At 66.6% G+C, this 55,524-nt stretch carries 52 protein-coding genes, 3 tRNA genes and 1 other RNA gene (1 of these 56 only partly in view); 32 read left to right on the forward strand and 24 right to left on the reverse strand.

The window, feature by feature from the left end:
• Positions 1-222: 222 nt before the first annotated feature.
• Positions 223-1,425, reverse strand: a complete 1,203-nt coding sequence (locus ACUXVE_RS11915) for a lytic transglycosylase domain-containing protein (RefSeq protein WP_222390546.1) — start codon at positions 1,423-1,425, stop codon at positions 223-225.
• Positions 1,422-2,186, reverse strand: coding sequence for a hydroxyacylglutathione hydrolase (gene gloB, locus ACUXVE_RS11920; RefSeq protein WP_100551680.1), 765 nt, complete (start codon positions 2,184-2,186; stop codon positions 1,422-1,424). Before gloB ends, ACUXVE_RS11915 begins: the two co-directional genes overlap by 4 nt.
• Positions 2,187-2,197: 11 nt before the next feature.
• Here gloB and ACUXVE_RS11925 point away from each other — a divergent pair, with 11 nt between their 5' ends.
• From ACUXVE_RS11925 to dnaQ, 3 genes are read left to right on the forward strand one after another with little or no spacing between them, the layout of a single operon-like run.
• Entirely contained in the window at positions 2,198-2,842 is a 645-nt protein-coding gene (locus tag ACUXVE_RS11925) for a hypothetical protein (protein WP_445514463.1), read from the forward strand.
• 12 nt (positions 2,843-2,854) lie between these two features.
• Positions 2,855-3,307, forward strand: a complete 453-nt coding sequence (rnhA, locus tag ACUXVE_RS11930; RefSeq protein WP_049468386.1) for a ribonuclease HI — start codon at positions 2,855-2,857, stop codon at positions 3,305-3,307.
• Positions 3,308-3,311: 4 nt separating this feature from the next.
• Positions 3,312-4,040: a DNA polymerase III subunit epsilon gene (gene dnaQ, locus ACUXVE_RS11935; RefSeq protein WP_445514464.1), complete on the forward strand. Its 729-nt coding sequence runs from the start codon at positions 3,312-3,314 to the stop codon at positions 4,038-4,040.
• A gap of 226 nt (positions 4,041-4,266) precedes the next feature.
• On the opposite strand, the gene ACUXVE_RS11940 is transcribed toward dnaQ, so the two are convergent.
• The gene (locus ACUXVE_RS11940) at positions 4,267-4,971 is read right to left on the reverse strand and encodes a PP2C family protein-serine/threonine phosphatase (RefSeq protein ID WP_025878157.1); all 705 of its coding nucleotides are present in this window, start codon (positions 4,969-4,971) and stop codon (positions 4,267-4,269) included.
• A 169-nt stretch (positions 4,972-5,140) separates the two neighbouring features.
• On the opposite strand from ACUXVE_RS11940, the gene ACUXVE_RS11945 reads away from it, so the two are divergent.
• Together ACUXVE_RS11945 and ACUXVE_RS11950 are read left to right on the forward strand one after the other, a co-directional pair.
• A tRNA-Ser gene (locus ACUXVE_RS11945) sits at positions 5,141-5,231 on the forward strand.
• Positions 5,232-5,624: 393 nt separating this feature from the next.
• A complete protein-coding gene (locus ACUXVE_RS11950) occupies positions 5,625-6,029 on the forward strand; it encodes a DUF6165 family protein (protein WP_032977378.1) in 405 nt (134 codons plus the stop codon).
• Between the two features lie 118 nt (positions 6,030-6,147).
• On the opposite strand, the gene ACUXVE_RS11955 is transcribed toward ACUXVE_RS11950, so the two are convergent.
• Positions 6,148-7,194, reverse strand: coding sequence for a glycosyltransferase family 9 protein (locus tag ACUXVE_RS11955; protein ID WP_445514465.1), 1,047 nt, complete (start codon positions 7,192-7,194; stop codon positions 6,148-6,150).
• 20 nt (positions 7,195-7,214) lie between these two features.
• Here ACUXVE_RS11955 and ACUXVE_RS11960 point away from each other — a divergent pair, with 20 nt between their 5' ends.
• From ACUXVE_RS11960 to ACUXVE_RS11970, 3 genes are read left to right on the forward strand one after another with little or no spacing between them, the layout of a single operon-like run.
• A complete protein-coding gene (locus tag ACUXVE_RS11960) occupies positions 7,215-7,964 on the forward strand; it encodes a 3-deoxy-D-manno-octulosonic acid kinase (RefSeq protein WP_025878162.1) in 750 nt (249 codons plus the stop codon).
• The gene (locus ACUXVE_RS11965) at positions 7,964-8,731 is read left to right on the forward strand and encodes an MBL fold metallo-hydrolase (RefSeq protein ID WP_025878163.1); all 768 of its coding nucleotides are present in this window, start codon (positions 7,964-7,966) and stop codon (positions 8,729-8,731) included. Before ACUXVE_RS11960 ends, ACUXVE_RS11965 begins: the two co-directional genes overlap by 1 nt.
• Positions 8,728-9,117, forward strand: coding sequence for a nuclear transport factor 2 family protein (locus ACUXVE_RS11970; RefSeq protein WP_222390540.1), 390 nt, complete (start codon positions 8,728-8,730; stop codon positions 9,115-9,117). The genes ACUXVE_RS11965 and ACUXVE_RS11970 overlap by 4 nt, the downstream gene beginning before the upstream one ends.
• 76 nt (positions 9,118-9,193) lie before the next feature.
• Here ACUXVE_RS11970 and ffs read toward each other — a convergent pair.
• An RNA gene (ffs, locus tag ACUXVE_RS11975) (signal recognition particle sRNA small type) lies at positions 9,194-9,290 on the reverse strand.
• 299 nt (positions 9,291-9,589) lie between these two features.
• Here ffs and sugE point away from each other — a divergent pair.
• The 3 genes from sugE (at position 9,590) to ACUXVE_RS11990 (ending at position 19,535) form a co-directional block, all read left to right on the forward strand.
• On the forward strand, positions 9,590-9,907 hold the full coding sequence (sugE, locus tag ACUXVE_RS11980) for a quaternary ammonium compound efflux SMR transporter SugE (RefSeq protein WP_049468377.1): 318 nt from the start codon (positions 9,590-9,592) through the stop codon (positions 9,905-9,907).
• Positions 9,908-9,932: 25 nt separating this feature from the next.
• Positions 9,933-10,109: a hypothetical protein gene (locus ACUXVE_RS11985; protein ID WP_445514466.1), complete on the forward strand. Its 177-nt coding sequence runs from the start codon at positions 9,933-9,935 to the stop codon at positions 10,107-10,109.
• Between the two features lie 165 nt (positions 10,110-10,274).
• The gene (locus tag ACUXVE_RS11990; protein ID WP_445514467.1) at positions 10,275-19,535 is read left to right on the forward strand and encodes an autotransporter-associated beta strand repeat-containing protein; all 9,261 of its coding nucleotides are present in this window, start codon (positions 10,275-10,277) and stop codon (positions 19,533-19,535) included.
• Positions 19,536-19,590: 55 nt separating this feature from the next.
• Here the strand turns inward: ACUXVE_RS11990 and ACUXVE_RS11995 are convergent, their stop codons facing one another.
• Entirely contained in the window at positions 19,591-20,034 is a 444-nt protein-coding gene (locus tag ACUXVE_RS11995; protein ID WP_445514468.1) for a GNAT family N-acetyltransferase, read from the reverse strand.
• A gap of 123 nt (positions 20,035-20,157) precedes the next feature.
• Here ACUXVE_RS11995 and ACUXVE_RS12000 point away from each other — a divergent pair, with 123 nt between their 5' ends.
• Complete coding sequence (locus ACUXVE_RS12000; protein ID WP_445514469.1) at positions 20,158-20,952, forward strand: isocitrate lyase/PEP mutase family protein; 795 nt, start codon at positions 20,158-20,160, stop codon at positions 20,950-20,952.
• A gap of 278 nt (positions 20,953-21,230) precedes the next feature.
• Here ACUXVE_RS12000 and ACUXVE_RS12005 read toward each other — a convergent pair.
• Positions 21,231-21,323 (reverse strand) — tRNA-Ser (locus ACUXVE_RS12005).
• Between the two features lie 140 nt (positions 21,324-21,463).
• On the opposite strand from ACUXVE_RS12005, the gene dnaX reads away from it, so the two are divergent.
• The 4 genes from dnaX to ACUXVE_RS12025 all read left to right on the forward strand — a co-directional run bounded on the left by dnaX (position 21,464) and on the right by ACUXVE_RS12025 (position 24,993).
• Positions 21,464-23,530 (forward strand): DNA polymerase III subunit gamma/tau, encoded by a 2,067-nt coding sequence (dnaX, locus tag ACUXVE_RS12010; RefSeq protein WP_445514470.1) that lies wholly within the window; start codon positions 21,464-21,466, stop codon positions 23,528-23,530.
• Positions 23,531-23,536: 6 nt separating this feature from the next.
• The gene (locus tag ACUXVE_RS12015; protein ID WP_025879376.1) at positions 23,537-23,857 is read left to right on the forward strand and encodes a YbaB/EbfC family nucleoid-associated protein; all 321 of its coding nucleotides are present in this window, start codon (positions 23,537-23,539) and stop codon (positions 23,855-23,857) included.
• 111 nt (positions 23,858-23,968) lie between these two features.
• A complete protein-coding gene (gene recR, locus ACUXVE_RS12020; RefSeq protein WP_025879377.1) occupies positions 23,969-24,568 on the forward strand; it encodes a recombination mediator RecR in 600 nt (199 codons plus the stop codon).
• A gap of 65 nt (positions 24,569-24,633) precedes the next feature.
• Positions 24,634-24,993, forward strand: a complete 360-nt coding sequence (locus tag ACUXVE_RS12025; protein ID WP_032977365.1) for a histidine triad nucleotide-binding protein — start codon at positions 24,634-24,636, stop codon at positions 24,991-24,993.
• A 121-nt stretch (positions 24,994-25,114) separates the two neighbouring features.
• On the opposite strand, the gene ACUXVE_RS12030 is transcribed toward ACUXVE_RS12025, so the two are convergent.
• The 4 genes from ACUXVE_RS12030 to ACUXVE_RS12045 are packed head-to-tail and all read right to left on the reverse strand — an operon-like array spanning position 25,115 to position 29,481.
• On the reverse strand, positions 25,115-25,642 hold the full coding sequence (locus ACUXVE_RS12030) for a Slp family lipoprotein (RefSeq protein WP_093817481.1): 528 nt from the start codon (positions 25,640-25,642) through the stop codon (positions 25,115-25,117).
• Positions 25,639-27,588, reverse strand: coding sequence for a transglutaminase family protein (locus ACUXVE_RS12035; protein ID WP_445514471.1), 1,950 nt, complete (start codon positions 27,586-27,588; stop codon positions 25,639-25,641). The genes ACUXVE_RS12030 and ACUXVE_RS12035 overlap by 4 nt, the downstream gene beginning before the upstream one ends.
• Positions 27,581-28,525 carry a DUF58 domain-containing protein gene (locus tag ACUXVE_RS12040; protein WP_093817483.1) on the reverse strand — a complete coding sequence of 315 codons (945 nt, stop codon included), beginning with the start codon at positions 28,523-28,525 and terminating at the stop codon, positions 27,581-27,583. Before ACUXVE_RS12040 ends, ACUXVE_RS12035 begins: the two co-directional genes overlap by 8 nt.
• A 2-nt stretch (positions 28,526-28,527) precedes the next feature.
• On the reverse strand, positions 28,528-29,481 hold the full coding sequence (locus ACUXVE_RS12045; RefSeq protein WP_093817484.1) for an AAA family ATPase: 954 nt from the start codon (positions 29,479-29,481) through the stop codon (positions 28,528-28,530).
• Positions 29,482-29,525: 44 nt separating this feature from the next.
• Between ACUXVE_RS12045 and ACUXVE_RS12050 the strand changes: the two genes are divergently transcribed.
• Positions 29,526-31,367 (forward strand): glycosyltransferase family 39 protein, encoded by a 1,842-nt coding sequence (locus ACUXVE_RS12050; RefSeq protein ID WP_093817485.1) that lies wholly within the window; start codon positions 29,526-29,528, stop codon positions 31,365-31,367.
• Between the two features lie 22 nt (positions 31,368-31,389).
• Here the strand turns inward: ACUXVE_RS12050 and ACUXVE_RS12055 are convergent, their stop codons facing one another.
• Positions 31,390-31,962, reverse strand: a complete 573-nt coding sequence (locus tag ACUXVE_RS12055) for a Maf family protein (RefSeq protein WP_093817486.1) — start codon at positions 31,960-31,962, stop codon at positions 31,390-31,392.
• Between the two features lie 114 nt (positions 31,963-32,076).
• Between ACUXVE_RS12055 and ACUXVE_RS12060 the strand changes: the two genes are divergently transcribed.
• The 14 genes from ACUXVE_RS12060 to ACUXVE_RS12125 all read left to right on the forward strand — a co-directional run bounded on the left by ACUXVE_RS12060 (position 32,077) and on the right by ACUXVE_RS12125 (position 43,431).
• Positions 32,077-32,586: a YceD family protein gene (locus ACUXVE_RS12060; RefSeq protein ID WP_049465184.1), complete on the forward strand. Its 510-nt coding sequence runs from the start codon at positions 32,077-32,079 to the stop codon at positions 32,584-32,586.
• Between the two features lie 107 nt (positions 32,587-32,693).
• Positions 32,694-32,888 (forward strand): 50S ribosomal protein L32, encoded by a 195-nt coding sequence (rpmF, locus tag ACUXVE_RS12065; RefSeq protein WP_025879386.1) that lies wholly within the window; start codon positions 32,694-32,696, stop codon positions 32,886-32,888.
• 91 nt (positions 32,889-32,979) lie between these two features.
• The gene (locus tag ACUXVE_RS12070) at positions 32,980-33,957 is read left to right on the forward strand and encodes a beta-ketoacyl-ACP synthase III (protein WP_093817487.1); all 978 of its coding nucleotides are present in this window, start codon (positions 32,980-32,982) and stop codon (positions 33,955-33,957) included.
• A gap of 72 nt (positions 33,958-34,029) precedes the next feature.
• A complete protein-coding gene (locus ACUXVE_RS12075) occupies positions 34,030-34,812 on the forward strand; it encodes a serine/threonine protein phosphatase (protein WP_093817488.1) in 783 nt (260 codons plus the stop codon).
• A gap of 166 nt (positions 34,813-34,978) precedes the next feature.
• Positions 34,979-35,923: an ACP S-malonyltransferase gene (gene fabD / locus ACUXVE_RS12080; protein WP_025874079.1), complete on the forward strand. Its 945-nt coding sequence runs from the start codon at positions 34,979-34,981 to the stop codon at positions 35,921-35,923.
• Between the two features lie 82 nt (positions 35,924-36,005).
• Positions 36,006-36,749: a 3-oxoacyl-ACP reductase FabG gene (fabG, locus tag ACUXVE_RS12085; protein WP_093817489.1), complete on the forward strand. Its 744-nt coding sequence runs from the start codon at positions 36,006-36,008 to the stop codon at positions 36,747-36,749.
• Between the two features lie 152 nt (positions 36,750-36,901).
• Positions 36,902-37,141 (forward strand): acyl carrier protein, encoded by a 240-nt coding sequence (acpP, locus tag ACUXVE_RS12090; protein ID WP_025874077.1) that lies wholly within the window; start codon positions 36,902-36,904, stop codon positions 37,139-37,141.
• A gap of 145 nt (positions 37,142-37,286) precedes the next feature.
• Positions 37,287-38,549: a beta-ketoacyl-ACP synthase II gene (gene fabF, locus ACUXVE_RS12095; protein WP_025874076.1), complete on the forward strand. Its 1,263-nt coding sequence runs from the start codon at positions 37,287-37,289 to the stop codon at positions 38,547-38,549.
• Positions 38,550-38,641: 92 nt separating this feature from the next.
• Complete coding sequence (locus ACUXVE_RS12100) at positions 38,642-40,006, forward strand: aminodeoxychorismate synthase component I (RefSeq protein WP_445514472.1); 1,365 nt, start codon at positions 38,642-38,644, stop codon at positions 40,004-40,006.
• A gap of 209 nt (positions 40,007-40,215) precedes the next feature.
• Positions 40,216-41,277, forward strand: a complete 1,062-nt coding sequence (gene mltG, locus ACUXVE_RS12105; protein WP_099841998.1) for an endolytic transglycosylase MltG — start codon at positions 40,216-40,218, stop codon at positions 41,275-41,277.
• The gene (tmk, locus tag ACUXVE_RS12110; protein WP_445514473.1) at positions 41,274-41,939 is read left to right on the forward strand and encodes a dTMP kinase; all 666 of its coding nucleotides are present in this window, start codon (positions 41,274-41,276) and stop codon (positions 41,937-41,939) included. The genes mltG and tmk overlap by 4 nt, the downstream gene beginning before the upstream one ends.
• Positions 41,936-42,892, forward strand: a complete 957-nt coding sequence (locus tag ACUXVE_RS12115; protein WP_445514474.1) for a DNA polymerase III subunit delta' — start codon at positions 41,936-41,938, stop codon at positions 42,890-42,892. Before tmk ends, ACUXVE_RS12115 begins: the two co-directional genes overlap by 4 nt.
• Positions 42,889-43,242 (forward strand): PilZ domain-containing protein, encoded by a 354-nt coding sequence (locus tag ACUXVE_RS12120; protein ID WP_025874071.1) that lies wholly within the window; start codon positions 42,889-42,891, stop codon positions 43,240-43,242. Before ACUXVE_RS12115 ends, ACUXVE_RS12120 begins: the two co-directional genes overlap by 4 nt.
• A gap of 114 nt (positions 43,243-43,356) precedes the next feature.
• Positions 43,357-43,431: transfer RNA gene (locus tag ACUXVE_RS12125), tRNA-Val, on the forward strand.
• A gap of 54 nt (positions 43,432-43,485) precedes the next feature.
• On the opposite strand, the gene ACUXVE_RS12130 is transcribed toward ACUXVE_RS12125, so the two are convergent.
• Positions 43,486-43,914, reverse strand: coding sequence for a hypothetical protein (locus ACUXVE_RS12130; RefSeq protein WP_445514475.1), 429 nt, complete (start codon positions 43,912-43,914; stop codon positions 43,486-43,488).
• Between the two features lie 560 nt (positions 43,915-44,474).
• On the opposite strand from ACUXVE_RS12130, the gene ACUXVE_RS12135 reads away from it, so the two are divergent.
• Positions 44,475-44,855 (forward strand): tautomerase family protein, encoded by a 381-nt coding sequence (locus tag ACUXVE_RS12135; RefSeq protein WP_080150818.1) that lies wholly within the window; start codon positions 44,475-44,477, stop codon positions 44,853-44,855.
• Between the two features lie 82 nt (positions 44,856-44,937).
• On the opposite strand, the gene ACUXVE_RS12140 is transcribed toward ACUXVE_RS12135, so the two are convergent.
• The 11 genes from ACUXVE_RS12140 to ACUXVE_RS12190 all read right to left on the reverse strand — a co-directional run.
• A complete protein-coding gene (locus ACUXVE_RS12140; protein ID WP_222390524.1) occupies positions 44,938-46,011 on the reverse strand; it encodes a phage late control D family protein in 1,074 nt (357 codons plus the stop codon).
• On the reverse strand, positions 46,002-46,217 hold the full coding sequence (locus ACUXVE_RS12145; RefSeq protein ID WP_093817497.1) for a tail protein X: 216 nt from the start codon (positions 46,215-46,217) through the stop codon (positions 46,002-46,004). Before ACUXVE_RS12145 ends, ACUXVE_RS12140 begins: the two co-directional genes overlap by 10 nt.
• Positions 46,201-46,668 carry a phage tail protein gene (locus tag ACUXVE_RS12150; RefSeq protein ID WP_093817498.1) on the reverse strand — a complete coding sequence of 156 codons (468 nt, stop codon included), beginning with the start codon at positions 46,666-46,668 and terminating at the stop codon, positions 46,201-46,203. Before ACUXVE_RS12150 ends, ACUXVE_RS12145 begins: the two co-directional genes overlap by 17 nt.
• A 2-nt stretch (positions 46,669-46,670) precedes the next feature.
• A complete protein-coding gene (locus tag ACUXVE_RS12155; RefSeq protein WP_445514476.1) occupies positions 46,671-49,112 on the reverse strand; it encodes a phage tail tape measure protein in 2,442 nt (813 codons plus the stop codon).
• Between the two features lie 120 nt (positions 49,113-49,232).
• Positions 49,233-49,523 (reverse strand): phage tail assembly protein, encoded by a 291-nt coding sequence (locus tag ACUXVE_RS12160; protein ID WP_093817500.1) that lies wholly within the window; start codon positions 49,521-49,523, stop codon positions 49,233-49,235.
• Positions 49,524-49,606: 83 nt separating this feature from the next.
• Entirely contained in the window at positions 49,607-50,110 is a 504-nt protein-coding gene (locus ACUXVE_RS12165) for a phage major tail tube protein (protein ID WP_093817501.1), read from the reverse strand.
• Between the two features lie 2 nt (positions 50,111-50,112).
• Positions 50,113-51,315 (reverse strand): phage tail sheath C-terminal domain-containing protein, encoded by a 1,203-nt coding sequence (locus ACUXVE_RS12170; RefSeq protein WP_315829669.1) that lies wholly within the window; start codon positions 51,313-51,315, stop codon positions 50,113-50,115.
• 106 nt (positions 51,316-51,421) lie between these two features.
• A complete protein-coding gene (locus tag ACUXVE_RS12175; RefSeq protein WP_445514477.1) occupies positions 51,422-52,081 on the reverse strand; it encodes a hypothetical protein in 660 nt (219 codons plus the stop codon).
• A gap of 1 nt (position 52,082) precedes the next feature.
• Positions 52,083-54,188, reverse strand: coding sequence for a tail fiber domain-containing protein (locus ACUXVE_RS12180; RefSeq protein WP_445514478.1), 2,106 nt, complete (start codon positions 54,186-54,188; stop codon positions 52,083-52,085).
• 7 nt (positions 54,189-54,195) lie between these two features.
• Positions 54,196-54,975, reverse strand: coding sequence for a phage tail protein I (locus tag ACUXVE_RS12185; protein ID WP_445514479.1), 780 nt, complete (start codon positions 54,973-54,975; stop codon positions 54,196-54,198).
• Positions 54,968-55,524: the 3' portion of a baseplate assembly protein gene (locus tag ACUXVE_RS12190; protein WP_445514480.1), read on the reverse strand. It continues 340 nt past the right edge of the window; only the last 557 of its 897 coding nucleotides appear in the window; its start codon lies off the right edge, out of view; its stop codon occupies positions 54,968-54,970. Before ACUXVE_RS12190 ends, ACUXVE_RS12185 begins: the two co-directional genes overlap by 8 nt.

Below are 55,524 nucleotides of genomic sequence, written 5' to 3' on the forward strand. Positions count from 1 at the left end.
ATGGGCCCGAGGCATGCCTCGGGCGGGTTGGGCAGGACGCCCAACCCCGGTCTTGCCGTGTGCGCAGGACAGCGCACGCGAGCAGGCGGCGACCGAGCTTACAGGGACGTGCTTGCAGCGGCCCCTGCGCAGCCTATCTGCCCGGCCGCACACGAGCGATCACGGCCGCCCGCGAGGGGCTCCGCCGTTGGCCGGAAACCACGCGGCGCCGCCGCGCCGACCTCAATCCTCGACGCGCAGTACCGCGCCTGGCTTCAGCACGCTGCTGCCGCTCAAGCCGTTCAGCGACAACAGCGCCTTTACCGGCATGCCGTAGCGGCGGGCGATGGTCCATGCCGATTCGCCATTGCGAACGGTGTGGCGACGGTTGCGCGGGCGATCGGCAGCCGAGGCGACCACCTTGGCCACCTGCGGGCTCGGCGCGGCGCTGGAGGTGCTGGCCACTGCGGTGGCAACGGCCGTGCTGGTGATGTCGGCAACGTCCGCGTTGGACGCCGAAACCGGGGCCAGTACGCGGGCCGCGCCCGACGGGCGGTTGCCGGCGGCCAGTGCCGGATTCAGGCGGGCGATCTTGGCCGGGTCCAGGGCGCGCTGGGCGGCCCACTGCTGGACGCTGGTGCCCGCCGGCAGGGTGTGGTCCTTCAGCACCGGTACGGTGCGGTCCAGCGAGGCCATCACGCCCGGCTGGTCTTCCACGTCTTCCAGCACGCAGGCCAGGGCATGCAGCTTCTCGACGTAGGCATGGGTGACCGGCGACAGCCCGGGCAGGCCGGCCGGCTTGGCGTTCTGCGCATTCATGCCGGCCTTGCGCATGGACTGCAGCACGCGGTATTCACCGGCGTTGTAGGCCATCGTGGCCAGGCGCCAGTCACCGCCGAACATGCCATGCAGGGTCTTCAGGTAGCGCACGGCGGCCTGGGTGGACTCCACTGCCGACAGTCGGCCGTCATAGTTGTTGCTCATCGGTACGCGATGGTTGCGTGCCGTGGTGGCGATGAACTGCCACAGCCCGGTCGGGCCGCTGCCGTTGCGGGCATTGGGCCGGTAACCACTTTCGACGAAGGGAATCAGGGCGAATTCGGTGGGCAGGTTGGCTTTGCGCAGCTCTTCGACCACATAGCCGAACAGCACCAGCGCGTCGTCATCCTGGTTGGCCAACCGCGAAGGCGCATGGGCGAACTGCTTCTGCCAGCGCGGGCTGGTGGCTTCGGCGTCACAGGTAGGTTCTGCCAGGCCGTCGCGGAAGCTGGAGAAGATCTCCTGGCCGTTACGTACCGATGCGGCCGGCAGCGTTGACGGATCCAGCGGCAGGGCCGAGGCGGCGGTCAGGTTCTGGCTGATGCCGGCGCCCAGCGATTGTGCGCCGGCAGTTCCGGCCAACCCCAGGACGAGACCCAGGGCCAGCGGCAGACTTCGGCGACTCATGCGCGGAAGCCGTCTTTCCAGTGCCGGAGACCGGCCATGACGTCGACGTCGTCCACGACTTCGCGCCCCAGGTGCGCCGACACGGCCGCGCGGATGGGCGCCGTGTGGGTACGCAGGAACGGATTGCAGGCAATTTCATCGGCCAGGGACACTGGCAGGGTGGAACGGTCATCGCGGCGCATGGCCAAAGCCTCCTCTTGGCGCTGCAACAACGCAGCGTTGGCGGGGTCGACATGCCGCGCGAAGACGGCATTTGACACGGTGTACTCGTGAGCGCAACACAGCAGCAGTTGCGCGGGCAGGGCACCCAGCTTGCGCATCGATGCCAGCAGCTGGGACGGCGTACCTTCGAACAGGCGTCCACAGCCCAGGCTGAACAACGAATCTCCGCTGAAAAGCTGTTCAGCGGTGTGAAACGCGATGTGGCTGCGGGTGTGCCCGGGGACGGATAGTACGTGGAACATCTGGCCCAGTGCCTGAACACGTTCACCTTCGCCGACCCGCTCGGTGGCCATGGGGATGCGCTCTTCGACCGGTGCGACCACGCGCACCCCGGGGAAACGCGCCTGCAGCGCCGGTACTCCGCCGATGTGATCGTCGTGGTGATGGGTGAGCAGGATGGTGTCCACGCGCACGCCTTGGGCCGCCAGCGCCAGTACCGGTGCAGCGTCGCCGGGATCGACGACCACGGCAGCACCGTCGTCGGCGATCAGCATCCAGATGTAATTGTCCGCAAATGCGGGCAGGGCAGTCAGTCGCATAGAATTGGACCATGCCCGCGCTGCAGAGCACCCGTCAAGCGAGCCAGGCCCCGTGGTTCGACAGTGAACCGGCGGAGGCCCTGCGCGTGCTCGAACGTCAGCTGCTGCTGCCGCAGCTGTCGCTGCTGCCGACCCGGCCCTGGTTGTGGATCGCTCCCAGCGCCGCCTGGCTGGCCGATGCGCAGCTGGGCGGTCGGGGCCTGCGCCTGCATCGCCAGGGCACTGGTTATGCCGGCGATACCCGCTGTGGCCTGCCGTTGCCGCTGCCCAACGAGAGTGTCAACGCCATCGTGCTACAGCATGTGACCGTCGGCGATGCCGACCATCTGCTGGACGAATGCGAGCGCGTGCTGATGCCCGGCGGCCATCTGTGGCTGACCAGCCTCAACCCGTTCAGCCCGTTCCGCACGCGCTGGCGCCAGCGCGGGCTGGTGGTGCGCACGCCGCAGCGGATCCGCCAGCTGCTTGAGCGCCATGGGCTGGAATGCGAGGACATGCGTTACCTGGGGCCGATGTGGCAGGGTGCCGGCAGCCGCCGTCGCGGCGGCTGGGCCCCCCTGCGCGCGGCCTGCCTGTTCCACGCTGAAAAACGCACGCTGGCCCTGCCCGGGCCGACCCCGTTGCCCGTGCGCTGGCACGGCACCGTTGCTACCTGATCTGGAGTTGTATTGAAAACCATCGAAATCCACACCGACGGTTCCTGCCTCGGCAATCCCGGTCCTGGTGGCTGGGCGGCGCTGCTGCGCTACAAGGGGCACGAGCGCGAACTGAGCGGTGGTGAAGCCCATACCACCAACAATCGGATGGAGCTGATGGCGGCCATTTCCGGCCTGGAGTCGTTGACCGAGCCCTGCCAGATCGTCCTCTACACCGATTCGCAGTACGTACGGCAGGGCCTGACCCAGTGGCTGCCGGGCTGGATCCGCAAGAACTGGAAGACCGCCGGCGGTGACCCGGTGAAGAACCGCGAACTGTGGGAGCGCCTGCAGGCCGCCACGCTGCGGCACCAGATCGACTGGCGCTGGGTGAAAGGCCATTCCGGCGACCCGGACAATGAACGCGTGGATACCCTGGCCCGCAACGCCGCGATCCAGATCCGCGACGGCAGCCCGGTAAACTGAGCCCATGCGTCAGATCATCCTTGATACCGAAACCACCGGCCTGGAGTGGAAGAAGGGCAACCGCGTCGTCGAAATCGGCTGCGTCGAGTTGTTCAAGCGCCGCCCGACCGGCAATACCTATCACCAGTACCTGAAGCCGGACTGCGAATTCGAACAGGGTGCGCAGGAAGTGACCGGCCTGACCCTGGAATTCCTCGCCGACAAGCCGGCGTTCGCGCAGGTCGTGGAGGAGTTCCTGGCCTTCATCGATGGCGCCGAGCTGATCATCCACAACGCCGCGTTCGACCTGGGCTTCCTCGACAATGAGCTTTCCCTGTTGGGAGAGCAGTACGGGAAGATCACCGATCGCTGTACGGTGATCGATACACTGGTGCTGGCGCGCGAGCGCTTCCCGGGCCAGCGCAACTCGCTCGACGCCCTGTGCAAGCGGCTGGGCGTGGACAACTCGCACCGCGCCCTGCATGGCGGTCTGCTGGATGCGCAGATCCTGGGTGATGTGTACATCGCGTTGACCTCGGGCCAGGAGGAGATCGGCTTCGGGCTGGGCGATGACGATGCCGGTGGCGCTGCGGCGTTGCAGGCGTTCGATGCGTCCAAGCTGCTGCCGCGGCCGCGCGTGGTAGCCACGCCGTCGGAGCAGGAAGCGCATGCGGCGCGTCTGGAGCGGCTGCGCAAGAAGGCCGGCCACGCGTTGTGGGACGGCCCGAAGGTGGAAGAGGCCGCGAGCGCGTAGGCGCCGCGGTAGCCACGCATGGCGTGGCTCTACTGTAGATCCACGGCCTGCATGGGGCAGTGGCAGCGCACCAGGATCACGGTGATGTTGTCCGATGACGCGCCAGCGCAATCGCGCTGGCGCCCCACAATTTGCGCTGCAGATCGTGGGCCCCGTCTCACCAGCACCCAGACCCCCGCCGCTTCGCGGCCGCCCCCTGACTCAGGGGGCTTGCCTCCAGCCGGCATCAGTGGCAGCGCACCAGGATCACGGTGATGTTGTCCGAGCCGCCGCCGTCGAGGGCGGAGGCGACCAGGCTGTCTACGCATTCCTGTGCGCTGGCGTCGTCGAAGGCGAGGGTGCGGGCGATGCCGCGGTCATCCACTTCCTCGGTCAGGCCATCACTGCACAGCAGCAACTGCATGCCCGGGCGCAGCTCGCCGCTGGTGGTCGCCACGTTCAGGTGTGCCGGGTCGGTGACGCCCAGTGCCTGGGTGACCACGTTGCGGTGGGGATGGGCGCGCGCCTGCTCGGCCGTCAGGTTGCCCTGCGCGACCAGTTCCTGCACCACGCTGTGGTCCTGGCTGAGCTGGGCAAGCTGGCCATCGCGCCACAGATAGGCGCGGCTGTCGCCGACCCAGGCCACTTCGTAACGGTTGCCCTGCACCCGTGCAGCGACCACGGTGGTGCCCATCGGCAGGCTGTCGTTGCGCCGGCGCGAGGCGCGGATGATTTCTTCGTCGGCGGTGCGGATCGCCTGCGCCAACGGCGCGCCACGGCGGATCTCACGGACGATGGTCTCGCGCGCCAGTGCACTGGCCACCTCGCCGCAGGCGTGCCCGCCCATGCCGTCGGCTACCAGCCACAGGGCCAGCTCGCCGTCACCGTAATAGGTGTCCTCATTGAGCTCGCGGCGCAGGCCGGGATGGGTGAGATGTCCGAATTCGATCATGGTGGGCGCTGGGCGAGGGGGTAATGCCGGGGAGAACGGCATGATCACGGCCAAGCGGACATCCGGCAAGCCATGCAGTCAGGAAAATTTCACTTCATTGGGCGCAATGACTTGTCGTCAGCCGCGCTTCCTCGTATGATGCGCGTCCCCGGTTCGCCGGGGAACATCTGGAGAGGTGGCAGAGCGGTTGAATGTACCTGACTCGAAATCAGGCAGGCGTTTATAGCGCCTCGGGGGTTCGAATCCCCCCCTCTCCGCCAGATTAAAAAAGAAGGGCTGCCGAAAGGCAGCCCTTCTTTTTTAATCTGGCGCGGGGATGCGACGACGCTTCGCGCGTCGCCCCAAACGTTGCGATGCAACGTTCGGGCCCCTCCCTTTGCCGGCCTCTCCCCGCCCCTGTCGGGGCAGCCCCTCAACAGAGGGGCTTGCTGCTCCAGATGGCTTTGCGTCAACTTGCACGGATCGGTGGCTTCTTTATCTGTCGCGGGGATGCGACGACGCTTCGCGCGTCGCCCCAATCGTTGCGATGCAACGTTCGGGCCCCTCCCTTTGCCGACCTTCCCCCGGATGCTTGAGTAGATCCACGCCATGCGTGGATGCCGTTCGCGTGCGGCGGGTTACCATGTACGCCATCACCTGCTGGAGCCGCCACGATGACCGCTGAAATCCTCGTCCCCGTTTCATTCGGCGAGCTGCTGGACAAGATCTCGATCCTGCAGATCAAGTCCGAGCGCATCAGTGACGAAGGCAAGCTGGCCAACGTACGCAAGGAGCTGTCCGCGCTGGAAACCACGTGGATGGCGCACCCGGCGGCAGTGAAGGACATCGCCAAGCTGCGCGCCGAGCTGAAGGCGGTCAACGAGCAGCTGTGGGAGATCGAGGACGACATCCGCCTGAAGGACAAGGCGCAGGCGTTCGATCAGGGGTTCATCGACCTGGCGCGCAGCGTGTACCTGCGCAACGACGAACGCGCACGCATCAAGAAGGCGATCAACCTGGCGCTGGGTTCGGCGTACGTGGAAGAGAAGTCCTACCAGGATTACACGCAGCGCGCGTAATCCCGGGCGGCCCGACGCAGTAGATCCACGCCATGCGTGGATGGATCTCCCGGGTTGCGGGACGGTGCGGACCAAGGTCCGCACCCAGTAGGCAGCGCTCGGCCGCCCGGCGTGCCACTCACCCCAGGTGGTCGGCGACGTAACGCTCGAACGCGGCAATGCCGTCCTCGACCGTGATCAGTTCCATCACATCGTCGAATTCGATCTTGGTGCCCCACTTGAGGTCGGCTGCCTGCTTGCCCAGGTACTTGCGCGCCGCGTCGTCGTAGCGGTCCGCGCAGTAGCGGCGGTCCGAATACGGGCCGCTGCGGTTCGGGTTGCTGGCCGCATGCAGGCCCAGCACCTTGGTACCCATTGCGTTGGCAATGTGCATCGGGCCAGAGTCCGGGGTCATCACCAGGTTGGCGCGGGCCAGCAGGGCCGGCAACTGCTTGAGCGTGTCCTTGCCGACCAGGTCCAGCGCCGGAACATCCAGCTGGGCCTGGATGGCGTCGGCCATGCTGCGCTCCAGTTCGCTGCGGCCGCCGCACAGCACGACCCGCCATCCGCGCGCGACGGCATGGTTGGCAACCTCGGCATAGCGGTCGGCGTACCAGTTGCGGCGCACATGGCTGGAGCAGGGCGAGATCATCAGCACCGGCCGACCATCGTCCTGCCATTGCGCAGCGGCCCAGTCATAGGCGGCCTGCGGCACGGCCAGGTCCCAGCTGACATCGGTTTGGCGCAGGCCCAGCGGCTCGCAGAAGCTGCCGATGGCATCGAGCACATGGATACCCGGGCGATCAGGGATGCGTTCGTTGATGAAGAGGCCGTGCAGGTCCTTGGAGCGGCTGCGGTCGTACCCGATGCGGCGCTCGGCGGGAATGAAGGCCGACAGCACGTTGGCGCGGAACGCCACCTGCATCTGCAGCAGGGCCTCGAAACGCCCGGGCGGCAACTGCTTGCGCAGCTCCTTCACTCCGGCCATGCCGGTCTTCTTGTCGTAGGCGTGGAAGGTGACGCCCGGCAGGCCATCGAGCAGCTTCTGCCCGACCTTGTCGATGATCCAGTGGATCGGCGTGTCCGGTCGCGCGGCCTGCAGGGTGCGCACCAGCGGCACTACGTGGGTCACATCGCCAAGAGCGGACAGGCGCAGAAGACACAAGGAGGAGGACGCTGATGCCATGTGTTGTTAGACTCAAAGGAATGGTCGCATTCGACGCCAATGAAGCGCTGACGCCATGCCGCGAGGGTCGCGGCATCGGGGCCATTCTGTTCGACCGCGAGCGGCTGCGGCAAGCCGACATCGGTCTGTTCTCGCCACAGCACTGGGCCGGCAAGGCCCGGCCGGTGGGTGAGGGCGGCCGTGGCAGCGCCTGGTTCGTGGATGCGCCGTTCGGCGCCAGCGTACTGCGGCACTACCTGCGCGGGGGGCTGGCGGCCCGGATCAGCCACGACCAGTACATCTGGCGGGGGGCGGACCGGACCCGCAGCTTTGCCGAATTCCGGCTGATGCGCGCGCTGCGCGAGAAGAAGCTGCCGGTGCCCAGGCCGATTGCCGCCTTCTACATGCGTGAAGGCCTGCGCTACCGCGCCGCGATCCTGATGGAACGGATCGAAGGGGTGCGCTCGCTGGCCGACCGCGCACTGGTGGCCGGGCGCGGGGCGCCGTGGGAGGAAACCGGGCGGATGATCGCGCGCTTCCACCGTGCCGGGCTGGACCATGCCGATCTCAATGCGCACAACATCCTGTTCGATGGCAACGGGCATGGCTGGCTGATCGACTTCGATCGCGGGGTGATCCGCATCCCGGCCACGGCCTGGCGCGAGCGCAATCTCAAGCGCCTGCTGCGCTCGCTGATCAAGCTGCGCGGTGAGCGCAGCGTGGAAGACGTGGAAAAAGACTATGCGCGCCTGCGCCGCGCCTATGACATGGCCTGGAACCGGGGCACCTGATGGACTGGTCGTTGCGTTTCCTCGGCGTCGGCAATGCGTCGGCGGTCGAGCTGGGTTCGCCCATGTCGGTGATCGAGCGCGATGGCCGGCCCTGGCTGACCATCGACTGCGGCGGCGAAGGCCTGACTGCCTTCAAGGCCCACTACGGGCATATGCCGCAGGCGCTGTTCGTCACCCATGTACACCTGGACCACGTGGCCGGTTTCGAGCGGCTGTTCGTGGATACCTTCTTCAGCGCGCAGCGGCGCGGCAAAGTGCGCCTGTACGTGCCGGCCACGGTGGTACCGCTGCTGCACAAGCGCATCGGCGATTACCCGAACGTACTGGCCGAGGGCGGCGCCAACTTCTGGGATGCCTTCCAGCTGATCGTGGTGGGCGATGCGTTCTGGCACGAGGGCGTGCGGCTGGAGGTGTTCCCCGTGCGCCACCACTGGCCGGAGACGGCCTATGGCCTGCGCCTGCAGGGCGCGCTGACCTGGAGCGGGGACACCCGGCCGATTCCGGAAATGCTGGCGCGCTATGCCAGTGACAACGAACTGATCGCCCACGACTGCGGGTTGCACGGCAATCCTTCGCATACCGGGGTGGATGACCTAGAGCGCGAGTACAGCGCCGAACTGCAGGCACGGATGATGCTGTACCACTACGCCAGCGTGGCCGATGGCCAGGCCCTGGCCGCGCGCGGGCACCGGGTGGCACAGCCGGGCCAGTGCGTTGTGCTGGCCGCACCCACGGCGCCGCACGTGCTGGCGCAGGATCCGCCGTGAGCAGCGCTGGCGCCGCCGCTACACCGGCGCTGGCCGCCGAACTGGAGGGGCTGGAACGCGCACTGCATTGCCCGCAGGTGCGCGCAGACCATGAGCGTCTGGCGGCGTTGCTGGATGAGGATTTCAGCGAGATCGGCAGCTCCGGCCAGTGCTACGGCCGTGAGGCCGCGCTGGAAGAGATCCCGCTGGAGCGTGCGCAGGTGGTGATCGAGTCGGACCGGTACGCCGTGTGGATGCTGGCAGAGGGCTTGGCCCAGGTGCGTTACCGCAGTCGCTATCACGTCGATGACCAACCACAGCGCTGGGTGCTGCGCAGCTCGCTGTGGCGTCAGCATTCAACGGGCTGGCGGGTGGCATTCCATCAGGGTACGCCTGAGGCGCGGTAGCGCCAGGGCATGCCCGGCGAAGGGCGCCAACCAAGGTTGGCATCTACCGGAGCGGGGTTTCGCCGAAAAGGCGGTGGCCCCGCCGGCTGACCTCGGCGCCCGCGTCGATCGATACCGTTGCTGCCTTCCGGCCCTGGCGGAGTTTTCGACCTAGCGTCGCGAGGGGCCGACGGGGCCACCATAGAGACATTGGCCGCCCGGAGGCGGCCGATTCACGGATCAGGGAAAGCAGCGCGTTGTGCGCCGGAGACCACAGCCGGACTGCACATCGGCTTACCGATGGCAGAGGCGCATTCTAGCGCAGGCAGGTGCGTTGATGCCAGCTTCATGCACTGAATCCGATGTAACCCTGTGCCCCCAGCATCGGCCGGTGGCTGCCGCCGTTGCTAGAATCCGGTCCCAGGAGGAACGACCTCCCCCACATCGGGATGCAATGACCAGGACGGCCTGGCCCTACCAAAGGAGGGCTGTCATGGCCTGGATCTATCTGTTGTTTGCCGGCCTGCTGGAAATCGTCTGGGCCGTGTCGATGAAGCAGTCTGAAGGCTTCACCAGACTCACCCCCACCGTCATCACCATCGTCGGCATGATCGCCAGCTTCTGGCTGCTGGCCGTCGCCATGCGCAGCCTGCCGCTGGGCACCGCCTATACGATCTGGACCGGTATCGGCGCGGTCGGTGCTTTCGTGGTCGGCATCGTGTTCCTGGGCGAGCAGGTCAGCCCGATGCGGATTGGCGCGGCGGTACTGATCGTCGCCGGCCTGGTGCTGATGAAACTCTCCAGCAGCTGAGGCCGGTTACGAATGCGGCGGGAATATGGATATTCCCGTTCTGCAGAAACAAGAGAATATGCATTTTCGGCAAAGTCGTGACGACTGCCGTGATTATTTGACGGCCATCATGAAAATAAAGTTCCGGATTCACGTGGTGCTGGCGTTGACGGCCGCACAGTGCGCCCATTCGTCAAGCGAAACCGGGGAGTTTTCGCGCTGACGGACAGGCAGGCGCGCGCAGTTCCTGCAGCGCTTGCACGTGAAAGTGTGACTGTTTTTCAAGGTTGATACCGCAGGTCTTGTTCCCGGGTGGAGCAGGGCAGGACGACATCACCTCCAAAAAATATGCCTGCTGTGCCACCGGTCATTTCATGGAGATTTACCGATGAACCGCATTTACCGTCTGGTTTTCAACCGTGCCCTGGGTGTGATGCAGGTGGCCTCGGAAATCACCCGGAATCCGACGGGAGGCGGTATCACGGCAACACGGCGCGGGATGAAACTACAGCGATTGGCAGTGGCATTGGCGGCCACACTGGCCAGCGGTTCGGCGTTTGCAGCCTGCACCACGGCCGGTGCGGTGATTACCTGCGATGGCACGACGAACCAGAACAATTTTTCCAGTACCGCCAATGGCGTGACCCTGAACATCGCCACCGGCGCGGTGCTGAGCGTGCTGCCCATCGTCGGCGGCAACGCAGTGGCGCTGACCGGCAACGGTATCACTGTGAACAACGCAGGCTCGATTGATCCCACTCTCAACGGAGGTATCAGTCTGGCTGCCTCTGGCATGGTGCTGGGCAACAACACTGCCGGTGGCAACACGATCAACGTCACCAACCAGGCGGGCGGCAGCATCAAGGGCCTGGTCAACATCGGCTCGATCCTGGGGCTGGGCGGGCAGGCGCTGATCGCCGAGAACGCTGCTGGCGGGGTAACCAACATCACCAACAACGGCACCGTGGGCATGTCCATTCTCGGAGCGGGCCTGCTGACCACCGCCGATGCTGCGGCGATCGTCACCTACGGCGGTGCCCAGGCGAACCTCGTCAATACCAGCACCATCACCGGGCGCATCGGGTTGGGTAGCTCGGCTGCTGGCAACACCGTGATCAATGCCGGCACCATCACTGGCAGCGTGCATCTGGGCAACTCCACCACGACCGGCAACAGCTTCACTGCAGTGTCCGGCTCCAGCGTGGCGCTGGGGCCGCTGGCGACCGGTATCGCAGGCGTGTTCGGCGCTGCAGGCGTGAACCTCGCAGCGGCGGGCATCGTCGATGGCGGTACCGGTACCGGCGACCGCCTGCTGCTGCAGAACAGCGCAACCGGCCCGGGCAGTGGCACCGGCGGTGCGGTGACCACGGTGAACTGGTCCGGCTACACCGGATTCGAGAACCTGACCGTCAACAGCGGCACCTGGAACCTTGTCGGTGCCTGGGCTGGCACCAGCGCCACGCTCAATGACGGCCTGGTCACCTTCAACAATGGCGGGTCCTTCGGCAGCGGCCTGTTGGACGTCAACGGCGGCGCCATTGCGGCCTCTACCGCCGGTCTCTCGCTTGCCAATGCGTTCGCGCTGAACGGGAGTGGACGGCTGACCTTGGCCGGCACCAACGCGTTTACCCTGGGGGGCGTACTCAGTGGCACCGGTGGGCTGACGGTCAGCAACAGCAGCATTGTCACGCTGGGAGGGGCCAACCTGTTCAGCGGTGGCGTCAACCTCAACACAGGTGGCCTGCTGCTGGGCAACGCTGGCGCGCTTGGCAGCGGCAACCTCACCGTGGGTGGGGCGGCGACGCTGGATACCACGGCCGGTTTCACTCTCGGAAACAATGTCGTGGTCAATGGTGGCGGGACGCTGAATCTGCTCGGCAGCCAGGCGCTGACCCTGGGCGGCTCGATTTCCGGCGCTGGCAACCTGATCAAGGGGGGCGCGGGAACGTTGACCTTGAACGGTGCCAATTCGCTGTCCGGCAACTTCTCCATTACCGGCGGCTCGCTGGCGCTGGGGGCGGGTGGCAGCCTGTCACCGACGGGCGCGATCTCGCTGAGCACCGGTACGACGCTGGATCTGTCCGCCGCTGGCAACCAGACCATCGGCTCGCTGGCCGGTGCAGGTGGCACGGTCAACGTTGGCACCCATGCACTGACTCTGGGTGGCCTCGGCAATACGGCCTTCGCCGGCAACTTCACCGGCACCACCGGCAGCCTTGTCAAAGTCGGTGCAGGGGTGCAGACGTTGTCGGGCAGCAACAGCCTGGGTGGGGGCGTTGCCCTCAATGGCGGCGGCCTGCTGCTCGGCAACAGCGGTGCATTGGGAACGGGTGTGCTGAGCGTGGGCGGCGAGGTCACGCTGGATGGCACTACTGCGGCGCTCAGCCTGGCCAACGACATCGCGCTCGGCGCTGGCGGCTCGCTCGCGCTGCAGGGCGGCCAGCCCGTGGTGTTGAACGGGGTGATCTCCGGCGTCGGCAACATTGGCAAGAACGGCGCATCGCTGCTCACCTTGAACGGCGCCAACACGTTCAGTGGTGGCCTGGTCGTCAACGGTGGCGGCCTGCTGTTGGGCAACAGCAGTGCGCTCGGTACCGGCCTGCTGGACATCAACAACGCCGCGACGCTGGATACCTCCGCAGCCCTGACCCTGGGCAATGACGTGATCATCGGCGCGGCAGGTTCGTTGAACGTGCTGGGTGGCAACGCGCTGACACTGGGCGGGGCGATTTCCGGTGGTGGCGGCCTGATAAAGAGCGGGGCTTCGACACTGACGCTCAACGGCGCCAATACCTTCACTGGCGGTTTGAACGTTGCTGCCGGTACGGTGGCGCTGGGCAGTGGTGGCAGCCTCGCCGCGACCGGCGCGGTCAGCCTGTCGGGGGCTGGGGCGGCGCTGGACCTTTCCCTGGGTGGCAACCAGACCATCGGTGCACTGTCCGGCGTTGCAGGTTCCACCATGGCATTGGGCGGCAATACGCTCACCTTTGGCAGTGCGACCGACCAGACCTTCGCTGGAGTGATCAGTGGCGTCGGCGGAGGCTTGGTAAAGAACGGAAGTGGCGTACAGACGTTGACCGGCGCAAACACCTTCACCGGCGGCGTCGCGCTCAATGCTGGCGGTCTGCTGCTGGGCAACAGCGGTGCACTGGGCACCGGCGCGCTCAGCGTCAACGGTGCCGCGACGTTGGACGGCAGCACTGCGCTGACCCTGGGCAACGCGGTCAACCTCGGTGCGGCACTGACCTTGGGCGGCAGCAACAACATCACGTTGAACGGCGACATTTCCGGCGTCGGCAGCCTGACCAAGAACGGCGCCTCGCTGTTGACCTTGAACGGTACCAATGGTTTCAGCGGTGGCCTCAACCTCAATGCCGGCAGCGTGCTGCTGGGCAGCAGTACGGCGGCGGGCACCGGCGCGCTGAACATCGGCGGCAACGTGTCGCTGGACGCGGCGGTTGCGCTGAACCTGGGCAACAACGTGGCCCTGGGTACCGGTGCGATTCTTACGCTCCCCGGCAGCCAGAACATCACGCTGGGCGGCGTGGTGTCCGGCAACGGTGGCCTGGCGAAGAACGGCGCCACGGTGTTGACGCTCAACGGTGCCAATACCTTCGGGGGCGGCCTGAACCTGGCGGGCGGCGGCCTGTTGCTGGGCAACAGTGGAGCCCTGGGAACCGGCGCGCTGAACGTAGCTGCGAATGCCAGCCTGGACAACAGCATTGCGCTTGGGCTGACCAATGTGGTCAACCTTGGCGCAGGCTCGGCACTGACGCTGATCGGCAGCAACGCACTCACGCTCGATGGTGTGATTTCCGGCACCGGCAGTCTGGTCAAGAACGGCGCCGGTACGTTGACCCTCGGCAACGCCAACGGCTTCAGTGGCGGCCTGACGTTGAACGGCGGCAACCTGCAGTTGGGCAACGCAGGCGCGCTGGGAACGGGCGCGCTCAACGTCGGCGGCAATGCAACGCTGGATACTGCCGCTGCCTACACCGTGGGCAACGCGATCAACCTGGCTTCGGGCACGACGCTCGCCCTGCAGGGCAGCAATGCGCTGACGCTCGGCGGTGTGGTGTCCGGCAATGGCGCACTGGTCAAGAACGGTGCGGCCACGCTGACCCTGACCAACGCGAATACCTACGTCGGCAGCACCACGATCAATGCCGGAACCCTGGCGCTTGGCGCAGGCGGCAGCCTGGCTGTAGGGGGTGACGTCACCCTCGGCGGCGCCGGCGCGGGCTTTGACCTATCGGCGGCAACCGGCAACCAGACCATCGGCACGCTGGATGGCGTGGCCGGTTCGACGGTCATGCTGGGAGGGAACTCGCTGACCTTCGGTACGGCAGCCGATGCGGTGTTCGATGGCGTGATCAGTGGAGGCGGCGGGCTGGTCAAGGTGGGGGCAGGCGTGCAGACGTTGTCGGCTGCCAACACCTTCGGCGGCGGCGTCAGCCTCAATGCCGGTGGCCTGCTGCTCGGCAATGACGGGGCGCTGGGCAGTGGTGCGCTGACCGTGGGTGGCGCGGCGACCCTCGACACCAGCCTGGCGGCAACACTGGTCAACAACATCGCCCTCAACGCCGGCCTGACCGTGCTCGGAAGCAATGCGCTGACGCTCAACGGGGTGATCTCCGGCACAGGCAGCCTGATCAAGAATGGTGCTGCCACGCTTACCTTGAACGGCGTGAATACCTATACCGGCGGCACCAACGTCAATGCCGGCACACTGGCCCTGGGAGCAGGTGCAAGCCTGGCCGCCAGCGGCACTGTCAACCTGGCCAGCGGCGCTACGCTGGATCTCTCGGCAGGCAACGGTGCGCAGACCTTCGGTACCCTGACCGGCAGTGGCACGGTCAACCTGGGCGCGAACTCGATCACCGTCGGCGGGCCGACCAACGGTGTCTTCAGCGGCTCCATCGCCGGCACCGGCGGCCTGATCAAGGAGGGGACCGGTACTGAAACGCTGACCGGGACCAACACCTTCACCGGTGGCACTCTGATCAATGCGGGAACGCTGGCGATCGGTGCCGGTGGCAGCCTGGCGGCAACCGGTGCAGTCACGCTTTCCGCGCCGGGCACCGGCTTCGACATCTCCGCTGCTGGCAACCAGACCATCGGCGCGCTCAACGGCGTCGCCGGCAGCACCGTGGCGCTGGGCGGAAACACGCTGACCTTCGGCGGTGTTGGCAACGGTACCTTCGATGGCGTGATTGGTGGGACCGGCGGGCTGGTCAAGAACGGCACGGGCATCCAGACGTTGGGCGGCGCCAACGTGTTCGGTGGCGGGGTGGCACTCAACGGTGGCGGCCTGGTGGTGGGCAACAATGCCGCGCTGGGTACCGGCGCGTTGACCGTGGGCGCCAACGCATCGCTGGACAGCAGCATCGCTGCGAACCTCGGCAACGACATCGACCTGCTGGCCGGTGCCACGCTCAACCTGCTTGGCAGCAATGCATTGACGCTCGGCGGGGCGGTCACCGGCGATGGTGGCCTGATCAAGAATGGCGCGGCGACGGTCACCCTGACCGGCAGCAACACCTTCACCGGCGGCACGGTCATCAACAGCGGCACGCTGGCGATCGGGGCGGGCGGCAGCCTGTCGCCGACCGGCGCGATGAACCTGGCCGGTACCGGCACCTTCGACATCTCCGCTGGCGGCAACCAGAGCATCGGTTCGCTGGCGGGTGTGGCCGGCAGCACGGTGTCGTTGGGGGGCAACAGCCTGACGCTGGGAGGTACCACCGACGCGACCTTCAACGGTGCCCTGACCGGCAGCGGTGGGCTGGTAAAGAACGGCTCCGGCGTGCAGACCCTCAACGGTGCCAGCACGTTCGGGGGCGGCGTCACCCTCAATGCTGGCGGCCTGGTGGTGGGCAACAACGCTGCGCTGGGAACCGGCGCGCTGACGGTGGGGGGCGCTTCCACGCTTGATTCCAGCAGTGCGGTGACCTTGGCCAACAACATGGTGCTCAACGCGGGCCTGACCGTGCTCGGCAGCAACAATCTCACCCTCAACGGCAATCTGTCGGGGGCCGGCAGCTTGACCAAGGACGGCGTTGCTACCCTCACGCTCAACGGCACCAACACCTATACCGGCGGCACCTACATCAACGCGGGCACGCTCGCGCTCGGTGCCGGTGCCAGCCTGGCCGCCAGCGGCATCGTCAATCTGGCCACGGGCGCCACCTTCGATCTTTCGGCCGGCAGCGGCACGCAGGTATTCGGCACGCTGATCGGCAATGGCACGGTCAACCTCGGCGCGAACACGTTGACCATCGGCGATGCCACCAATGGTGTATTCAGTGGTTCGATCGGCGGCACCGGTGGACTGATCAAGGAGGGCACCGGTACCGAGACATTGACCGGCACCAACACCTTCACGGGCGGCACCACCATCAACGCCGGCACGCTGGCGATCGGCGCCGGTGGCAGCCTGGCCGCAACCGGCGCAGTGAACCTGGCCAACGCCGGTACCGGTTTTGACATCTCCAGCGGTGGCAACCAGGCCATCGGTACATTGTCCGGCGTCGCCGGCAGCACGATCAGCCTTGGCGGCAACACACTGACCACCAACGCAGCGGGCAACAGCACCTTTGCCGGCGACATCAGCGGCAGCGGTGGCCTGGTCAAGAACGGTGCGGGCGTGCTCGGCCTCACCGGCAACAACACCTTCGGTGGCGGAGTGGCGCTCAACGCCGGTGGCCTGTCGCTGGGCGGCAGTGGTGCCCTGGGCACCGGCACGCTGACCGTAGGCGGTGACGCCACGCTGGACGGCAGTGTGCCGCTGACCCTGGGCAACAACGTGCAGCTGGCAAGCGGCACGTTGACCTTGCTGGGGGGCACGCCGCTGACGCTGGACGGCGATATCGCCGGCAATGGCAGCCTGCTCAAGGATGGTGCGGCGACGGTGACCCTGGGCGGTGCCAGCAGCTACACCGGCACCACGACGATCAACAGCGGCACCCTGGCGGTCGCCGCCGGTGGCAGCCTGTCCTCGGCCAGCACAGTGAACCTGGCCGGCGCCGGAACGCTGGACATCAGTGCGGCCGGCAACCAGGCCATTGGTGGTCTGGCCGGTGTTGCCAGCGGCAACGTGGTGCTCGGCGGTTCCACCCTGACCACCGGCGGCAGCAATGCCAGCACCACCTTCGGCGGCACCATCGGTGGCAGCGGTGGCCTGGTGCAGACCGGCACCGGCACGTTGACCCTGACCGGCAACAACACCTACACCGGTGGAACCACCATCAACGGTGGCAGCACCTTGCAGATCGGCAATGGCGGCGCGACCGGTGCGATCGTCGGCGACGTGACCAACAACGGCGCACTGGTGGTCAACCTGTCGGGCAACACGACACTCGGTGGCACCGTCAGCGGCAGCGGTGGCCTGACCCAGGCCGGCAGCGGCACGCTGACGCTGACCGGCAACAACACCTACACCGGCGGCACCACCATCAATACCGGTGGCACCCTGCAGGTGGGCAATGGTGGTGCAACGGGGTCGATCATCGGCGACGTCGGCAACAACGGCAGCCTGGTGTTCAACGTGGGTGGCAACACCACGCTCGCGGGCGTGGTCAGCGGCAGCGGCGGTCTGACCCAGGCCGGTGCCGGTACGCTGACCCTGACCGGCAACAACACCTACACCGGCGGTACCACCATCAACACCGGCGGTACGCTGCAGGTCGGCGATGGCGGGGCCAGCGGTGCGATCACCGGCAACGTCAGCAACAACGGCAGCCTGGTGTTCAACGTCGGCGGCAATACCACGCTTGGTGGCGTGGTCAGTGGCAGCGGCGGGTTGACCCAGGCCGGCAGCGGCACGCTGGTCCTTACCGGCAACAACACCTATACCGGTGGCACCACGATCAATGCCGGCGGTACCGTGCAGATCGGCAACGGCGGCGCCAGCGGCGCGGTCACCGGCAACATCACCAACAACGGTGGCCTGGTGGTCAACACCGGCGGCACCACCACGCTGGGTGGCAGCATCAGTGGCGCGGGCAGCATCGTGCAGGCCGGCCCTGGCCTGCTCAACCTGGGCGGCAACAGTGGCGGATTCACCGGTACCGGTCAGGTCACCGGTGGTGGCCTGAATGTCACCGGCACCGTCGGTGGCCAATGGACCATCGGCAGCGGCACCACGTTGTCGGGTACCGGCACCATCGGCGGCAGCGCTGGCGGCGTCACCGTGAGCAGCGGCGGTGTGGTATCGCCGGGCAACGGCCCGGGCAATGGCAGCAGTGGCGGCAACGGTACGGGCGCGATCACCGTGGGCGGCAACCTGACCCTGGCACCGGGCAGCACGCTGTCGGTCGACCTGGGCGCTACCGGCAGTGACGTGGTGCAGGTGGGCGGCAGCGCGAACATCGGTGGTGCATCGGTGGTGGTCAACGCCATCGACCCGAACACCAGCTACCAGCAGGGCCAGCAGTACACGATCATCAACGCAGGCGGCGGCGTCAGCGGGCAGTTCGTGCCTCCCACCACCACCTCGGCGTTCCTCTCACTGAGCCCGGTCTACACAGCGAATGCCGCGCAGCTGAAGATCGATGTGAAGCAGACAGCGGCCTTCGTCACGGCTGCGCAGACCCGCAACCAGCTGGGCGTGGCATCGGCGCTGGACAGCCTGCCGCAGACCGGCGCGGCGCTGGGCCTGTACAACACGCTGCTGGCCTACGACACCGCCACCGCGCGCAACGCGTTCAACCAGCTCTCCGGTGAAGTGCATGCAGCCAGCCGTGCAGTGCTGCTGTACGACAACTACCTGGAAGAGGGCATCCGCCAGCGTCTTGGCAGCGAGTTGCCGACGGTGCGTGGCGAGCGTGCTTCGGCATGGCTGGCGGGTAGCGGCAAGGTGTTCAAGCAGGACGGCGATGGCAACGGTGACCAGATCCGTGCCAACCGCAATGCACTGATGGCCGGCGTCGATTGGAAGCTCGGCGAGCATGTGGTGCTGGGTGCGGCGGCGGGCAGCGAGCGGCTGGATACGCGGCTGTACGATCGCCAGTCGCGTGCACGCCTGCGTGGCAACACCTATGGACTGTATGCGCAGGGCGAGTGGAGCAACGGATTTGCGGTCGGTGGCAGTGTGTCGCGCGGCGATTACCGCACGCGCACCACGCGTGAAGTGCCGCTGCTGGCACAGACGCTGCACAGCCGCCAGGATTCGGATGTCACCATCGCCCAGATCGAAGGCAGCTGGACCTGGACCCATGGCAGGACGCAACTGCAACCGTATGTGCAGTTCACCAAACACTGGGTGGACAGCGATCGCGCGGTGGAGCAGGGCGGCAGCGCGGCGCTGGTGCTGGAGGGCGGCAAGGACACGCTCAATGTCAGCACCGTCGGCGTACGCGGCCGCTGGGATGTGGGCAGCGGCGAGCGCTATCCGGCACAGCTGACGGTCGGGCTGGGCTGGCAGCATGCGTCCGGTGACACCGACGTGGCCAGCCGGCAGAGCTTCGCCGTCGGTGGCACTGCGTTCGATGCCTACAGTGCCGTGATGGCGCGCAACGCACTGGTCAGCCAGGCCGGTGTGGCCGTCGGCCTGGGACGCAGCAGCCAGCTGTCGCTGTTCGTGCAGGGCCAGCATGGCGACGGTCGCAACGATATCGGTGGCCAGTTGAACCTGCGCGTCGGGTTCTGAGCCAGCGCGTGTCTTCGACGGATCCACGCCATGCGTGGATCCGTCGAGAGCCGGGTTACAGCACCCGCTGCATCTCCACGGCGTCGATTCCGGCGCCGTGGCCATCGGCTACCACGCGTACCACCTGGAAGCCGAGGCCGGCATGGAAGCCCTGCGTGTGCTGGCTGGTGCTGAGCGTGATGCGCAGGACCGATGGGTCTGCTTCAGCCTGATGCAAGCGGGCCACTGCCAGCGCGCGTCCCAGCCCCTGTCTGTGGCGACTTCGTTCGACCATGCCCCAGCACAAGCTGGCGCTGCCATCGCCGCAGTGCCAGAGGCCGCCGCAGGCCACCACCTGGCCCTCGACCTCGATCACCTGGAAGGCGCGCTGCACGGCGTGTTCGTGCAGGAAGCGCTCGAAGTCACCCCGCTCTGCCGGTGCGAAGTAGGTGGGCACGTTGCTGTCGAAGATCGACGGGCAGGCGGTGATGTCGGTGCAGCGGTAGGGGCGGGGCGTCATGAATGACTGTCATCGTGGTGGCGGGCACATTGTGCGCGAGGTCCGGACCAGTGATGTCCGGATATGGCGAGCCCGGAAACCGGTCCGGACGCAGACTGCGGGTGCCCGTCATCAGGAGGTTCCATGTCCAACGTTCACCAGAACTTCGTTCAACTCCATCAACGCGCCGGTCTCTACGTGTTGCCCAACGTATGGGATGCCGGTGGCGCCCGCCTGGTCCAGCAGCTGGGAGCCGTCGCGGTGGGAACATCGAGTGCTGCCATGGCGTGGTCCTGTGGCTATGCCGATGGCGGTGCGCTGCCGGATACCGCGCTGCTGCAGCGGGTTTCAGAAATTGTTGGTGTGACCTCGCTGCCGGTCACGGTCGATATCGAGGACGGTTACAGCGATGTCCCCGATGCGGTCGCTGAGCGGGTGCTGCGCCTGGTGGAGGCGGGTGCGGCAGGGATCAACATCGAAGACGGTGCCGGCAGCCCTGCGGCGCTGGTGGACAAGATCACCGCCATCCGTTCGGCGCTGGGCGGACGACCGCTGTTCATCAATGCGCGCACCGATGTGTATCTGCGCGGCCTGGCTGAAGAGGATGAGGCGGTCAGGATGAGCATCGATCGGCTGCAGGCCTATGCACGTGCCGGTGCCGACGGCGGCTTCGTGCCCGGGCTTCGCGCGCTGGACGAGGCTGCTGCAGTTGCCAGCGGCGTGTCGCTGCCTCTCAACCTGATGTGGCTGCCAGGGATGGCGCCGTTCGCTGCGCTGTCGCAGGCCGGCGTGCGGCGGCTGAGCGCGGGCCCGGCCTTGTTCATGCATGCATGGGCGGCGATGGCTGCGGCGACCACGGATTTTCTCGGCGGAGTGATGGCGATGCCCGAGGGCGCACCGGGCTATGCGGCCTTGAACCAGCTGTTCAGCGACAGGTGAGGGCGCCAAGGCGGTGCGCGCCGACAGGCTCGACCACGGGCGGGTAGTCGATGCGACCGGGCCGAGGCATCCACGCATGGCGTGGATCTACTGCCGTAGCTGGAGGAACAAGCCCCTCTGTTGAGGGGCTGCCCCGACAGGGGCGGGGAGAGGCAGGCGAAGGGAGGGGCCCGAACGTTGCGCAGCAACGTTTGCGGCGAAGCGCGCGCAGCGCACTTCGCGTCCCCAGCCAGATAACTGAAAAAGGCCGCCCCTAAGGGCAGCCTTTTTCAGTTATCTGGCGGAGAGAGGGGGATTCGAACCCCCGAAGCGCGGTTTAGACGCTTACACACTTTCCAGGCGTGCTCCTTCAACCACTCGGACACCTCTCCGGATCCCTGCCATCGGCAAACGCCTCAGCAGGGGCGCAGATTCTAGCGGGCGCAGCGGCAGGACACAAGCACTGGTTTGCAGGGCGAGAGGGCTGGACAGGCGTGGCACAATGGAACATCCGATGGAAGACGGTGGCCTGATGTCCTATCTCGTCCTTGCCCGCAAGTGGCGTCCGAAGCGTTTTGCCGAGCTGGTGGGCCAGGAACACGTGGTCCGTGCGCTCAGCAATGCGCTCGACAGCGGCCGGGTCCACCATGCGTTCCTGTTCACCGGTACCCGCGGCGTGGGCAAGACCACGATCGCGCGCATCTTCGCCAAGTCGCTGAACTGCGAACAGGGCACCAGTGCCGATCCCTGCGGCCAGTGCGCGGCCTGCCTGGACATCGACGCCGGTCGCTACATCGACCTGCTGGAAATCGATGCCGCGTCCAACACCGGCGTGGACGATGTGCGCGAGGTGATCGAAAACGCCCAGTACATGCCCTCGCGTGGCAAGTACAAGGTGTACCTGATCGACGAAGTGCACATGCTGTCCAAGGCCGCGTTCAATGCGCTGCTGAAGACCCTGGAAGAACCGCCGGAACATGTGAAGTTCCTGCTGGCCACCACCGACCCGCAGAAGCTGCCGGTCACCGTGCTCAGCCGCTGCCTGCAGTTCAACCTCAAACGCCTGGATGAAGACCAGATCCAGGGGCAGATGACCCGCATCCTCACCGCCGAGGAGATCGAGTCGGACCCGTCCGCCATCGTGCAGCTGGCCAAGGCCGCCGACGGCAGCCTGCGTGATGGCCTGTCGCTGCTCGACCAGGCCATTGCCTATGCCGGCGGTGCGCTGCGCGAGGACGTGGTGCGCACCATGCTGGGCACGGTCGACCGCACCCAGGTGGCGGCCATGCTCGATGCCCTGGCCGATGGCGATGGCCCGCGCCTGCTGCAGGTGGTGGCGGCGCTGGCCGAGTTCTCGCCGGACTGGAGCGGGGTGCTTGATGCGCTGGCCGAGGGCCTGCATCGCATCCAGGTGCAGCAACTGGTGCCGGGCGCGCCCGCCGCTGCCGAGGGACTGGATGCCAGCGCGTTTGCTGAACGCCTGCGCCCGGAAGTGGTCCAGCTCTGGTATCAGATGGCGCTGAATGGCCGTCGCGATCTGCCGTTGGCGCCCAGCCCGCGCGCCGGCTTTGAAATGGCCGTGCTGCGCATGCTGGCGTTCCGCCCTGCGGCTGCCGTGCCGTCGGTGCCGCGTGCGCCGGAATCCACCGGTGGCCGCGCGCCGACCGGTATGGGTCAGGCCGGGGGCGGCCTTGCTGGCAGCCACGAAGGAGCTGCACCGGCCGCTGCTGCGGCGCCACAAGCCGCAGCGATCACCCAGGCAATTGCGGCCCCCGTGTTGGCGGAGGCAGCCGCGCAGACGCCGAACCCGGCACCACAGCGCGAACCTGAGCCGACCCCGGAACCGGATCCGACGCCTGAACCTGAACCGGTTCCGATCGAGGAGCCCGGCTCGCCGCCGCCGATGAAGGCGCAGTCGGCGTCCGAGGCCGCTACCGGCAAGGCGTCCGTCGACGCTGACGACCTGCCGCCGTGGGCGACCGATGAGGCGGGCGCGCGCGATGAAGCGCTGGCGGCGGAGATGGCAACCCCCGACGCGGCCATGGTCGCGCCGTGGCACGAGCCGCCGGCGTCGGCTTCGCGGCCGAGTGCAGAGGCGGTTGCCGCGCCGGAGCGTCCGTTCCGTGCCGAAGGTATCGACATCGCCCCGGCACCGGTTGCGGCGAGGGAAAAAGCCTCGCCGGCAGGCAGCGTCAGCGAGCTGGCCTGTGCCGAGGACTGGCTGGATCTGGTCGCCAACAGTGGCCTGAGCGGTCCGTCGCGACAGCTTGCGGCCAACGCGGCCTTCATCAGTTGCCAGCATGGGGTCTTGAAACTGGGCCTTTCGCCCGGATTTGAATACCTGCGCTCCGAGCGCGCGCTGGCAGCGTTGGGCGAGGTGCTGGAAAAGTCCCTTGGCCACGCGCTGAAGATCGTGGTCGAAACCGTGGAAACCGAGCAGGTCCCGGCCGAGACCCTGCACCAGCGCGCCGACCGCCAGCGTGGCGAGCGGCAGCAGGCTGCCGAGGCCATTTTCATGGACGACCCGGAAGTCCAGCTGCTGATCCAGCAGCACGGCGCCCGGGTTGTTTCCGATTCCATCCGTTCTTTTGACGAGTAAGACGACATGCGCGGCAATATCGCCCAACTGATGCAGCAGGCCCAGAAGATGCAGGAAAACCTGCAGAAGGCCCAGGAAGAAATCGCCAAGATCGAAGTTACCGGCAGCGCCGGTGGCGGCATGGTCAGCGTCACCCTGACCGGTGCCAAGGAGTGCCGCAAGGTACGCATCGATCCGTCGCTGGCCAGTGACCCGGAAATGCTGGAAGACCTGATCGCCGCCGCCTTCAACGATGCGTCCAACAAGATCGATGCCGAGTCGAAGTCGAAGATGGGTTCGGCCACCGCCGGCATGCAGCTGCCGCCGGGCATGAAGATGCCGTTCTGATGCCCTGCGTGGCACCCGCACTGCCGGGTGCCATGCACTGTGTAGCGTCGAGCGTGCTCGATTGCCCGCAATTTCCAGTCGAGCACGCTCGGCTCTACAGAACACGCCGCCGTGTCCGCACCCCTGCTTGAACAACTGATCGATGCACTGCGGGTGTTGCCTGGCGTAGGCCAGAAGACGGCGCAGCGCATGGCTTACCACCTGCTCGAACGCGAGCGCGAAGGTGGCAAACGCCTTGCCGAGACGCTGGCGCAGGCGGTTGAACGCATCGGTCACTGTGCGCAGTGCCGCGACTTCAGCGAAACCGAGCTGTGCCCGACCTGCGCCAATGGCAGCCGCGAGCGCAGCCAGCTGTGCGTGGTGGAATCGCCGGCTGACCGCCTGGCGATCGAGAACGCCACCGGCTATCGCGGTGTTTACTTCGTGCTGCAGGGGCGCCTGTCGCCGCTGGATGGCATCGGCCCGCGCGAGCTGGGTCTGGAGCAGCTGGAGCAGCGCCTGGCCGAGGCGGAAGTGCAGGAACTGATCATTGCCACCAGCGCCACCGTCGAAGGCGAAGCTACCGCGCACTATCTCGCGCAGCTGGCGCGTGCCCGCCAGGTGCGGCCGAGTCGACTGGCGCAGGGCCTGCCGCTCGGCGGTGAGCTGGAGTATGTCGATCGCGGCACGCTGTCTCACGCGTTCGGCACCCGCAGCGAAGTGCGCGATTGAGTCGATGCCGGGCATGCCCCGGCGTTACCGGCCTACAATGCGGGGACACCCCGCCGAGGCCGACCATGAGCAGCGAAACCCTCTTCAGCAAGATCATCCGTCGCGAGATCCCGGCCACCATCGTCTATGAAGACGACGACGTGCTGGCGTTCAAGGACATCGCACCGCAGGCGCCGGTGCACGTGCTGTTCATTCCGAAGAACGAGATCATTCCAACCCTGGATGACCTGCAGCCGTCGCAGGCGCACCTGATCGGCAAGTTGGCGCTGGCCGCCGCCGAGTACGCGCGTCGGGAAGGTTTCGCGCAGGACGGCTACCGCATCGTGATGAACTGCCGCGAAGATGCCGGGCAGACCGTGTTCCATATCCACATGCATCTGCTGGCTGGCGCGCCGCTGGGTCACTTCGGTACGCCAGGGCGTTGAGGCGGCCATCCACGCATGGCGTGGATCTACTGTTGTTGGTGCGCTGTCGATCCATGGCATGCGTGGATGAAAAAAGGCCGCCCGATGGGCGGCCTTGTGCATCATGCGTACCGGGCCTGGACTACCACCAGCCCCAGCCGCGGTAACCACCCCAGTACGGGCCATACGGGCCCGGGCCCCACGGCCCGTAGGGGTAGGGCACCACATCGACCTGGCGCTGCTCCGGCCACAGATAGATCACGTCGGCAGACAGCTTCGGCAGCCGGTAGTCGTAATCGCCGATACGTGTGTTGGCGTAGCCATCGATCTTGCCGATGAAGGTCACGTCGCGGCCGGCTTCGAACACGGCCGGATCGTAGAAGCCGGCGCGGCAGGCGATGAAGCGGCCGTCGCTGGCATCGGAAGAGGTGGTGTTCGGGCGGCCACTGCCGTTGAGCGGGCGCGAGATGATCTGGAAACAGGTCTCGCCCTGGCCAGGCTTGGTTTCGATGATCCGGCCACCCCAGCGCACCGGCGTGCCGACCTGCTGGGTGGCAACCGAGTCGCGCGGGGAAACCAGGCTGAACTGTCCCTGCAGCGGCTTGGGGGCCGTGGCGCAGGCCGACAGGGCCAGGGTGGCCACGGCGGTGAGGAGGAACTTGGTATTCATGGGGAGGCTCCGGAAGTCGGGCGATGCCTGCGCAGGTCCCGCAATAATGGGGCGAGCTCGGTACAAGTGCCAGCGTAGCGTGCATCAGCGAAACGCTGGCTGAGTGTGATCAGGGCCGGGTCGGGGCGCTGCGCGTGGACCCGGCGGGCCCAGTGCAGGGCCGGTTCGTGCGGTTCGCGGCCCAGCCCCAGCCGTACATAGCGCTGCCCCAACCGGTGCCAGGCGCGCAGCAGCGGGTCACCCTCGCGTTCGCCACGGGCCAGCAGCCATGCCATCCATGCCAGCGCCAGCAACGCGGCCATCACGAAGCCGGCCAGCAGCTGTCCAGGGCCGAGGTCGTCCAGCCCGAACGGTTGCAGCAGCTGCTGCTGGCGGCGCGCGTCGAACGACAGCACCAGCTCGTTCCAGCCCCTGCGCATCCAGTCGCCGACCTGGCCCAGTTGCAGCCAGCGGTGCTGCAGGCCGGTATCGGCCCCGGCCTGCAGGCGATCGTCGAGCGTGTCCAGGATGCGCTCGGGTGCGACTGCCGCTGTCGGATCGATGCGTACCCAGCCGCGTTGCGGCAGCCACACCTCAGCCCAGGCGTGGGCGTCCATCCGTCGAAGCACCCAGTAGTCGCCGATCGGGTTGCGCGTGCCGCCGGCGAACCCGGTGACCACCCGCGCCGGAATGCCGGCATTGCGCATCAGCACCACGAAGGCCGAGCTGAAATGCTGGCAGTAGCCGGCCTTGTAGTCGAACAGGAATGCATCGACCGGATCGCGCCCGGCGGCCGGTGTTTCCAGCGTGTACGAGAAGTCCGCGGTGATCCACGCCAGGGCGCGACGGACCACGGCGGCATCGTCGCTTCCCGCTTCCTGCCGCCACTGCCGGGCCAGGGTTGCCGTCCGTGGGTTGAAGCCTTCCGGCAACTGCAGCGCAGCGCGACGCTGGTACGGCGACAGCATGGCATCGAAGCGCTGCGGCGGAGCCGAGTGCAGGCGCCACCGGCTCAGTGCGGACAATGCGCGGTCGCTGCTCAGGCTCAGGGCTGCATCCAGCCGGCTGCCCTCTGGTGCGGCGGTGGGGAGATCCAGCGCGACAAGTTGGCGACGGTCGGTGGGTTCGTAATCGATCTGGTAGTCCCAGCCCTCCGTGCCGTGTTCGACGATCGCTGGCGGCAGGCCTTCGGTACGGCGGTCGCGTCGCCAGACATGCCCATCGAAGCGGGTCAGTACCGGACCGCGCCAGTAGCGCTGTGCCGGCGCTGGAACCGCGCCGAAGAACTGCGCGCGCAGGGCCGGGGTGTCGTCGGCCATCAGGTCCAGCCACTTGTCCGGCTCCATCGTGTCCGACAGCCCCGGTGTGCCGACGGCGCGCTCGGGAATGCCCCACAGCGGCGTGGCCAACCGCGGGAACAGCCAGAAGCAGGCCAGCGCCAACGGCAGGCCGATCAGCAGCAGGCGACCAACGCCACGCAGCTGCGTGGTCAGCGGCGGCGGCGCGCTGCGGCCTTCACCCTGCGCCAGCCGCTGCAGCGCAATCAGGGCGCTGACGCCGGCCAGCACGGCGAGCACGGTGGTCAGCGGCCCCTGGTCGAGCAGGAAGGCAGCAAATGGTGAGAACAAGGCAAAGCCAAGCAGGCTGCGTGCATCGCGCAGGCTGCGCAGCTCGCTGGATTTGATCGCCAGCATCGCCGCCAGCAGCGCGCATCCGGTATCGCGGCCGGGGCGCACCGCGCCCATCTGCCAGACGATGGCGGCAAGCATTCCCAGCACCAGCAGTACCCGCACCGGTATCGGCAGCATGCCGCGCTGTGACAGCGCCGCGGTGGCGAGCGCCGCCACGGCGATCAACGCGGCCAATGTGGTGGGCAGCTGCAGCAGCAGCGGCAACAAGGCCAGTGCGGCGCTGGCCAGCGTCCACGTGCGGGTATTGCGGTCCAGCAGCAGGGCAGGCTCAGTCATGGGGAAGCAGCGCCAGCGCACGCAGGCACAGATGGTGGTGGCCGGCGCCCTGGCCGGGGCCGATCGGCGGCTGCATCGGCAGCAGCAGCGTGTAGCGACGCCCTTCTCGCTCGGCGCTCTCCACCCAGCGAGCCAGGCGCGCGATGCGGGCCTCCTGGCCCAAGGGGGCCAGTGCGCGCCAGTCCAGCACGACCTCGATCCCTATCGGCTTTTCATACTCGCGTACCAGCAGCGTGTCGCGGCGTGCCGAATGTTTCCAGGCAATGCTGCGCGGTGGGTCCCCGGCGCGATATGGGCGCAGCTGGTGCAGTTCCTCGCCATTGGCGTGGGCGCGGGTGTGCAGAGGGTCGTTACCCTGCTGTGGCAACGGCGGCGCCTTCGCTTCGGCCTGCGGGTAGACCAGCAGGGGTTCTTCAGGCCACACCCATGACCATGCCCTGACCAGGCCAAGCGGCTGGGTGCTGGACAGGCGGATGCGGGGCAGTTCCAGCCAGCCACGGCGTTCGCTGGGTACTTCCAGCTCGGCTTCACCGCGGCCGTGGGCGGGCAGGTCGAGCCACGCTTGGCTGTTCCCCAGTTGCAGGTGCAGGCCGTGGCGTGCCCGTGGGTCGCGCAACGACAGGTCCATGCGCAGGCGCAGCGGTTGCCCGGCGGGTACCGGCTCGGCGGAGATCGCATCGATATGCACGCCCGACAGCTGCAGGTGTGCGGCGATGGTGCTGGCGATCGCCGCTGCGGCCAGCAGCAGCGCCAGCAACAGGGCCGGGTTGTTGTTGTAGTTCAGCGCGCCCAGCAGCATCGCCACCAGCAGGCAGGCCACAAACAGGCCGAAACGGGTGGGCAGCACATAGATGCGCCGGCGGTCCAGTCGCTGCGGCAGCGATTCCGGCGTACGTGGGCGTGCCAGCTGCAACAGTCGCCGGGCATGCGATGCCATCGTCAATCGACCGCGACGGTCTGCAGGATCGCCCGTGCCAGCGCCGGCCCCGTGCTGGATTCGGCTTCGCCCACCAGGCGGTGGCCTGCCACCGCCACGAACAGGGTCTGCACGTCTTCGGGCACGACGTGGCCACGGCCGAGCAGCAGCGCATGTGCCCTGGCGGCACGCAGCAGGGCCAGGCCGGCGCGCGGCGACAAGCCCACGCGTACGCCAGCGTGCTGGCGGCTGCGGGTCAGCAGGGCCTGCACGTAGTCCACCAGCGCATCGCTGACATGTACCTGGCCGACGGCTTCGCGCAGCGTGCGGACCTGGTTGTCGTCCAGCTGCGGCAGCGCGCGGGCGATCAGGTCGCGACGATCGCTGCCGCGCAGCAGTTCACGCTCGGCCTGCGCGCTGGGATAGCCCATCGCCAGCCGCAGCAGGAACCGATCCAGTTGCGAGTCGGGCAACGGGAAGGTGCCCGACAGATCCACCGGATTCTGCGTGGCGATCACGAAGAACGGATCGGGCAGGGCGTGTGTCTGACCGTCGAGGGTGACCTGCTGTTCGGCCATCGCTTCCAGCAGGGCGCTCTGCGTGCGCGGCGGCGCCCGGTTGATCTCGTCGGCCAGCAGCACGTGGGTGAACACCGGCCCGGGATGGAACTGGAACTGGCGGCTGCCGGCGTCGTACACCGATACGCCGAGCACGTCGGCAGGCAGCAGGTCGGAGGTGAACTGCACGCGCTGGAAGCTCAGCCCCAGGCTGCTGGCCAGTGCGTGGGCCAATGTGGTCTTGCCGAGACCAGGCAGGTCTTCGATCAGCAGATGGCCGCCAGAGAGGAGAGCCACGAAGGCCAACCGCACCTCGTGCGCCTTGCCCAGCACCAGTGCATTGACCTGGTCCTGCGCATTGCGCAGGGACTGGCGCAGTTGATCGGTTAGCATGCTGGGCATGGGGGACGAAGCTGTCATGGTCGTCTCAAGTTCGGTAACCGGTCGATTCTATCCATAGAGCAATGCAGGGCGAACAGCGCGCACGTACGATTTTTCTCTGGTTATGGACGCTCGTCACAGCGGCCAAGCTTGCCGTGGCCGCACGCCTGCCGTTGTTCGTCGATGAGGCGTTCTACTGGCAGGAAGGCCAGCATCTGGCTGCCGCCTACTCGGATCTGCCGGGACTGACGGCGTGGTTGACCCGGCTGGGTGTCGAGGTCGGAGGCCAGCATGTGCTGGCGCTGCGACTGCCGTTCCTGGCCATTGGCGCACTGCTGCCGCTGCTGGTATCGCGCATTGCGGCACGCTGGTTCGGCAATGTTGCCGGTTGGCAGGCCGGCAGCTTGACGTTGTTGATGCCCTTGTCGGCCACGCTGGGCCTGCTGGCCGTACCGGATGTGCCGATGGCACTGGCGGCGGTGCTGTGCCTGGACGCTGGCGCACGCCTGCTGCGCAACGTTGATGCCTCCTCGGCAGTGAAGCTGGCGCTGGGCCTGCTGATCGGTGCGCTCAGCCACTATCGCTTCATCGGCGTGATCGGGGTCGGCTTCATCGCTTTGCTGGCGCTGCCGCAGGGCCGGCGCATGCTGGCCGATCCGCGCGTATGGGTGGCCTTGGCCGTTGGCGTACTGGCATGGCTGCCGCTGTTGGCCTGGAATGCCGACAATCACGATGCCGGCCTGAAGTTCCAGGTGGTCGAGCGCCACCCGTGGGCATTCGAGTGGCGTGGCCTGTGGTTCCTGATCATCCAGCCGATGCTGGTGACACCCGTCCTGTGCATCGCGATGTGGAAAGTTGCGCTGGCCGGTACCCGCAACGGCGGCGGCGCGCGCGTGCAGTGGCGCTATTTCGGCCTGGTCGGTGGCGTATCGACGCTGGGCATCTTCGCCCTGGGCTTCTTCACCGATGTCGAACGCATCAGCTTCCATTGGCCGCTGCCGGGTTACCTGGCCCTGCTGGTGGCGGTGCCGGTGATCCTCAACGGCTGGCCACGCTGGTTGCGGCGTACCGGCTGGTGGCTGGCCGGGCTGGGCATGGTGCTGGCCTTCGGCTATTACCTGATGGCGTCCTCGTCATCGCTGCGCGAGCAGTTGGCAGGCGACAAGTACTACCCGCGCAACTTCGCCGGCTGGCAGCCGCTGGCTGCTGCGGTCCGCGAGGAACTGCAGCAGATGCCGGAAGGCAGCCGCGTGCTGGCCGGGAACTTCAAGGTGGGCGCCGAACTGGGCTTCCAGTTGGGTCGTGGTGACATCGACGTGCTGCCGCATCCGCTCAACGACAAACACGGCCGCACCGCGCAGTTGGCGCAATGGGGCCAGGTGCATGAGGGCGAGCGCGACGTGCCGATGCTGCTGGTGCTGTCGCCCAGCGATCAGCGTTTCCGCGATCTGCTCACCCGCTATCACGCCATCTGCGAACAGGTCGGGCCGCTGCCGCCACCGCGCGTGGTCAGCAGCGATCACGGATTCCAGCGCTTCCTGCTGTTCCGCCTGCCGGTGCAGCGCGCCCAGGGGCCATGCGTCGCACCTGCGCTGGCCTGGCTGGATACCCCCTCCAATGGAGACGTGGTGAACGGGACGCTGGCGATCAAGGGCTGGGCATTCAAGGAGGGCGTTGGCCTGTCGCGGGTTGAAGTGCTGGTGGATGGTCGTTCGATCGGCGACGCCACCTATGGACGGGTGTTCGATATCCGCCACGCCTGGCCGGACAGCACCGATCCGCACCACCCGGCTGTCGGCTTCGATGCAACACTCGATACCACGGCGCTGGCACCGGGAAAGCATTGGCTGGGCCTGCGCCTGCACGGTCGCGATGGCAGCGTGGAGCTGTGGCAGGAGCAGCCCTTCGTGGTTGAAACGCGCTGAGGCAGCGTGCCTCGTGCCGGGGTTATGGCACCGCGAATCCGGCCCGGCGCAGCAATCCGCACAGCGCGATCAGCGGCAACCCGATCAGCGCGGTCGGGTCGCGGTTGTCGATGGCCTCGAACAGGCTGATGCCCAGGCCTTCGCACTTGAAGCTGCCAGCGCAGTCCAGTGGCTGCTCGCTGGCCACGTAGCGGGCGATCTCTGCTGCCTGCAGCGCGCGGAAGCGCACCTGGGTCATATCCATTGCCGAAAAAGATTCTCCGTCACGGGTGAGACTGATGGCCGTGTGGAAGCGCACTGTCTGCCCGGACATCGCCGCCAGCTGCGCACAGGCGGCCTGCACCGTGCCCGGTTTGCCCAGCGCCTGCCCGTTCAGGTCGGCCACCTGGTCCGAGCCGATCACCCAGCTGCCGGGATGGCGGGCGGCCACGTCGGCCGCCTTGGCGCCGGCCAGGCGTGCCGCCAGCGCCAGCGGCGCCTCGTCGGTCTCCGGAGTCTCATCCACCTGCGGGCGTGCGCAGTCGAAGGGCAGGCCCAGCCGTTCCAGCAGATCGCGGCGGTAGCGGGAGGTGGAGGCCAGGACCAGGGCAGGCATGCGGGAATTCCGGGGCGGGGGCGCGGCAGTCTGGCCCGCCAACGCCAGCCACAGCAAGCCTTTCGTGGCAGTCATTTGACACAGGAGCGGCCGATCCTTAATATTCGGCGGCTTATGTCCGCGAACGTGCCCGAAACGCTGGATGCCTGGCGGATGGTCGTAGCGCGAAGGCGCTTCGACGGTCAGGTAGCCCTGGCTGAATTGACTCGCCTGCAGGGGCTTGTCGCCGATACCGAGGGTGAGTGTAATTACTCGCTCGAATTCGGTCGCGACGAGATCTTGCGGGTATCCTATGTGGAACTGACCATCGATACCGCGTTGCCGCTGACCTGTCAGCGCAGCATGCAGCGTTTCCTGTTGCCGGTGAAGATGACCCAGAGGCTTGGCCTGATCCGCGACGAGGACGAGGAATCGTCCTTGCCGGAGGAATACGAGGCGTTGCTGGTGCCGGAAGATGGCCAGCTGCGTCCGTTGGACCTGGTCGAAGACGAACTGGTGCTGGCGGTGCCTGTGGTACCGCTGTCGCCGGACGGCGAGGCAGTCGACAAGGACTGGGCGCCGACCGAAGAAGAAACTGAAAAGGCCAATCCGTTCGCGGCGTTGGCGGCATTGAAGAAACAATAGCAGCCGGTTGTCGTCGGCGGCTGCGGCGAAAGCGAAAAGTGTGCTGGGCGCTGGCGTCCTGTGCGACGAAACGACGAAGCAAAACGAACCGAGTTTGGAGCAATCCCATGGCTGTCCAGAAATCCCGTGTTACCCCGTCCCGTCGCGGCCAGCGTCGTTCGCATGACGCCCTGAGCGCCAAGCAGCTGTCGACCGACCCGACCACCGGCGAAGTGCATCTGCGTCACCACATCACTGCTGACGGTTTCTACCGCGGCAAGAAGGTCATCCAGACCAAGTCTTCGGCTGTCCAGGAAGACTGATGTGCCGGAAGGTCGCTGCCCGCTGGGCAGCGGCCTTCGCCTTCTTTCCCGGGCCCGCCGGTGAACGGCGGCTCGTGCAACAGGAAACATGATGAGCAAGCGGATCTACTCGAGGATCGCGGGCACCGGCAGCTATTTGCCGGAAAAAGTCCTGACCAACGCCGACCTGGAAAAAATGGTCGAGACCTCGGACGAGTGGATCCAGACGCGCACCGGTATCCGTGAACGGCACATCGCTGCCGAAGGCGAAACCACCAGCGATCTCGGCTACCAGGCCGCGCTGCGTGCGATCGAAGCCGCTGGTATCGACGCTTCGCAGCTCGACATGATCGTGGTCGGTACGACCACTCCTGATTTGATCTTTCCCTCCACCGCGTGCCTGATCCAGGCCAAGCTCGGTGTGAGCGGCTGCCCCGCTTTCGACGTCAACGCAGCCTGTTCGGGCTTCGTGTTCGCGCTCAGCGTGGCTGACAAATTCATCCGCTCCGGTGATGCCCGCCATGTGCTGGTGATCGGCGCGGAAACCCTGACCCGCATCGTCGACTGGGAAGACCGCACCACCTGCGTGCTGTTCGGTGATGGCGCGGGCGCTGTCGTGCTCAAGGCCGACGAAGAAACCGGCATCCTCAGCACCCACCTGCATTCGGATGGCAGCAAGAAAGAGCTGCTGTGGAATCCGGTCGGCGTTTCGGTCGGTTTCGGTGAAGGCACCAACGGTGGCGGCACCATCAACATGAAGGGCAACGACGTGTTCAAGTACGCCGTCAAGGCGCTGGACTCGGTCGTGGACGAAACCCTGGATGCCAACGGCCTGACCAAGTCCGACCTGGACTGGCTGATCCCGCACCAGGCCAACCTGCGCATCATCGAGGCCACCGCCAAGCGGCTGGAGATGTCGATGGACCAGGTCGTGGTCACCGTCGACAAGCACGGCAATACCTCGTCCGGCTCGGTGCCGCTGGCACTGGATGCTGCCGTTCGTTCCGGCAGGGTCGAGCGCGGCCAGCTGCTGCTGCTGGAAGCCTTCGGTGGTGGCTTCACGTGGGGTTCGGCCCTGCTGCGCTATTGATAGTGCCAGTTACGACATCGTGAACCGTCGTTACGGCCCCTCTGGGGCCGTAATGCGTTAAAGGAGACTGTCATGGTTGAGCCCATCGTCATCGAAGGGCAGCGCGCCTGGCTGAAGCAGTACGGCGAAGGAAGCCGAGCAGTGGCCCTGGGCCTGCTCAATTTTGTTGCCCGCCGGTTCCATCTCGATGCCCTGCGCCCGCCGCCGCACCGCGGTGGCGACGCCGCGCGCGAAACCGAGGCCCGCCGGCTGGCGGAACTGCAGGCGCAGGGGGTGAACGTGCCCGCGGTGATCGGCAGCGGCCATGCCGCGCTGGTGATCGGCGACAACGGCAGCTCGTTCAATACCTGCCTGCGCGAGGCCGATGATGCCGGTCGCGATCGCCTCGTGGCCGCGGCAATGCAGGCCATCGCCGAAGCACACGCGCGTGGCGCCTATTTCGGCCAGCCGCTGCCGCGCAACCTGACCTGGGATGGCCAGAACGTCGGTTTCATCGACTTCGAGGAAGACCCGCTGGAAGTCATGGACCTGGCCGAAGCGCAGGCGCGTGACTGGCTGATGTTCGGCTACGGCGTGGCCAAGTACTACGCGGACCGCCCCGAACGCCTGCAGGCGATGATGGCCGAGGCGATGAACGGGGTGCAGGCACCGGTGCGTGCGCATGTGCACGCCGTCAGTGGCCGTCTGCAGCGCCTGGCGCGGGTGTGCATGAAGCTGGGGCGGTCGGCGCGTGCGCTGGCCCACTCCATCTTCATCACCCACGGTGCCACCACGCTGGGCCTGCTGATGGTGGTCGGCCTGTGCATGGACTGGTTTGCCGACGGCGAGCTGGACATCCTGCAGCTGCTCTGCTGATCGCGGTCCGCCGGGCATGGCCCGGCGCTACCGGTAGCGCCGGGCTATGCCCGGCGGACCCCGTATCGCGGCACTGTCCATACGCCGTGCATACGCGCACGTACAGACGACACGGCATGTTCCCCCTTATCATGGCCCGCTTCGATTGCAACAAGCGGATGACCGCGTGACCGTATCCACCCTCGCTTTTGTCTTCCCCGGCCAGGGCTCGCAGTCTGTGGGCATGCTGGCCGAGCTGGCCGAACTGCACCCGCAGGTGCGTGAGGCCTTCACCGAGGCATCCGATGGTGCCGGCGTCGACCTGTGGGCGTTGTCCCAGGGCGGCCCGGAGGAAATGCTCAACCGTACCGAATACACCCAGCCGGCCCTGCTGGCCGCCAGCATCGGTGCGTGGCGCGCCTGGAACGCCGTGGGCGGTCCGCGTCCGTCGGTCCTGGCCGGCCATAGCCTGGGTGAGTACACCGCCCTGGTCGCCGCCGGCGCCCTCAGCCTGCACGACGGTGCGCACCTGGTGCGCCTGCGTGGCCAGCTGATGCAGGACGCCGCTCCGGCGGGTGTCGGCGCCATGGCCGCCGTGCTCGGTGCCGAAGACCAGCTGGTGCTGGACGTCTGCGCCGAAGCTGCCGGCAGCCAGGTGGTCGTTCCGGCCAACTTCAATTCGCCGGGCCAGATCGTGATCGGCGGCGACGCTGCCGCGGTCGACCGGGCGCTGGCGCTGCTGGCCGAGAAGGGCGTGCGCAAGGCGGTCAAGCTGGCCGTCAGCGTGCCCTCGCACACCCCGCTGATGCGCGAAGCCGCCAACCGCTTGGCCGAAGTGATGGCCGGCCTGTCCTGGCAGCTGCCGCAGCTGCCGGTGGTGCAGAACGTCGATGCCAAGGTGCACGACGGCGTGGACGCGATCCGCGCCGCGCTGGTGCAGCAGCTGTACCAGCCCGTGCAGTGGACCGGCTGCGTGCAGGCGCTGGCCGCCCGTGGCGTCACCCGGATTGCCGAGTGCGGCCCGGGCAAGGTGCTGACCGGTCTGGTCAAGCGCATCGACAAGGCCATCGACGGCCGTTCCCTGGCCACCCCGGGCGACTTCGAAACCGCCCGCGAGACGTGGTCGGCCTGATTGCCCCTGTTCCTGCCGACCGTGCCGGTAGCCGCTGCAAGCGGCACGGGTGCGGCGGCCGCCCCAGCCTGAGGAAAACATCATGAGCAAGCCCCTGCAGGGTGAAATCGCACTGGTTACCGGTGCCAGCCGTGGCATTGGTGCCGCCATCGCCGATCTGCTGGCCGCCCAGGGCGCCACCGTCATCGGTACCGCCACCACCGAGTCCGGCGCCACCGCGATCGGCGAGCGCCTGGCTGCCCACGGCGGTCACGGCCGCGCGCTGAACGTCACCGACGCCGCTGCGCTCGATGCCGTGCTTGACGGTATCGCCAAGGAATTCGGCCCGATCTCGATCCTGGTCAACAACGCCGGCATCACCCGCGACAACCTGCTGATGCGCATGAAGGAAGACGATTGGGCGTCGATCATCGACACCAACCTGACCAGCGTGTTCCGTACCAGCAAGGCCGTCATGCGCGGCATGATGAAGGCGCGCAAGGGCCGCATCATCAACATCGCCTCGGTGGTGGGCGTGACCGGCAACGCCGGCCAGGCCAACTATGCCGCCGCCAAGGCCGGCATCATCGGTTTCTCCAAGTCGCTGGCCAAGGAAATCGGCTCGCGCGGGGTCACCGTCAACGTGGTCGCGCCGGGCTTCATCGACACCGACATGACCAAGGCGCTGCCGGAAGAAGCGCGTACCGCGCTGATCGGCGACATCGCCCTCGAACGCCTGGGTTCGCCGGAGGACATCGCCCATGCGGTGGCGTTCCTGGCCAGCCCGGCTGCCGGCTACATCACCGGCGAAACTCTCCATGTGAACGGCGGCATGTACATGCCGTAAGCAAGGGGCGCAGGGATCGCGCCGCAAGTGGTTGATCTGCGAGGATTTTTGCTGCAATGCAAGGTCACGCCGGTTTCCACTACACTATCCCACGGCCATCGCCTTTGATGGCGACCACTTTTGAACCACTACTCCATCTGGAGCGATATCCCATGAGCACCATCGAAGAACGCGTCAAGAAAATCGTCATCGAACAGCTTGGCGTCAAGGAAGAAGAAGTCACCAACAGCGCATCGTTCGTCGATGACCTGGGCGCTGACTCGCTGGACACCGTCGAGCTGGTGATGGCGCTGGAAGAAGAATTCGAGTGCGAGATCCCGGACGAAGAAGCCGAGAAGATCAGCACCGTGCAGGCTGCGATCACCTACATCACGGCCCACGTCAAGGCCTGATGCAGGACGTCAGTGCGCGTGCGGGCGTTGCGTCCGGCGCGCACGACACCCCATGGGGCCGCTGTTTGCGGCCCCGTGTGTTTGCGCACCACACCGAAGTAAACCGCGTTACCCGCAAAGAACGTTCGGGTCAGGAGAATCAGCAATGAAGCGTCGCGTCGTCGTAACCGGCCTGGGTATGGTCTCGCCGTTGGGCAATGATCTGGCCAGCAGCTGGGAAGGCATCACCCACGGTCGTTCGGGCATCGGTCCGCTGACCAACGTTTCTGATGCCTACCTGGAACGGTTCACCACCAAGATCGCAGGTGAGGTCAAAGGCTTTGACATCACCGCCGACAACGAACTGTTCGGCAAGTACCGGGTCAGCGGCAAGGATGCCAAGAAGATGGACCCGTTCATCCATTACGGCCTCGGTGCCGCCTTCATGGCCCTGCATGATTCGGGCCTGGAGATCACCGACGCCAATGCCGACCGCATCGGCGCCATCGTTGGCGCTGGCATCGGCGGCCTGCTCGGCATCGAAGAGCAGACCATCGAATTCCACGAAGGGAAGAAGATCTCTCCCTTCTACGTGCCCAAGACCATCATCAACATGCTGCCGGGCCAGCTGAGCATCATCAGCGGCCTGAAGGGCCCGTCGTTCTCGGCGGTCTCGGCGTGCGCCACCTCCAACCATTCCATCGGCACCGCCATGCGCATGATCCAGTACGGCGATGCGGACGTGATGGTGGCCGGCGGTGCAGAGCGCGGCTCCTCGCCGACGGCGCTGGGCGGCTTCTGCGCGATGAAGGCGATGAGCACCCGCAACGATGCTCCGGAACAGGCCTCGCGCCCGTGGGACAAGGACCGTGACGGCTTCGTGCTGGGCGACGGCGCCGGCATCCTGATCCTGGAAGAGTACGAGCACGCCAAGGCGCGTGGTGCGAAGATCTACTGCGAGCTGGCCGGTTTCGGCGCCAGCTCCGACGCGTACCACATGACCGCGCCGAGCGAGAACGGCGAAGGCGCTGCGCGCTGCATGACCATGGCCATGAAGGACGCCGGTGTCACCCCGGAACAGGTCGGCTACCTCAACGCGCATGGCACCTCGACCCCGCTGGGCGACCTCGGCGAGACCATGGCGATGAAGACCGCCTTCGGCGACCACGCCTACAAGATGATGGTCAGCTCCACCAAGTCGATGACCGGCCACCTGCTCGGCGCTGCCGGCGGCGTGGAAGCGATCTTCTCGGTGCTGGCAATGCGCGACAACGTGATTCCGCCGACCATCAACCTGCAGCAGCCGGGCGAAGGCTGCGACCTGGACTACGTGCCCAACGAAGCACGCCAGGCCAAGGTCGACGTGGTGATGTCGAATGGTTTTGGTTTCGGCGGCACCAACGGCACGCTGATCTTCAAGCGCGTCTGATCGCACCGGTAGGGTCGAGCCATGCTCGGCTCGGCCAACCACGAGGCCGCCGCAAGGCGGCTTCCGTGTATCCGTCTCCCGAACTGGCTGCCATGACCCACGCCCCGCTGATCCACCCGCTGCCGCACCCGATCGACCTGCTGGCCCTGCAGCAGCGCGACCCGGCGCGTTTCCCGCTGCTGATGGAGTCCACCGCCTCGGGCACTGCGCAGGGCCGCTGGAGCCTGCTGCTGGCCGCGCAGGGCGATACGCTGCAGCTGGACGCCGATGGCCAGGTGCGCGACCAGCACGGCGCGGTGCAGCCTGGCAGCTTCCTGCAGGCGCTGGACCGCGCATGGCAGGCACGGCGGTTGCCGCACGACGGCGGCCACGCGCTGCCGTTCCGCGGTGGCTGGGCGCTGATGCTCGATTACGAGGTGGCCAGCCAGGTCGAACCGGTGCTGCCGGCGCGCGCGCGCGATGACGGCCGGCCGACCGCACTTGCCCTGCGCTGCCCGGCCGCCGTGCTGCACGACCACCAGGCCGACGCCAGCTTCCTCGTTGCCGAAGCGGGCGAGCAAGCGCTGCTGGACTCGCTGGTAGCGCTGGTAGCGGGTGAACTGCCGCCGGCCGGGCAGGGCTGGCAGCCGCCACAGTCGGTCAGCGAAGACGAGCCGCAGCGCTTCACCGAGGGTGTGCGCCGGGTGATCGACTACCTGCGCGCCGGCGACGTGTTCCAGGTGAACCTGTCGCGGCGCTGGAGCGCGCACTTTGCAGCACCGGTCAGCCCGCAGGCGCTGTACGCGCAGCTGCGGCGGGCCAATCCGGCGCCGTTTGCCGGCCTGTTCAGTGCGCACGGCCGGCATGTGGTCAGCTCGTCGCCGGAACGGCTGGTGTCGGTGCATGGCGGCCACGCACAGACCCGCCCGATCGCCGGCACCCGCCCGCGCTTCGAGGGCGACGACGATGCCGCGCGCATCCAGGAACTGGTCGGCCATCCCAAGGAGCGCGCCGAACACGTGATGCTGATCGACCTGGAGCGCAACGATCTGGGGCGCATCTGCCTGCCCGGCACGGTCGTGGTGGACGAGCTGATGACCGTGGAAAGCTACGCCCACGTGCACCACATCGTCAGCAACGTCAGCGGCCAACTGCGCGCGGACGTCACCCCGGGCGAGGTGATCGCCGCCACCTTCCCCGGCGGCACCATCACCGGCTGCCCGAAGGTGCGCTGCATGCAGATCATCAGCGAACTGGAGCAGGTGCCACGCGGCGCGTACACCGGTGCGTTCGGCTGGCTGAACCGCGATGGCGACCTGGACCTGAACATCCTGATCCGCACCGCCGAGGTGGACGGCAACGAGGTCAGCTTCCGCACCGGAGCCGGCATCGTGGTCGACTCGGACCCGGACAAGGAACTGGACGAAACCCGGGCCAAGGCCCGCGGCCTGCTGCGGGCGCTGGGGCAGCAGGGGTGATCGATTGCCGCCGCCGGGCATGGCTTGTGGGTGCCGACCGTTGGTCGGCACGGATGCCCCCATGGCCGTTCATCCACGCATGGCGTGGATCTACTGGAGATGGCGGGTGGGTGCCGACCGTTGGTCGGCACGGACGCGTGCCCCCGGTCATGACCCCGCCCCGCCGGGCACGGTATCCTGCACGACGGAATCGAGTTCAGAGGTAGTCCATGGCGGGAGCCAAGCGCGGGTGTCTGTTGGTGGTAACGCTGCTGCTGGTGCTGGCCGCCATCGTGGCCGGCGCGGGCGCGTGGTTCTTCTACAAGCAGAGCCAGTTCGCCGACGTGCCGTTGACCCCCAGTGCGGACAGCGTGGTCATCGCCAGCGGCGATGGCATGAACAGCGTGCTGCGCAAGCTGCGCGAGGCCGGCGTAGACGAGGGCCAGGACACCCAGTGGCAGCTGCTGGCGCGCCAGCTCGATGCCGCCGGCAAGCTGAAAGTGGGCGAGTACGCACTGAGCAAGGACCTGACCCCGCGCGAGCTGCTGCTGCGCATGCGCGCGGGCAAGGTGCTGCAGCACCGCGTCACCATCATCGAAGGCTGGAACATCCGCCAGCTGCGCGCCGCGCTCAAGCGTGCCGATCCGCTGCTGCACACCACCGATACCCTCGATGACGCAGCGCTGATGGACCGCCTCGGTTTCGCCGGCCAGCATCCGGAAGGCCGGTTCCTGCCGGAAACCTACGTCTACCAGCGCGGCGACAGCGACCTGGACGTGCTCAAGCGTGCCCACGGCGCGATGGAAAAAGCGCTGGACGAAGCCTGGGAAAGCCGCGCGCCGGATCTGCCGATCAACACGCCCTACGAGCTGCTGACGCTGGCGTCGATCATCGAAAAGGAAACCGCGCTGGCCAGCGAGCGACCGCAGATTGCCGGCGTGTTCATGCGCCGCCTGAAGATCGGCATGCGCCTGCAGACCGATCCGACCGTGATCTACGGCATCGGCGCGGCGTACGACGGCAACATCCGCCGCCGCGACCTGACCACCGATACGCCCTACAACACCTACACCCGCTCTGGCCTGACCCCGACCCCGATCGCCATGCCCAGCCGCGACGCGCTGATGGCCGCCGCACAGCCGGCACCGGGCGATGCGCTGTACTTCGTCGCGGTGGGCGATGGCAGTGGCGCACACGTGTTCTCGCCCAGCCTGGACAAACACAACGCCGCCGTAGCCCGCTACCTGCAGCAGCTGCGCCAGCAACGCACCCAGGAGACTCCGGCGCAATGAGTTCCGCGCTGTTTCGCCATCCCCGTTTCGTCAGCCTGGAAGGCGGCGAGGGCGCGGGCAAGACCACCGCCATCAACGCCATCCGCGAGTGCCTGCGGCGCCACGGCCATGAGGTCGTGTTGACCCGCGAGCCCGGTGGCACGCCGCTGGCCGAGCGCATCCGCGGCCTGGTGCTGAAGCCCGATGCCGAGATTGCTGCCGAGAGGCTCAGTGCCGAGGCTGAGCTGCTGCTGGTGTTCGCCGCACGCGCGCAGCATGTGCGCCAGGTGATCCAGCCGGCGCTGCAGCGCGGCGCCTACGTGCTCAGCGATCGTTTCACCGATTCCAGCTATGCCTACCAGGGCGGCGGTCGCGGCCTCGACCCGCAGTGGATCGCCGACCTGGAGCGCCGCGCCGTTGGCCTGCTGCCCGGCTTGACCCTGTTGTTGGACGTGGACGTGGCCGTCGGCCGTGCGCGTGCCAATAGCCGCGACCTGTGGCCGGACCGCATCGAAAGCGAGCAGGACGATTTCTTCCAGCGCGTGCGCGAAGTGTTCCGCAGCCGCGCACAGCAGGACCCGCAGCGTTTCGCGCTGGTTGATGCAGGCCAGGTGCAGGAGCGCGTGGCCGCCGATGTGGTTGCGCGTGTCGAGCGCTGGCTGCAGCAAGGGGAGGGCGCATGAGTACGTTCTCGCCCTGGCAGCAGCGCGCGTTCGACCAGACCGTGGCTGCACTGGATGCGGATCGGCTGGGCCATGGCCTGCTGATCTGTGGCCCGGCCGGGCTGGGCAAGCGGGAGGTGGCCCTGGCGTTGGCCGACCACGTGCTGGCACGCGGGGATGGCGCGCATGCCACCCGCACCCGGCAGCTGATTGCCGCCGGCACGCATCCCGACCTGCAGCTGATCAGCTTCATTCCCAACAAGAGCGGCGACAAGCTGCGCACCGAGATCGTGATCGAGCAGGTGCGCGAGATCAGCAACAAGCTGGCGCTGACCCCGCAGTACGGCGTGGCGCAGGTGGTGATCGTCGACCCGGCCGATGCCATCAACCGTTCGGCCGCCAATGCGCTGCTGAAGACCCTGGAAGAACCGCAGCCCGGGCGTTACCTATGGTTGATCAGCAGTGACCCGGCGCGCCTGCCGCAGACCGTGCGCAGCCGCTGCCAGCGCCTGGAATTCAAGCTGCCGCCGCGCGAGGAAGCGCTGGCCTGGCTGCAGCAGCAGGGCCACAGCGAAGCGGCCGCGCGCGAGGCACTGGATGCAGCACGCGGCCACCCCGGGCAGGCCGACAACTGGCTGCGCGAGGATGGCCTGAGCCTGCGTCGGGAGATCGGCCGTGAGCTGGAGCAGCTGGCTGCCGGCAAGGCCGGCGCGGTGGAGCTGGCGCAGAAGTGGTGCGCCGATGACAACGCGGCGCTGCGCCTGCGCTTCGCCGCCGACCTGGCGCTGGCCCAGGCCAGCACCGATGCCTTGACCACGCCGGAGCGATTGCACAAGCTTGCAGCCTGGTTCGATGCGGCCAACCGCACCCGCGACCTGCTGCGCACCACCGTGCGCGCAGACCTTGCGGTGGTCGAGTTGCTGCTGGCCTGGAACAAGGTGAACGAGCGGCCTGCCGCAAGGGGAAATCGATGAGTGCCAGCAACGCCCGCCAGGGCATCCTGTCCCTGGCAGTGAAGGACAAAGCCGCGCTGTACAGCGCGTACATGCCGTTCGTGAAGAATGGCGGCATCTTCGTGCCCACGCCCAAGCGTTATTTCCTGGGCGATGAGGTGTTCCTGCTGCTGACCCTGCCCGATTCCAGCGAGCGCCTGCCGGTGGCCGGCAAGGTGATCTGGGTGACCCCGGCCGGTGCGCAGGGCAACCGCACCGCCGGCATCGGCGTGCAGCTGGCCGATGGCCAGGAAGGCGAGACGGTGCGCCACAAGATCGAAACGATCCTGGCCGGCCTGACCGGTTCGGACAAGCCGACGCATACGATGTGATTCCGCTAGCGCCGGGCCATGCCCGGCGGCCTCTGGAAACGCGCGTGAACACGAATGTGAAAACTGTTGACGGTCTCTGAAAAGCCCCTATAATGAGCGGCTCAGCAACACACCGGGCGGTTAGCTCAGCGGTAGAGCATTGCCTTCACACGGCAAGGGTCACAGGTTCGATCCCTGTACCGCCCACCATGTTGCAGAACGAAAGAAGCCTCCAGCGATGGGGGCTTTTTTGTTGCCTGCGATTTACCCGGGCTGGTTTGCCACCGCTGTGATCGCATCGCCGAGACCTGTCTGCGCGGCATGCGCGATCTGGCGCGCGGCCAGCAGCAGACCATTTCGATGGAAGTCGCAGATCTGCTCGTCGGTATTTCCGTCCACGCGTGCGCGCTCTGCCGCGTGCAGAAGATCGAGCACGGCGGTCAGTGCGGACAGTGAACGGCCGAGGGAGGCGAGGGTCTGTGCGTTGAGCCTCTGCGTGGTGCACGGCTGGCCGTCTTCGCCATCTCCCCTGCGGATCGCATCCAGGAAGGTGAAGAACATCGGCTGCGCGGGAGGGAGCTGCTGCTCCTTCAGTGCGCACTCGATCTCGCGTGCGAGGTCTCTGGGAACGTCGCTGGCGATGTCGCCGATCAGGGCATGCAGGCGCGGGAAGAGGACGGTGTTGTTGGTCATGGCGGAACCCTCACTGGCATAGAGCCACCTTCCAAAGAGAAGGTGGCGGACGGTGCGGGTTGGCGTACCGAGGCAGAAAGGCTCACAGGGAGAAAAGGCCTGGCGGATCCTGCGATCCCCACACACCGCCCGCCATTGAAGGCAGTCGGTGCATTCTCATTGCTGCGATAGAAATCGCAGCATCCAGTGAGCCTGTTCGTTTATTCGAGACGCCAATCCCGGCCAAGGCAACCTGCCTCGGCCCGGCGATCATCGAGTCGAACAATCACACTGGTCTGTAAGGAAATTTCGCAACTGCACCCGGGCGTACCGCGAGTTCCCCGATCTGTGCGTGACAGCACCCGCACGCCGTGCGGCGCATCACTGATGGCGTAAACCACCGGCCGCGCTGTCCCTGGGCTTGGCGTCACCCTGCATGCACGAACGTGGCGATCACGTCACTCCGCGCGGCGCATGCCATCGATGGAAGCAGAGGGTTCCATCCGTGCGCTGTCCCGCCGGCCTCGGCGGGCGTAATCTCGGCCCATTGCCGCGCCCCCTCCCATCCCTGGAGTGCCACCATGCCGCTCGCCCGTATCGATCTTCGCAAAGGTAAATCCGTCGAGTATCGCCAGCGTGTCGGCGAAGCGATCTACCAGGCCATGCGCGCCGTCGGTGTGCCGGAAAACGATCGCTTCCAGATCTTCCAGGAGCACGACGCCGGCACGCTGGTGTACGACCCGGGTTACCTGGGCATCGCCCGCACCGATGATTTCATCTGCATCCAGATCACCTGGAACGAAGGGCGCACGCTGGAGCAGAAGAAGGCGTTGTATGCCGGTATTGCCGATGGACTGCACGCGGCGGTGGGCATCCGCCGCGAGGATGTGTTCATCAACCTGGTGGAAGTGAAGCGGGAGAACTGGTCGTTCGGTAATGGGGTGGCGCAGTACGTGAGTTGATGCGCGAAGCGCATCCACGCATGGTGTGGATCTACTGCGGGCAGGGCAGAGGCTGGGAGGCCAATCTGCGCTTGGCGTGGATCTACACTTCGCTGCCCACCTGCGGGGTCTGCTTGACCGCTGCGCTGCTGGCCGCCTTCACCGATTCGGCGCTGTTGGGTTGCTCGCACTCGATGCTGGTGCGATAGCCGTCGCTGCCGATGCTGTGCTCGGCGCGCTTGACCAGCCACTCGCCATCCACGCCATCGCGAAAGCCCTGCATGATCACCGTAGCCTCGGCCATCAGCGTCTCGCGGCCTGGAAGGCTGTAGCTCAGCGTACGCGTCTGCCGCGCCTGCTCGCGGTGCTTGGCGCGTGCTGCGGCTTCGGCGGTTTCGCGGTCGGCATAGGCCATGCGCAGGCGCACGATCGGCTCGCCGCTGCCCACCTTCACTTCCTGGCGCTGCGCGCCACGCACATCGCGGTAGTAGGCGATGGTGGTGCCGGCATCGTCGCGGGCGGCGATGGTGACGCGGTAGCTGCTGCCATCGGCCGGCGTAAGTGTCACCTCCGGAATGCGCTCGCCACTGGCGGTGGTCGATTCGCCACGTTTGACCAGCATCAGCCGGCCGCCGCCCGGTTTGGCGATGGCGTCGTGCTGTTTGGCCAAGCGCAGCAGCAGGTTCATGTCCGACTCCTGCGATTGCACCGTCAGCGGCAGCCCGATGGATGCCAGCGACGCACTTACCGCAGCGGTCAGGCCGTGTTCGGCGGCCATCCGCGTGACCATGTCGCCAATCGTCGTGCCTTTTTTCCACGTGCGTGTTTTCTGCGTCTGCAGATCGTTCTTGCCGCCTTTGCTGGTTTCAAACGGCGCGGCACGTGCGCGCAGGGTCATGCTGCCGGGATAGCCTGAAATCTCCACCTCGTCGCAGACGTACAGGCCCATTCGCCGCACTTCGCCGTCGTAGCCGATGAAGGCCTCCAGCTCCGCGCCCACCGGCGGCAGCTGGATCGGATCGTTCGGATCGTGGTCGGCCAACTGCAGCTCCAACGTGTCCGAGCTGTTGCCGGTCTCGTCGGTGATGCGCAGTGACTTGAAGCGCGACATGATCTTGTCGGTGATGTCCTGGCTGTTTGCCACCACGCGGAACGCAGGTGCGATGTTCAATCCCACAGCGATACTCCCTTGCGCTCCTTGGCGGGGCGCTGCACGTCCGGCAAGACAATCGCCACACCAGCCGTGAGCACCGCGCCGCGCGCGGCCAGGCCGGGGTTGGCATCGAACACCGCGCGCAGGATCGCCGGCGATTGTTCGCCATAGTGCGCGTAGGCAACGCGGTCGACGACATCGCCATCACGGGTGTTATACGTTCGTGCCATCGCTGTGCTTCCGGAGAGTGAGTGTGAAGTCCTGCTTCTGGATCTGGCTGTCGACGGTGAATTCGCTGGAGGTGACGTCGATTTTCTCGATGACCCACAGACCCAGGTTGCCGCCCTTGCCGGTCAGCAGACGCTGCGGCTTCCCCTGGCTGGCCAGCTTGCGCAGTTGCGACATCTCGTTGCCAGCGCCACGGAACAGCGGGTAGACAACGCCCGGCAGTGTCATGGTGGCCGAGCCCGGGCCGGTGTACTGCAGTGCAGGCATCTGGCCGATGCGATCCTGGGCCTGCCAGCGGAAATCGTTGGACTGCTGGATCTGCTGGAATACGGCCGTGTTGAGGCTGAACTTGAAGCCGCCCAGCATCAGCAGCACCGGCGCGTTGCCGGAATCATTGCCCTTGAATTGCGACAGCAGCTTGTCTACTGCGCCGGTTACGAACTCGCGCTTCATGCTTAGTTCCTGTCTCCCAGGGTGGCGCGGGCCTGCACGGCCTGCTGGTGCTGCAGCGCATTGGCGGTACGCCGTGCCAGCGCCTCGCTGGATTCACCCGGTTGCTGGTGGATGGTGATGTTGTTGGTCTGTTGCTGCTGCACGGTGGTGGGGGTGCGTGCGGTGGCAGAGGAGGGCATCGGCGGTGCGGCGCGGCCTTGGGACGGCGCGGGTAATCCAGGTGCGCGGCGGTCCACGACGGCGCTGTGCAATCCGCCCACGGCAAGACGCACGGGTGGCATCGCGACCTTGCCATCCCTCACGGCGGCGTAGCCGGCAGCTGCGCCGTCGGCCACACCCACTGCCATACGAGCACCATCCACTGCTTTATCTTTGGCCATGCCCAGGGCGCTACCGACCTTGTCCATCACTCCGCCGACGAAGTTCATCAGCGGAGCCAGCTCGGCCATGATGTAGCCGATCGCCGCCGTTGCCTTTTCGGAGATCCAATCCCATACGCCGCCCAACGTGACGGAGATGAATCCAGCGACCGTACCGATGACATCACCGAGGAGGGAGATGGCTTCAACCACAACCCCGACTACCTGGATGACCAGACGGAAGTTGGCCAGCAACGCCGTGCCCACCAGCGAGCCGATCTCCGCTACGCGCGAGAGTTCGTTGCCGGTGTACTGCGCGGGAGCCAGCATTTTGGAGAGCCAGTCCCATGCCTGGCCCAGCAGCCCGCCGACCGCTTCCCATGCCGGGCGCAGCGGCTCGACGGCGCGCATCAGTTCGCCCATGGCGGCGGTTCCTGCGCCGCTGAGGCCATCCCAGACGCCACCGAGGAAGGCCTTGATCGGCTCCCAGTACTTGCGCACCAGCAGGGCGCCAGCGGTGATGGCGGCGATGGCGATGGCGATCGGACCGCCGCCGATGGCACCGACGGCGGTGGCGACCACGCGGAACCCCGACGCCAGGCGCATTGCCGTCGGACCGAACTGCCCCATCTGCGCCAGCAGGCTGCCGCCGCGGAACAGCTCGAAGGCCTTCTGCACCGCCAGGATCGGACCCTGCAGGAACGTCCACGCATAGCGCACGCCGAGTACTGCAGTGCGCATGCCCATCAGGCCGACCACGACCTGGGTGGTATTGGCGATCAGCTTCGGGTTTTCCTGCACGAACGACGCAACGCCGTTCAGCAGTTCGGTCAGCTTCACCGCCGCCTCACCCACGGCCGGCAGCAGCGCAGCGCCGAAGGCTTTGGACAGGTTGTCGACGGCGATCTTGGCGCCTTCGATCTTTTCCGGGTCGGTCTGCAGCTTGGCCGCAAAGCCGCTGTCGGTGGTGCCCGCCGAGCTGTTGAGCGCCTTGTCGCGGATGCGGACGTACTCATCCCAGTTCTGGATCATCGGACGCACGAAGTTCTGCGCCTGTGCATCGCCGAACAGCTTGCCGATCTTCGCCTGGTCACCGGCGGTGGCCTGGATGATCGCCTGCATCGCCGCGTCGAACGGATTGCCACCGCTGCTCTGCGCTTCGCTGATGATCCTGCGCAGGTCCAGCTTGAAGCCTTTCTTGGCACGGGCCTGCAGGTCGGGCGAGAGGATGCTGGCCATGAAGCGTTGCATGTTGCCGGCCGCTTCGTCGGCACCACCGGCGCCTTGCCGGGCGACATCCAGCGCAGCGCCCATGGTGGCGGCGGCCGCGTTGCCGTGCATCTGCAGCGACTGGAATGCGCCGCCGAGCACCGGCAGTGCACCGGCCATGTCCTTCAGGCCCAGTCCACCGTTCCTGCCTGCCACCACCAGCACATCCAGCGCCGATTGCAGGCCGGCCGGATTGATCTTCAGTGCCTGCTGCAGGCCCGATGCGGCCAACGTGACATCGTCGATGCTCTCGCCGGTAGCGGTGGTGGTGCGGCCGATCGCACCCAGGCTGGACTGCGCGGTCTGCGCATCCACGCCTGCGGCGACCAGCTGGCTGACCGCGCGCTGCAGTTCGCCCGCGCCTTGGTGGGTACGGCTGGATTCGGCCAGGATGGTCTGGCCCAGCGCAGCGACCTGGGCGCGGGTCAGGTTGGCGGCGTTGCCGATGGCCTGGTTCTCGCGCGCGAAGCCGGCGGCGTTCTCCACCGGTTTGGCCAGCGTGGTGATGGCGCTGCCGAGCATGCCGCGCGCATCGCCAAACGCCGAGCCCAGCTTTTCGCGCTTCTCAAGATTCGCCGTGCGCTTGTCTTCGATCCGCTGCAACGCTTCCTGGGAAGCGCGCAACGCATCGGCCTCGGCACGCATGCGGGCGAACTGGTTGCTCGACCTGCCCATGACATTGAGCTTGCGCTCGAGCCTGTCGGCCTCATCGCCAAGGCGCTTCAGGCCATCGTTGCTGAAGGACAATGCGTCCTGCAACGACCGGGAAACCGAGCCGCCGATCGTGATCGTTGTCGTTTGAACGTTACTCGCCATGTACCGGCAATCCCTGTATCCACCAGATGAACTTCGACACCCGCAGCGTCATGATCTCGCGCAGGCCCCAGCCGGTGTGGCCGGCCAGGGCGAGCGCTCCCTGCCTGATCTGCGGCAGGGTCAGGTGGTAAAAAGCGCGACGCCGGCCTGCAGGCGGGCGTAGTCGCGCAGCGGCATCCTGCGCACGTCATCCGGTGCGATCTCGCACAGGTTGGCGATCATGCGCACTTCGCGCTGGGCGTCAGTGCCCTTGTCGTCCTGGTAGCGCTCCATGTCTTCCACGGTCGGTTCGCGCATGCGCAGCACGGCGGTGTCCACGCCGTTGACCTGGCGCGGGCGGGAGAGGGTGATTTCGGCATAGCCGTCGCGTTCGATGACGGTGTCGGCGGTGGTCTTGGTCTTGCTGGACATGGCTGTGTTCCCGGATGTCGATGAAGGTGCGGTGGATCCGGGGGCGCTGTGCGCCCCCGTGTACGTCGAAGCGATGCCGGGAATCAGATGCCCAGGGCGCCGCGGATGCCGGCCAGTGCGTCCACGCCGCCCTGGCGGGCGATCATGTTGGTCACGTCGATCTCCTGCACGACCTGCACGCCATGGGTCAGCTTGTAGTAGCTCAGTGCCAGGGAGACCTTGACCGTGCCCTTTTCGCCGACCTTGGTTTCGCCGCGGTCGAGGGTCTTCACCTTGCCGCGCATGTTGTGCACGACCGAAGTGACCGAGCCATCGTCGGCTTCCAGCGCCTCGCGGGCGGTGAAGCCATACTCCTTGCTCTCGATGACGTGGAACTTGGACATGATCTCCGCGTCATCGGAGGCGAAGGTGACCTCGGCGGTCAGCTTGTCGTGGCCGAGCACGATTTCCGTCGGCGCGAGCATGCCGCCGGCCTGGAAGTCCTCGGTCTTCAGCGACAGCTTGGGGGCGGTGAAGGACATTACGCTGCCGGCAAAGCCCTTGCCGTCGACGTAGAAGTTGAAGTTCTTGCGGATCTTGCGCGCCATGCTTAGAAGATCTCCGAGACGTAGTTGTTGTTCATGTGCATGCGGAAGGTCAGCTGCTCACCCGGGTAGGTCGGGGTGAAGTCGAAGTCCCAGTAGAAGCGGCCATCGGCCACGCTGTCGGCTGCGTTCAGTTCGGGGTCGATCCAGCAGTTGCCGCCCAGGATCGCGCCCTGCGTCTTCAGGCCGCGCAGGAAGGCGTTGACACCCTCGCGCACGTCATCGACGTAGGTCTTGCTGATGCCGCGGTCGACGGCCCACAGGTGGGCGGCCTCCAGGCTGTCGGCGATGATGTCGGCGGTGCGCACCACGCACAGGAACTGCCACTTCGGATCGATGCTGGCGGTGCGGTTGCCCCACAGGCGGAAGCCCCCTTCGCGGATGATGGTCGCCACGTTGGCCTGGTTCAGCAGATTGGCGCGGCTGGTCGCATCGGACAGGCCGAAGTCGATCGCACGAGCGGTGCCGACGATGCCGTACAGCTCCTGGTTGGACGGCGATGCCCACCAGCCGCGTTCGTTGTCGCTGCGGGCGATGGCACCGGCCACGGCACCGGAGGCGTAACGGCTGACGATCGCTTCACCCTGCTGCACCAGCACGGCCGGATCGACCACGTAGACACGCTTGGAGCCGGTCAGTGCGGTGGTGGTCTTGGCTGCATCGTCGTTGCTGTTCGGGCCATCCTTGATGATGATCGCGCGCAGCTTGTCGGCGATGCCGAGCAGCTCGGCCACGACCGGGTTGGCCAGAACAGTGTCCGGACTGGCCGGATCGGCCGGGTGCAGGTGGGTGAAGCCCGGGGCGACCAGGATGCGCGGCTTCACGCCGACGATGGACTTGGCGGCGAGCAGTGCATGCACGCCGGAGTACGCGCCGGTCTGTGCGTTCACGCCGCCGAGCACGTTGGCTTGGGTGGCACTTTCATTGGCGCCGTTCTCGACGCGGATCACCACCACGACCGCCGACGACTGGTCGAAGATCGCATCCAGCGCGCCGGGCAGGGTACCGGCTTCGGTGCCGGTCTTGGCCGACAGTTTGGCGGCCTGCGATGGCGAGGTCACCAGGACAGGCGTGTTGATGGGGAAAGCGTCGGCGTCGGCCAGCGGCGCAGTGCCGACGATGCCGATGACGCTGGTGGATGCAACAGCGATCGAGCGCGCACCGGTGTCGATGTTGACGACCTGTACGCCGTGGAGAAATTCGGTCATTCGGAGAGGTTCCTCGGTGTGGTGGTGTGCCTGCAGACGCAGGCGACGGGTATATCTTCGGAAAAGGCGACGACGGCGATAATTGCAGCGGTGGCCCGGTGATCGATCAGACCCAGCCGGAGGCGCTGACGCTGGCGCTGAAGCTGGAGACCTGCGGGTTGCCGCCGGCACGACGCAGGTGGACGTTGATGCTGGTGGAGGCACTTTCAAAACTGGTGGACCTGGCCGGCACACTGACGGACACGCCTGCAGACTGCGAAGATGCCAACGAGGCGAACGACGGTGCACTGTTGCTGAAGTACGCCGCTCCCTGGTTGCTCACGCTGAACTGCACGTCGTACTCGGACGCACTGGCGCCGGCCGGAAGCCAGCGGCCGGAGGCAACGACGGTGTTGCTGTTGTTGCCGCCCCCGGTGACGCTTCGACGGATGCTGTAGTTGCCGTCGGACAGCATGTCGATCGAGATCGATGCCGACGCTGAGCCGGTCGAGTTGGTCTTGGCGCTGTTGCCTGCCGAATAGCCCTGGCCATGGAACGGCAGGCGATAGCTGGCGCTGCCACGCGCCGCCCACAGGTTCGATACGTCCATGCCGCCAACGCGATACCCCACGTCACCGCGTTTGCTGCCGTACTGGATGTGGGCGTAGCGACGGCTGAGGTCGGTGCCGCCCAGCATCAAGCCGGAGTCGGCGGCGAACGGGCCCTCCACGTAGGAGTCGAACAGATCGTCCAGGTCAACACCGCCCGATGAGTATCCACTTGCCATGTCAGACGGCCGCCTTGATGGAGCGGACTTCGGCCGCGAGCTGCTGGATGGCACGGACCAGGACCGGAATCAGCTGGGCGTCCTGAACAGACGGAACCTTCTCACCGCGATAGTCGATGGAATTCTCGTAGACGGCCTCAGGAATGATTTCTGCGAGCTGCTCAGCAATCAGGAAGAGCCGACGCCTTTCGTCCTTTACGAAGTCGCTGTTGTACTGGCCGGAGAATGTCTGGATCTTCTCGACTTCAGCCAGACCATAGGTCAAGGGAACCAGCGGACGGTCTGACTTCAGCTTGCGAGATGACGGCCTGTTGAAGCCCGCAGGTGCTTCCACAACGCCGGACTTGGCGAGCCAGAACGATTGTCCGTAGCCGGCGAAGGTGAAGACACGGTCGCCATCGGATGCATCACCATGGAAATCGATGTAACCCTGAGTCGTGGAGTCGACCTCACGGAACAGCCGCCAACGTGCGGACGACCAGCCATTTCCACCATTGACTGTGCGCAACAGCGTAGCCTTCATGCCGTCCACGTTTCCACCATGTGGAATGGCGCAATGCAGCGCCGTCTGACTGTTCCACAGACCAGTGCCCAAGGTGGGGGCAGCGATCGTGGTGTAACCGACGGCGCCGTCTACCGTCAGCTTCGACTTTCCGTTTCCTGCCAAGAGCGAGATCGATCCATTTGCGTTCCGGTTCACCAGGAACCCATTACGATCGGTTCCCGTGTTGAGCCCTGCACCAATCTCGATGTTCGCGACATCTAGATTGTCGTCATACAACGCAATGCGGCCGGCGGCATTTCCACGCATCCTTAGCGGGCCGCTCATGTCGCCGCCAGTGTTGCTGATCTTCGTGGCCGGATCAAAGTTGCCGCTCGTCCAGATCGAGCCGCCTGCATTCAACGTGGTGGTATAGCCACCTGCGGAATTGGCGAAGGTGAAATTCGGGCCGTTCTTGAACAGGTATGAGCTCGCGTCGCCCAGGACAAGCACGCCATCGTTGGCGACACCGTTCCAGCCATACGAGCGCAGCGAGTTTCCGTTCACTGCGACGTGGCCGGTGAACGTACCCCCGGTCTTGTCCACTTTGGTGTCCGGCGCAAAGTTGCCGGCATGCCACATTGCAGAGCCATTCCAGCGCGGGGTATCGCCGTGCTTGATGGTCAACTCACCGTTCGCCGTGCGGTCGTTGTTGTAGACGCGCCACAGGCCTGCGTTGGCCCAGCCGCCGATGAAGGATTGCTCTGCACCCTGGGCGCCAAAGCCCACCAGCGGATACGTCCCGCCGACAAACTGCTGATCGGTGAAACTATTGGTTCCCTTGACCGCCTTGGCATCCAACACTCCCTGCAGCCCGGTCACATCCGCGATGACATGCTTGTGGCCGACAGTAGCGAAATCACCCGCCAGGGCGAACGCAGATGCGTGCTTGCCATCCAGGGTATCGGCATCCAGGCCGTTGCCATGGCCAGTGTCCTTCAGTGCGGCACCCTTCAGCTCCAACGCGGTGCGTGCGGCAGCCGTGGTTGCGGCAGACAGCAGGGTCCTGGCCAGTGCAGTCGGTGCGGCCGCGCCAAAGCGCTTGTCGGTGAATGCACGCAGGCCGCGCGGCGTCACCGCGCGCTGGGTGTCAGCCGCGTCTTCCGCTTCGGTGTTGGTGGCCAGCTCGACCACACCCAGAACCTCGGTGGTGGCCGGCGGGTAGATGAACTCGGCGTTGCCGAACTGGATCTGCGTGATGTCCACGTCGGTGAAACGCGCATCCGTGGCCAGCAGCAGCATCGACGCAGCCGACTTTTCCATGATCGGATCGGTCTGGCCGTAAGTGGCGAACAGCGTGCCGTCAGCCAGGTACAGGCCGAATCCGCGCAGCGAATAGGCGGTGGCACTGTCGTCGCGGATGGTCACGTGCAGCGTGTCATCGCCCACGGCCTGGCCGCCGAAGGTCGCGACCCGCTTGATCTCGCCTGGCAGCGCAGTCAGGTCGCCCGAAGGTGCGAATGCCGTGGATGTCAGGCCGATCTGGGTGATCAGAACGGCATTGGTGCCGGTGTTCGGCGGATTGACCAGCTTGGCGAAGCCGGCGTCGGTGATTTTCAAGCGCATGCGGGGTTTACTCTCCGATCAGTTGGATGCGGCGGAAGGCCGTGGCGTGTGCGGCTGCAAGCGCGCCGATTGCTGCGTCGGCCTGCATGCCCTGGGTGAAGGTGAAGTGCGATCGCACCGGCTTGGTGCGGGTGATCTCGCCGATGACGTCGTCGACGAACATGGCGGTGGCCGAGGTGCCGCCCTGGTTGGCAATGGTCATCACCGCTTCGAAGGTGTGCGGCGGTCCCTTCGGCTGCAGCTGCCACCACTCGCGGATCAACACCGAACCACCGAACGCAGCAACCACATCACGGACGCTGCCGGCGGTGCCCTTGCGGCGCTGAATGGCGATGGCGGCACGCACGCGGGCGCGCTTGACCGGTTCGGGCCAGTACGCCTTCCATTCGTCCACCGAGAGCGCCCATGCCAGCCAGGGCAGCAACGCGGCCGGGCAGCGATCGGCGTCCCACAGGGCGGTGATGTCCACCGGCAGCGGGCGGGCAACGATCGCCCGCGACAGTGCGCGCTCGGCATGAGTGGCATTGGGCGGCAGCAGGTTGGCTGAGGCCGGCACGCGGACCTGTGCGTCGCCGTCGATGATCACGCCAGGGGCAGGTGCGGTTGCGAGCGTGACCGCGCTACCGCTGACGGAAACGTCGTTCAGGCGCCGGCGTCCCTGCGCATCCGTGAGATACACGGCCTGCACCGTTGCCAGCATGCCGCCGGGATGGCGGAATACCTGGTTCTTCCCATCAACCGCGCCACGCAGACGCGCATTGACCAAGCGCGTGGTGGCCTCACTCATTGTTGCCACCATGCGCCAACGTGACGGCGGTGCAGTACGTGGCCTGGGTGCGGTCCACCACCACGTCCGCGGCGGGGCTGTCGATCACCACGCGCTGTACGCCTTCGGCATGCAGTGCAGCGAACAGCCCGGAGCGGGTAACGTCGCGGCCAAGCCGATGCGATTCGACGATGTAGCGGTCCAGGCGCGTGCGCGCTTCGGCCAGCACGACCTGTGAGTCGGGCCCAGCGAAGGTGTACAGCGTAGCGGCGACGGCGTAGTTGATGATACTCGCCGGTTTCACCAGCACGTGATCGGTCAACGGGCGCACGTCATCCGCGCTCAGCTTCGCCTCGACCACATCGAGCAGGCCCTGGGTGGCGGTGCCGTCCGCTTCACGCGACAGCACCGACACCACCACTTCGCCAGGCGTGCTGCTGGTGGCGCTGGCGTCCAGCACGCGCGGATCCGCGCTTAGTGCATGGAATACATAGGCACCTTCCGGTCCTGCCACGCTGAAGCCCTCCGGCCCCAGCTGGATGCGGCGACGGAAGTCCTCGTCGTTTTCAT

Source organism: Stenotrophomonas sp. 3(2025) (genome assembly GCF_052665395.1).

What these genes read in the sequence shown, in the direction of transcription:
- ACUXVE_RS11915 (WP_222390546.1), bottom strand. Translation starts at nt 1,425, where the DNA reads ATGAGTCGCCGAAGTCTGCCGCTGGCCCTGGGTCTCGTCCTGGGGTTG.
- fabF (WP_025874076.1), top strand. Translation starts at nt 37,287, where the DNA reads ATGAAGCGTCGCGTCGTCGTAACCGGCCTGGGTATGGTCTCGCCGTTG.
- ACUXVE_RS12160 (WP_093817500.1), bottom strand. Translation starts at nt 49,523, where the DNA reads ATGTCCAGCAAGACCAAGACCACCGCCGACACCGTCATCGAACGCGAC.
- ACUXVE_RS11940 (WP_025878157.1), bottom strand. Translation starts at nt 4,971, where the DNA reads ATGATCGAATTCGGACATCTCACCCATCCCGGCCTGCGCCGCGAGCTC.
- ACUXVE_RS12150 (WP_093817498.1), bottom strand. Translation starts at nt 46,668, where the DNA reads ATGAAGCGCGAGTTCGTAACCGGCGCAGTAGACAAGCTGCTGTCGCAA.
- ACUXVE_RS12170 (WP_315829669.1), bottom strand. Translation starts at nt 51,315, where the DNA reads ATGACCGAATTTCTCCACGGCGTACAGGTCGTCAACATCGACACCGGT.
- fabG (WP_093817489.1), top strand. Translation starts at nt 36,006, where the DNA reads ATGAGCAAGCCCCTGCAGGGTGAAATCGCACTGGTTACCGGTGCCAGC.
- ACUXVE_RS12055 (WP_093817486.1), bottom strand. Translation starts at nt 31,962, where the DNA reads ATGCCTGCCCTGGTCCTGGCCTCCACCTCCCGCTACCGCCGCGATCTG.
- ACUXVE_RS11950 (WP_032977378.1), top strand. Translation starts at nt 5,625, where the DNA reads ATGACCGCTGAAATCCTCGTCCCCGTTTCATTCGGCGAGCTGCTGGAC.
- dnaX (WP_445514470.1), top strand. Translation starts at nt 21,464, where the DNA reads ATGTCCTATCTCGTCCTTGCCCGCAAGTGGCGTCCGAAGCGTTTTGCC.
- ACUXVE_RS11955 (WP_445514465.1), bottom strand. Translation starts at nt 7,194, where the DNA reads ATGGCATCAGCGTCCTCCTCCTTGTGTCTTCTGCGCCTGTCCGCTCTT.
- ACUXVE_RS12145 (WP_093817497.1), bottom strand. Translation starts at nt 46,217, where the DNA reads ATGGCACGAACGTATAACACCCGTGATGGCGATGTCGTCGACCGCGTT.
- ACUXVE_RS12000 (WP_445514469.1), top strand. Translation starts at nt 20,158, where the DNA reads ATGTCCAACGTTCACCAGAACTTCGTTCAACTCCATCAACGCGCCGGT.
- ACUXVE_RS12130 (WP_445514475.1), bottom strand. Translation starts at nt 43,914, where the DNA reads ATGACCAACAACACCGTCCTCTTCCCGCGCCTGCATGCCCTGATCGGC.
- ACUXVE_RS12135 (WP_080150818.1), top strand. Translation starts at nt 44,475, where the DNA reads ATGCCGCTCGCCCGTATCGATCTTCGCAAAGGTAAATCCGTCGAGTAT.
- acpP (WP_025874077.1), top strand. Translation starts at nt 36,902, where the DNA reads ATGAGCACCATCGAAGAACGCGTCAAGAAAATCGTCATCGAACAGCTT.
- ACUXVE_RS11995 (WP_445514468.1), bottom strand. Translation starts at nt 20,034, where the DNA reads ATGACGCCCCGCCCCTACCGCTGCACCGACATCACCGCCTGCCCGTCG.
- ACUXVE_RS11990 (WP_445514467.1), top strand. Translation starts at nt 10,275, where the DNA reads ATGAACCGCATTTACCGTCTGGTTTTCAACCGTGCCCTGGGTGTGATG.
- rpmF (WP_025879386.1), top strand. Translation starts at nt 32,694, where the DNA reads ATGGCTGTCCAGAAATCCCGTGTTACCCCGTCCCGTCGCGGCCAGCGT.
- ACUXVE_RS11960 (WP_025878162.1), top strand. Translation starts at nt 7,215, where the DNA reads ATGGTCGCATTCGACGCCAATGAAGCGCTGACGCCATGCCGCGAGGGT.
- ACUXVE_RS12180 (WP_445514478.1), bottom strand. Translation starts at nt 54,188, where the DNA reads ATGCGCTTGAAAATCACCGACGCCGGCTTCGCCAAGCTGGTCAATCCG.
- ACUXVE_RS12100 (WP_445514472.1), top strand. Translation starts at nt 38,642, where the DNA reads ATGACCCACGCCCCGCTGATCCACCCGCTGCCGCACCCGATCGACCTG.
- ACUXVE_RS11965 (WP_025878163.1), top strand. Translation starts at nt 7,964, where the DNA reads ATGGACTGGTCGTTGCGTTTCCTCGGCGTCGGCAATGCGTCGGCGGTC.
- ACUXVE_RS12070 (WP_093817487.1), top strand. Translation starts at nt 32,980, where the DNA reads ATGAGCAAGCGGATCTACTCGAGGATCGCGGGCACCGGCAGCTATTTG.
- tmk (WP_445514473.1), top strand. Translation starts at nt 41,274, where the DNA reads ATGAGTTCCGCGCTGTTTCGCCATCCCCGTTTCGTCAGCCTGGAAGGC.
- ACUXVE_RS12155 (WP_445514476.1), bottom strand. Translation starts at nt 49,112, where the DNA reads ATGGCGAGTAACGTTCAAACGACAACGATCACGATCGGCGGCTCGGTT.
- ACUXVE_RS12025 (WP_032977365.1), top strand. Translation starts at nt 24,634, where the DNA reads ATGAGCAGCGAAACCCTCTTCAGCAAGATCATCCGTCGCGAGATCCCG.
- ACUXVE_RS12015 (WP_025879376.1), top strand. Translation starts at nt 23,537, where the DNA reads ATGCGCGGCAATATCGCCCAACTGATGCAGCAGGCCCAGAAGATGCAG.
- ACUXVE_RS12050 (WP_093817485.1), top strand. Translation starts at nt 29,526, where the DNA reads ATGCAGGGCGAACAGCGCGCACGTACGATTTTTCTCTGGTTATGGACG.
- ACUXVE_RS12165 (WP_093817501.1), bottom strand. Translation starts at nt 50,110, where the DNA reads ATGGCGCGCAAGATCCGCAAGAACTTCAACTTCTACGTCGACGGCAAG.
- ACUXVE_RS12185 (WP_445514479.1), bottom strand. Translation starts at nt 54,975, where the DNA reads ATGAGTGAGGCCACCACGCGCTTGGTCAATGCGCGTCTGCGTGGCGCG.
- dnaQ (WP_445514464.1), top strand. Translation starts at nt 3,312, where the DNA reads ATGCGTCAGATCATCCTTGATACCGAAACCACCGGCCTGGAGTGGAAG.
- ACUXVE_RS12030 (WP_093817481.1), bottom strand. Translation starts at nt 25,642, where the DNA reads ATGAATACCAAGTTCCTCCTCACCGCCGTGGCCACCCTGGCCCTGTCG.
- ACUXVE_RS12035 (WP_445514471.1), bottom strand. Translation starts at nt 27,588, where the DNA reads ATGACTGAGCCTGCCCTGCTGCTGGACCGCAATACCCGCACGTGGACG.
- mltG (WP_099841998.1), top strand. Translation starts at nt 40,216, where the DNA reads ATGGCGGGAGCCAAGCGCGGGTGTCTGTTGGTGGTAACGCTGCTGCTG.
- ACUXVE_RS11985 (WP_445514466.1), top strand. Translation starts at nt 9,933, where the DNA reads ATGGATATTCCCGTTCTGCAGAAACAAGAGAATATGCATTTTCGGCAA.
- ACUXVE_RS12115 (WP_445514474.1), top strand. Translation starts at nt 41,936, where the DNA reads ATGAGTACGTTCTCGCCCTGGCAGCAGCGCGCGTTCGACCAGACCGTG.
- sugE (WP_049468377.1), top strand. Translation starts at nt 9,590, where the DNA reads ATGGCCTGGATCTATCTGTTGTTTGCCGGCCTGCTGGAAATCGTCTGG.
- ACUXVE_RS12045 (WP_093817484.1), bottom strand. Translation starts at nt 29,481, where the DNA reads ATGACAGCTTCGTCCCCCATGCCCAGCATGCTAACCGATCAACTGCGC.
- ACUXVE_RS12040 (WP_093817483.1), bottom strand. Translation starts at nt 28,525, where the DNA reads ATGGCATCGCATGCCCGGCGACTGTTGCAGCTGGCACGCCCACGTACG.
- ACUXVE_RS12075 (WP_093817488.1), top strand. Translation starts at nt 34,030, where the DNA reads ATGGTTGAGCCCATCGTCATCGAAGGGCAGCGCGCCTGGCTGAAGCAG.
- ACUXVE_RS12120 (WP_025874071.1), top strand. Translation starts at nt 42,889, where the DNA reads ATGAGTGCCAGCAACGCCCGCCAGGGCATCCTGTCCCTGGCAGTGAAG.
- gloB (WP_100551680.1), bottom strand. Translation starts at nt 2,186, where the DNA reads ATGCGACTGACTGCCCTGCCCGCATTTGCGGACAATTACATCTGGATG.
- ACUXVE_RS12175 (WP_445514477.1), bottom strand. Translation starts at nt 52,081, where the DNA reads ATGGCAAGTGGATACTCATCGGGCGGTGTTGACCTGGACGATCTGTTC.
- ACUXVE_RS12060 (WP_049465184.1), top strand. Translation starts at nt 32,077, where the DNA reads ATGTCCGCGAACGTGCCCGAAACGCTGGATGCCTGGCGGATGGTCGTA.
- ACUXVE_RS11925 (WP_445514463.1), top strand. Translation starts at nt 2,198, where the DNA reads ATGCCCGCGCTGCAGAGCACCCGTCAAGCGAGCCAGGCCCCGTGGTTC.